The sequence below is a fragment of the Ferruginibacter sp. SUN002 genome (genome assembly GCF_050611725.1).
In the GTDB taxonomy this organism is placed as follows: Bacteria; Bacteroidota; Bacteroidia; order Chitinophagales; family Chitinophagaceae; genus Ferruginibacter.
Map to the genome: position 1 here is coordinate 1930257 of NZ_JBODJB010000001.1, position 57671 is coordinate 1987927.

The 57671-nt window shown below is 36.8% G+C and carries 48 protein-coding genes (2 of these 48 cut by a window edge); 25 read left to right on the plus strand and 23 right to left on the minus strand.

What is annotated here, in order from left to right; translation table 11 throughout:
• Together ACQ33O_RS08720 and ACQ33O_RS08725 are read left to right on the plus strand one after the other, a co-directional pair.
• Nucleotides 1–94 carry the 3' end of a Na+/H+ antiporter gene (locus ACQ33O_RS08720; protein ID WP_430995183.1) on the plus strand. It extends 1511 nt beyond the left edge of the window, so the window shows 94 of its 1605 coding nt (coding positions 1512–1605); the start codon falls outside the window, past its left edge; it ends in the stop codon at nt 92–94.
• A gap of 77 nt (nt 95–171) precedes the next feature.
• A complete protein-coding gene (locus ACQ33O_RS08725) occupies nt 172–2610 on the plus strand; it encodes an outer membrane beta-barrel protein (protein ID WP_430995184.1) in 2439 nt (812 codons plus the stop codon).
• Nucleotides 2611–2681: 71 nt separating this feature from the next.
• Here ACQ33O_RS08725 and ACQ33O_RS08730 read toward each other — a convergent pair whose 3' ends face one another.
• On the minus strand, nt 2682–2936 hold the full coding sequence (locus ACQ33O_RS08730; protein WP_430995185.1) for a hypothetical protein: 255 nt from the start codon (nt 2934–2936) through the stop codon (nt 2682–2684).
• 19 nt (nt 2937–2955) lie between these two features.
• Entirely contained in the window at nt 2956–3387 is a 432-nt protein-coding gene (locus ACQ33O_RS08735; protein WP_430995186.1) for a VOC family protein, read from the minus strand.
• Nucleotides 3388–3542: 155 nt separating this feature from the next.
• Between ACQ33O_RS08735 and prfB the strand changes: the two genes are divergently transcribed.
• Both prfB and pruA read left to right on the plus strand, forming a co-directional pair.
• A protein-coding gene (gene prfB, locus ACQ33O_RS08740; RefSeq protein WP_430995187.1) for a peptide chain release factor 2 occupies nt 3543–4632 on the plus strand; the annotation gives its coding sequence in 2 pieces (ribosomal slippage) (nt 3543–3602 and nt 3604–4632; 1089 coding nt in all).
• Between the two features lie 143 nt (nt 4633–4775).
• The gene (pruA, locus tag ACQ33O_RS08745; RefSeq protein WP_430995188.1) at nt 4776–6410 is read left to right on the plus strand and encodes an L-glutamate gamma-semialdehyde dehydrogenase; all 1635 of its coding nucleotides are present in this window, start codon (nt 4776–4778) and stop codon (nt 6408–6410) included.
• Nucleotides 6411–6467: 57 nt separating this feature from the next.
• On the opposite strand, the gene ACQ33O_RS08750 is transcribed toward pruA, so the two are convergent.
• Entirely contained in the window at nt 6468–9743 is a 3276-nt protein-coding gene (locus ACQ33O_RS08750; RefSeq protein WP_430995189.1) for a reprolysin-like metallopeptidase, read from the minus strand.
• A 237-nt stretch (nt 9744–9980) separates the two neighbouring features.
• Between ACQ33O_RS08750 and pyrR the strand changes: the two genes are divergently transcribed.
• From pyrR to ACQ33O_RS08770, 4 genes are all read left to right on the plus strand, one after another.
• Nucleotides 9981–10502: a bifunctional pyr operon transcriptional regulator/uracil phosphoribosyltransferase PyrR gene (gene pyrR / locus ACQ33O_RS08755; protein WP_430995190.1), complete on the plus strand. Its 522-nt coding sequence runs from the start codon at nt 9981–9983 to the stop codon at nt 10500–10502.
• Nucleotides 10503–10528: 26 nt separating this feature from the next.
• Nucleotides 10529–11455, plus strand: a complete 927-nt coding sequence (locus tag ACQ33O_RS08760; protein ID WP_430995191.1) for an aspartate carbamoyltransferase catalytic subunit — start codon at nt 10529–10531, stop codon at nt 11453–11455.
• Between the two features lie 117 nt (nt 11456–11572).
• Nucleotides 11573–12043: a pantetheine-phosphate adenylyltransferase gene (coaD, locus tag ACQ33O_RS08765; RefSeq protein WP_430995192.1), complete on the plus strand. Its 471-nt coding sequence runs from the start codon at nt 11573–11575 to the stop codon at nt 12041–12043.
• A 5-nt stretch (nt 12044–12048) separates the two neighbouring features.
• Entirely contained in the window at nt 12049–12480 is a 432-nt protein-coding gene (locus ACQ33O_RS08770) for a hotdog fold thioesterase (RefSeq protein ID WP_430995193.1), read from the plus strand.
• Nucleotides 12481–12484: 4 nt separating this feature from the next.
• Here the strand turns inward: ACQ33O_RS08770 and ACQ33O_RS08775 are convergent, their stop codons facing one another.
• Nucleotides 12485–13111 carry an NUDIX hydrolase gene (locus tag ACQ33O_RS08775; protein ID WP_430995194.1) on the minus strand — a complete coding sequence of 209 codons (627 nt, stop codon included), beginning with the start codon at nt 13109–13111 and terminating at the stop codon, nt 12485–12487.
• Nucleotides 13112–13189: 78 nt separating this feature from the next.
• Here ACQ33O_RS08775 and pyrE point away from each other — a divergent pair, with 78 nt between their 5' ends.
• Nucleotides 13190–13819 carry an orotate phosphoribosyltransferase gene (gene pyrE / locus ACQ33O_RS08780; RefSeq protein ID WP_430995195.1) on the plus strand — a complete coding sequence of 210 codons (630 nt, stop codon included), beginning with the start codon at nt 13190–13192 and terminating at the stop codon, nt 13817–13819.
• Between the two features lie 3 nt (nt 13820–13822).
• Here pyrE and ACQ33O_RS08785 read toward each other — a convergent pair whose 3' ends face one another.
• Entirely contained in the window at nt 13823–14284 is a 462-nt protein-coding gene (locus tag ACQ33O_RS08785; RefSeq protein ID WP_430995196.1) for an LEA type 2 family protein, read from the minus strand.
• 711 nt (nt 14285–14995) lie between these two features.
• Between ACQ33O_RS08785 and ACQ33O_RS08790 the strand changes: the two genes are divergently transcribed.
• Both ACQ33O_RS08790 and ACQ33O_RS08795 read left to right on the plus strand, forming a co-directional pair.
• On the plus strand, nt 14996–15361 hold the full coding sequence (locus ACQ33O_RS08790; RefSeq protein ID WP_430995197.1) for a hypothetical protein: 366 nt from the start codon (nt 14996–14998) through the stop codon (nt 15359–15361).
• 23 nt (nt 15362–15384) lie between these two features.
• A complete protein-coding gene (locus tag ACQ33O_RS08795; RefSeq protein ID WP_430995198.1) occupies nt 15385–17997 on the plus strand; it encodes a T9SS type A sorting domain-containing protein in 2613 nt (870 codons plus the stop codon).
• 9 nt (nt 17998–18006) lie between these two features.
• Here the strand turns inward: ACQ33O_RS08795 and ACQ33O_RS08800 are convergent, their stop codons facing one another.
• Nucleotides 18007–19449: a M56 family metallopeptidase gene (locus ACQ33O_RS08800; RefSeq protein ID WP_430995199.1), complete on the minus strand. Its 1443-nt coding sequence runs from the start codon at nt 19447–19449 to the stop codon at nt 18007–18009.
• Nucleotides 19450–19458: 9 nt separating this feature from the next.
• Nucleotides 19459–19836, minus strand: a complete 378-nt coding sequence (locus ACQ33O_RS08805; RefSeq protein WP_430995200.1) for a BlaI/MecI/CopY family transcriptional regulator — start codon at nt 19834–19836, stop codon at nt 19459–19461.
• 360 nt (nt 19837–20196) lie between these two features.
• On the opposite strand from ACQ33O_RS08805, the gene ACQ33O_RS08810 reads away from it, so the two are divergent.
• On the plus strand, nt 20197–20826 hold the full coding sequence (locus tag ACQ33O_RS08810) for a pyridoxamine 5'-phosphate oxidase family protein (RefSeq protein WP_430995201.1): 630 nt from the start codon (nt 20197–20199) through the stop codon (nt 20824–20826).
• A 157-nt stretch (nt 20827–20983) separates the two neighbouring features.
• On the opposite strand, the gene ACQ33O_RS08815 is transcribed toward ACQ33O_RS08810, so the two are convergent.
• A complete protein-coding gene (locus ACQ33O_RS08815) occupies nt 20984–23215 on the minus strand; it encodes a sodium-translocating pyrophosphatase (RefSeq protein ID WP_430995202.1) in 2232 nt (743 codons plus the stop codon).
• 461 nt (nt 23216–23676) lie between these two features.
• Complete coding sequence (locus ACQ33O_RS08820; protein ID WP_430995203.1) at nt 23677–24255, minus strand: hypothetical protein; 579 nt, start codon at nt 24253–24255, stop codon at nt 23677–23679.
• A gap of 553 nt (nt 24256–24808) precedes the next feature.
• On the opposite strand from ACQ33O_RS08820, the gene ACQ33O_RS08825 reads away from it, so the two are divergent.
• Both ACQ33O_RS08825 and ACQ33O_RS08830 read left to right on the plus strand, forming a co-directional pair.
• Entirely contained in the window at nt 24809–27064 is a 2256-nt protein-coding gene (locus ACQ33O_RS08825; RefSeq protein WP_430995204.1) for a T9SS type A sorting domain-containing protein, read from the plus strand.
• A gap of 312 nt (nt 27065–27376) precedes the next feature.
• Nucleotides 27377–30394 carry a beta strand repeat-containing protein gene (locus ACQ33O_RS08830; RefSeq protein ID WP_430995205.1) on the plus strand — a complete coding sequence of 1006 codons (3018 nt, stop codon included), beginning with the start codon at nt 27377–27379 and terminating at the stop codon, nt 30392–30394.
• Nucleotides 30395–30453: 59 nt separating this feature from the next.
• On the opposite strand, the gene ACQ33O_RS08835 is transcribed toward ACQ33O_RS08830, so the two are convergent.
• The 3 genes from ACQ33O_RS08835 to ACQ33O_RS08845 all read right to left on the minus strand — a co-directional run bounded on the left by ACQ33O_RS08835 (nt 30454) and on the right by ACQ33O_RS08845 (nt 34196).
• Nucleotides 30454–32097, minus strand: coding sequence for an OstA-like protein (locus tag ACQ33O_RS08835; RefSeq protein ID WP_430995206.1), 1644 nt, complete (start codon nt 32095–32097; stop codon nt 30454–30456).
• A gap of 3 nt (nt 32098–32100) precedes the next feature.
• Nucleotides 32101–33114, minus strand: a complete 1014-nt coding sequence (locus tag ACQ33O_RS08840) for an MlaD family protein (RefSeq protein ID WP_430995207.1) — start codon at nt 33112–33114, stop codon at nt 32101–32103.
• An 80-nt stretch (nt 33115–33194) separates the two neighbouring features.
• Nucleotides 33195–34196, minus strand: a complete 1002-nt coding sequence (locus ACQ33O_RS08845; protein WP_430995208.1) for an N-acetylmuramoyl-L-alanine amidase family protein — start codon at nt 34194–34196, stop codon at nt 33195–33197.
• Nucleotides 34197–34255: 59 nt separating this feature from the next.
• Here ACQ33O_RS08845 and ACQ33O_RS08850 point away from each other — a divergent pair, with 59 nt between their 5' ends.
• A complete protein-coding gene (locus ACQ33O_RS08850; protein ID WP_430995209.1) occupies nt 34256–37054 on the plus strand; it encodes a putative LPS assembly protein LptD in 2799 nt (932 codons plus the stop codon).
• Here the strand turns inward: ACQ33O_RS08850 and ACQ33O_RS08855 are convergent.
• The 7 genes from ACQ33O_RS08855 to msrA all read right to left on the minus strand — a co-directional run bounded on the left by ACQ33O_RS08855 (nt 37051) and on the right by msrA (nt 43023).
• Nucleotides 37051–38046, minus strand: coding sequence for an ion channel (locus ACQ33O_RS08855; RefSeq protein ID WP_430995210.1), 996 nt, complete (start codon nt 38044–38046; stop codon nt 37051–37053). The two genes, ACQ33O_RS08850 and ACQ33O_RS08855, sit on opposite strands and share 4 nt — an antisense overlap.
• A gap of 6 nt (nt 38047–38052) precedes the next feature.
• Nucleotides 38053–39444, minus strand: a complete 1392-nt coding sequence (locus ACQ33O_RS08860) for a lipopolysaccharide biosynthesis protein (protein ID WP_430995211.1) — start codon at nt 39442–39444, stop codon at nt 38053–38055.
• A 42-nt stretch (nt 39445–39486) separates the two neighbouring features.
• Nucleotides 39487–40377 carry a class I SAM-dependent methyltransferase gene (locus ACQ33O_RS08865; RefSeq protein WP_430995212.1) on the minus strand — a complete coding sequence of 297 codons (891 nt, stop codon included), beginning with the start codon at nt 40375–40377 and terminating at the stop codon, nt 39487–39489.
• Nucleotides 40378–40390: 13 nt separating this feature from the next.
• Nucleotides 40391–41275: a hypothetical protein gene (locus tag ACQ33O_RS08870; RefSeq protein ID WP_430995213.1), complete on the minus strand. Its 885-nt coding sequence runs from the start codon at nt 41273–41275 to the stop codon at nt 40391–40393.
• Nucleotides 41272–41814 carry a hypothetical protein gene (locus tag ACQ33O_RS08875; protein ID WP_430995214.1) on the minus strand — a complete coding sequence of 181 codons (543 nt, stop codon included), beginning with the start codon at nt 41812–41814 and terminating at the stop codon, nt 41272–41274. The genes ACQ33O_RS08870 and ACQ33O_RS08875 overlap by 4 nt, the downstream gene beginning before the upstream one ends.
• Before the next feature lie 117 nt (nt 41815–41931).
• Complete coding sequence (locus ACQ33O_RS08880) at nt 41932–42222, minus strand: isoamylase early set domain-containing protein (RefSeq protein WP_430995215.1); 291 nt, start codon at nt 42220–42222, stop codon at nt 41932–41934.
• A gap of 159 nt (nt 42223–42381) precedes the next feature.
• Nucleotides 42382–43023, minus strand: coding sequence for a peptide-methionine (S)-S-oxide reductase MsrA (gene msrA / locus ACQ33O_RS08885; RefSeq protein ID WP_430995216.1), 642 nt, complete (start codon nt 43021–43023; stop codon nt 42382–42384).
• A gap of 165 nt (nt 43024–43188) precedes the next feature.
• Between msrA and ACQ33O_RS08890 the strand changes: the two genes are divergently transcribed.
• Nucleotides 43189–43608 carry a hypothetical protein gene (locus ACQ33O_RS08890; RefSeq protein WP_430995217.1) on the plus strand — a complete coding sequence of 140 codons (420 nt, stop codon included), beginning with the start codon at nt 43189–43191 and terminating at the stop codon, nt 43606–43608.
• A 110-nt stretch (nt 43609–43718) separates the two neighbouring features.
• The gene (locus ACQ33O_RS08895; protein WP_430995218.1) at nt 43719–45098 is read left to right on the plus strand and encodes a UDP-N-acetylmuramate--L-alanine ligase; all 1380 of its coding nucleotides are present in this window, start codon (nt 43719–43721) and stop codon (nt 45096–45098) included.
• A gap of 50 nt (nt 45099–45148) precedes the next feature.
• Here the strand turns inward: ACQ33O_RS08895 and ACQ33O_RS08900 are convergent, their stop codons facing one another.
• The 3 genes from ACQ33O_RS08900 to ACQ33O_RS08910 all read right to left on the minus strand — a co-directional run bounded on the left by ACQ33O_RS08900 (nt 45149) and on the right by ACQ33O_RS08910 (nt 46747).
• Nucleotides 45149–45565 carry an SH3 domain-containing protein gene (locus ACQ33O_RS08900; RefSeq protein WP_430995219.1) on the minus strand — a complete coding sequence of 139 codons (417 nt, stop codon included), beginning with the start codon at nt 45563–45565 and terminating at the stop codon, nt 45149–45151.
• A 30-nt stretch (nt 45566–45595) separates the two neighbouring features.
• A complete protein-coding gene (locus tag ACQ33O_RS08905; RefSeq protein WP_430995220.1) occupies nt 45596–46102 on the minus strand; it encodes a hypothetical protein in 507 nt (168 codons plus the stop codon).
• Between the two features lie 132 nt (nt 46103–46234).
• Entirely contained in the window at nt 46235–46747 is a 513-nt protein-coding gene (locus ACQ33O_RS08910) for a YkgJ family cysteine cluster protein (protein WP_430995221.1), read from the minus strand.
• A 131-nt stretch (nt 46748–46878) separates the two neighbouring features.
• Here ACQ33O_RS08910 and ACQ33O_RS08915 point away from each other — a divergent pair, with 131 nt between their 5' ends.
• The 7 genes from ACQ33O_RS08915 (at nt 46879) to ACQ33O_RS08945 (ending at nt 55338) form a co-directional block, all read left to right on the plus strand.
• Nucleotides 46879–48768, plus strand: a complete 1890-nt coding sequence (locus ACQ33O_RS08915; RefSeq protein ID WP_430995222.1) for a DNA topoisomerase IV subunit B — start codon at nt 46879–46881, stop codon at nt 48766–48768.
• A 2-nt stretch (nt 48769–48770) separates the two neighbouring features.
• On the plus strand, nt 48771–49556 hold the full coding sequence (locus ACQ33O_RS08920) for a class I SAM-dependent methyltransferase (protein WP_430995223.1): 786 nt from the start codon (nt 48771–48773) through the stop codon (nt 49554–49556).
• A 24-nt stretch (nt 49557–49580) separates the two neighbouring features.
• Complete coding sequence (locus ACQ33O_RS08925) at nt 49581–50393, plus strand: DUF1835 domain-containing protein (RefSeq protein ID WP_430995224.1); 813 nt, start codon at nt 49581–49583, stop codon at nt 50391–50393.
• 69 nt (nt 50394–50462) lie between these two features.
• Nucleotides 50463–52979, plus strand: a complete 2517-nt coding sequence (locus tag ACQ33O_RS08930; RefSeq protein ID WP_430995225.1) for a DNA gyrase/topoisomerase IV subunit A — start codon at nt 50463–50465, stop codon at nt 52977–52979.
• A gap of 355 nt (nt 52980–53334) precedes the next feature.
• Nucleotides 53335–53778: a hypothetical protein gene (locus ACQ33O_RS08935; RefSeq protein ID WP_430995226.1), complete on the plus strand. Its 444-nt coding sequence runs from the start codon at nt 53335–53337 to the stop codon at nt 53776–53778.
• A gap of 686 nt (nt 53779–54464) precedes the next feature.
• Nucleotides 54465–54851, plus strand: a complete 387-nt coding sequence (locus ACQ33O_RS08940; protein ID WP_430995227.1) for a hypothetical protein — start codon at nt 54465–54467, stop codon at nt 54849–54851.
• A gap of 82 nt (nt 54852–54933) precedes the next feature.
• The gene (locus ACQ33O_RS08945) at nt 54934–55338 is read left to right on the plus strand and encodes a hypothetical protein (protein WP_430995228.1); all 405 of its coding nucleotides are present in this window, start codon (nt 54934–54936) and stop codon (nt 55336–55338) included.
• Here the strand turns inward: ACQ33O_RS08945 and mqnE are convergent.
• A complete protein-coding gene (gene mqnE, locus ACQ33O_RS08950; RefSeq protein ID WP_430995229.1) occupies nt 55335–56504 on the minus strand; it encodes an aminofutalosine synthase MqnE in 1170 nt (389 codons plus the stop codon). The genes ACQ33O_RS08945 and mqnE overlap by 4 nt on opposite strands.
• 124 nt (nt 56505–56628) lie before the next feature.
• Between mqnE and ACQ33O_RS08955 the strand changes: the two genes are divergently transcribed.
• A protein-coding gene (locus ACQ33O_RS08955) for a nucleoside permease (RefSeq protein ID WP_430995230.1) crosses the window boundary here: on the plus strand, nt 56629–57671 show its 5' portion. 229 nt of this gene lie beyond the right edge of the window; the window shows 1043 of its 1272 coding nt (coding positions 1–1043); its start codon is at nt 56629–56631; its stop codon lies off the right edge, out of view.

The window sequence follows — 57671 nt, forward strand, 5'->3', positions numbered from 1 at the left end:
AAAAGGTGAAGCCAATGAAGAAATTCTTCGTAAGATAGAAAGAGAACTTGATCTTGAGGAGACAAGACTTAGGATGGAAATGTATGAAGGCTGATTGCTGCTCCATACATGAACGGCTACCGTTCAACATAAATTCTTACTCCAAAATGACTATTGCTATATTTTAGCCGAATGAAGCTAATTCAACGAATACATATTTTGTTGGTACTATGCATGGCAGGGCTTTTTAGCCAAGCACAAGTAAACAAGCCTGAAGAAGTGCCTGATATTATTCTTTCTATTGCCAACGAACATTCAATGCCTGTTGTTGACGCAACAGTTGAACTGTTGCATGATAATAAATTGATAAAAGTAGCTATTACAGATTCAAACGGTATTGTGGTTTTTGAAAATATTTTAAAAGGAACATATGCTATTGCTGTTACACATGTCAATTATGCAGCAATAACAATTACACAGGAATTTCCCTCTTCACAAACCAAAATGCCGATTATACTTAAGCCTCGTTCAACAACTATGCAGAGTGTAACTGTTAGTTCAAAGAAACCATTTATACAGCATACTGAAGGCAAGGTTATTTTGAATATAGATGCATCTATTACAAATGTCGGTGCTACTGTTTTGGAAGTGCTTGAAAAATCTCCCGGTGTAATGATTGACAGAAATGGCGATATTTCTCTTAAAGGCAAAGCAGGTGTATTGGTATTGATTGATGATAAGCCTACATTTTTATCCGGTACAGAATTGAATAATTTACTTAGTAGCATGAATGCATCGCAGGTAGAAAAAATTGAATTGATGACAAATCCGCCTGCCAAATATGATGCAAGCGGCAATGCAGGAGTGATCAATATCAAAACAAAAAAGAGTAAAGCAAAAGGTTTTAACGGTTCGGTTACATTAACACAAGGGCAAGGTTTTTATCCAAAAGAAAACGGCAATGTGGTGTTGAATTATCGTACAGGCAAATTCAACATGTTCTTTAATTACAACATTAGTTACAACAAATACTTCACTACTATTTATGCATTGAGAAAGTATTACGATAACGGACAATTGACCTCTGTTCTTGATCAACCTACACGTTTCACAAGCAATTATTTTACGAATACTGTAAAAACAGGAGTGGATTATTTTGTTACACCAAAAACCACCATCGGTGCTGTGTTGAGTGCAAGCAGAACACATCGCAAAGCAGCAAGCAAAGCTACCGCTACATGGTTTAACGAGATGGGAATAAATGATTCAACCGTTACAACTTACAGTAATAGCGATAATCCTTTTGAGAATTGGGCTACTAATGTAAATCTTCGGCATAAAATATCAACAACACAGGATATTGCCATTGATGTTGATGGATTGAATTACAAAATTACCAACGAACAGGATTTTAAAAATAGTCTGCAAGGTTCCGGAGGATATACTGAGATGTCGAGAGGAAATATTCCATCTGTGTTGAAGATCATTTCGGCAAAAGTGGATCATACTTTACATTTTGGAGGAGAGAGCATGTTGTTATCCGGTTTTAAATCTTCGCATATCAATACAGATAACGTTGCATCTTATCAAAATTTTGATGGTACCGATTGGCAGGAAGATTATGGTAAGAGCAATCATTTTTTGTACAAGGAAAATATCAACGCTTTGTACAGCAGTATCGAAACAAAGTATAAACGTTTCAGTATGCAGGTAGGTTTGCGTTATGAGTTTACCAATTACGATGCACATCAGTTAGGTAATGTTGTACAGAAGGATTCTGCGTTCAGTCGAAAATACAGCGGCTTATTTCCGAGCGGCTATATAACTTATCAGGCCGATTCGTCTAACAGTTTTACACTAACTGCCGGCCGCCGAATAGACAGGCCTGCTTTTCAAAGCCTAAATCCTTTCACTTTTATCATTAATAAATATACCTATGAAACAGGCAATCCATTTATTGTTCCACAGTATAGCTGGAACCTTGAGCTTACGCACCAATACAAAGAGTGGTTGATCTCTTCCGTGTCTTATAGTATTGTGAAGAATTATTTTTCTCAACTTTTTCTTACAGATATAAACACCGGTTTATTATTTTATTCTCAAGGGAATGTGGGTCGTACACACAATCTGGGGCTATCTGCCACTTTAATGATGTCGCCGCTGCAATGGTGGTCGTTCAATTTACAGGCACAATACAATCATAAAGAATTGAAAGGATATGATGGTAATGAAAACTTTCGTTCAGACATTGATCAACTGAACATTAATCTTAGTAATCAGTTTACATTCGCAAAAAAATATAGCGGAGAAATTTCCGGCTATTACACTACCCGTGCCCGTAACGATCTTCAGGAATTGTTGTATCCAACAGGCCAATTGTCTATTGGAGTATCTCGACCCATACTAAAAAACAAGGGCACTGTGAAAATGAGTGTTCGTGATATTTTTTATACGCAGGCAATGGAAGGACTTACACAGTTTGAAAAAGCTACCGAGTATTTTATTGTTCGTAGAGATAGTCGTCTTGTTAACCTGTCTTTTACTTACAGATTCGGGAAAGCATATAAAGTTAACAAACGTACTAGCGGCAGTGCCGGCGATGAAATAGATAGAGTGGGGAGTGGTAGGTAGGTTAGTCTTGTTTAGGTTTAGAATGTTTAGCCCATTATTGGTTGCCGACAAACGATTTTCGATTATATTGGTTATTTCAAATTCCGTTCTTTTAAAAGTTCATCCAACTCTTTACTTCTTTTATTTTTCGGGTCGTTGATCATTCTGTAAATAATATACAAAGGAATTAACGTAAGCATTCCCCAACTGCTTTTCACAACACTGTAAAATATAATGCCTATTAAGAAGCCAATAAAGAATGCATTAGTTATGGAGGACGATTTCAATTTCTTTGCTTCGTCTAATAATTCTTGGTCTGATAATTCTGAAAGATCTTTATTTGCCATAGTTTATTTGTTTAATTGATTATGCCTTATAATTCGAATCAAAATCTACCATCCATTCAATACCATATCTATCTCTAAACATACCAAAATATGAACCCCAAGGGCTGTCTGAAATAGGCATTTCAATTTGCCCGCCTGCCGAAAGTCCATTGAATAATTTATCAGCCTCTTCTTTGGTTGCTGCACTAATTACAATTTTACTTCTGTTCTCATTTTCATTAGTTCGACCTAGTATTTCAGGTACATCATTAGCCATTAAAATACTATTGCCTATTGGTAAAGCAATGTGCATTATTTTATTCGCTTCATTTTCTGCTACCGGAAATTCATCACTTGCTAGATCTTTGAAACGCATTATTTTGGCAAACTCTCCACCAAATACTGATCTGTAAAAGTTGAAAGCTTCTTCTGCATTTCCGTTGAAATTAATGTGTGGATTGATATGTGCCATAGTTTTTATTTTTTATTGTAATTCAAATGTACAGCTTAAGTACAAAATAGATAGGTTATGGATGCGTCAAAAAAGAGGTGTTCTGCGACAAAAGGCCACTAATAAATACGATTTAACCTCTAAACATTCTAAGCCATTTCCTCTATCTTTGCATCATGACAACAGAACAATTAAAGGATATAAGAGACCGTGTTTTGGTTTTGAGGAGGTTTCTTTGACGTCGATAATCGACAAGCTAAAATAGACAACGACAAACAACTTTCACTTTCTCCTGGCTTTTGGGATGATAATGCCAGAGCCACTTCCATTTTAAAAGAAATAAAAGTGCACGAGTATTGGGTAGATATGTACCATGCTGTTGATACAGCTGTGGAAGACTATGCCGTACTCTTTGAGTTTTGGAAAGCCGGTGAAACAACCGAAGAAGATGTAAGGGAAGCCTACAACCTTGCAATAGAAAAAGTTGAAGAAGCCGAATTTAAAAGTACGCTCAATGAGCCTGAAGATGAGCTCACTGCTATTATGGAAATTAACAGTGGCGCTGGTGGTACCGAAAGTCAAGACTGGGCAGAAATGCTAGCACGTATGTTTAGAATGTACGGCGAAAAACAGGGTTGGACAGTTACTGAAATGGATTGGCAATGGGGCGATGGAGCAGGTATCAAAACCTGTACCTATAAATTTGAAGGCCCTTTTGCGTATGGCTTTTTAAGATCAGAAACAGGAGTACATCGCTTGGTACGTATATCTCCGTTCGATAGTAATGCAAGAAGACATACAAGTTTTGTTTCCGTGAATGTATATCCGCTAGTAGATGATACGATCAACATTGAAATAAATCCTGCGGATGTAAAAATGGAAACCTCACGAAGTGGTGGTGCCGGCGGACAAAATGTAAACAAAGTAGAAACAAAAGTGCAACTAACGCATATACCTACGGGTATTGTAGTGGTTTGCCAGCAAGATAGAAGCCAGTTAGGTAACAGAGAATTGGCCATGCAAATGTTGAAGAGTCGTTTGTATGAAATTGAATTGCAAAAACGCAATGAATTAAAAGATGCCAATAACAGCAAAAAGAAAAAGATAGAATGGGGTAGTCAGATACGTTCCTATGTTTTCCATCCTTATAAAATGATCAAAGATCACCGTACTGATTATGAAGTTGGTAATGTAGGTCCGGTGATGGATGGGGAGTTGGATGGGTTTATAAAAGCGTATTTGATGAGTGAGAAAGAAACGGATTAATTTGGTGATTTGATGATTTGGTAATTCCTTCAATTTGAAATAGCACAAATTTACAAAGTAGTATTCTTCAATACATCGTCAAATTATCAAATTACCAAATCATCAATTTGATTTATTAACTTTAAAGTCTAAATTTCTGTGTTATGCAATTCGGCGATTTTTATTACCCCCTACCTGCAAATGAGCCCGTACTACAATATGCTCCGGGCAGCAAAGAAAAAGCAGCATTAAAAGCAGCTTTAAAACAACTAAAAAGTGAAAAGATAGAAGTGCCGATGTACATTGGCGCCGATGAAGTACACACTGCGAATAAATCAACCATGCATCCGCCACATCAACACAAGCACGTGTTGGGGACTTACAGCGAAGGCGATGCCGGTCATGTAAAGAAAGCGATCAATGCTGCTTTAAAAGCAAAAGATAAATGGGCCAACCTTAGCTGGGAGAACAGAGCCAATATATTTTTAAAAGCGGCCGATCTGTTGGCAACAAAATACCGTTTTCAAATGGTTGCCGCTACCATGCACGGACAAAGTAAAAATGCTTACCAGGCAGAAATTGATTCGGCTTGTGAGTTAATAGATTTCTTACGTTTTAATGTTCATTTTTTAAGTGAGATTTATCGGCAGCAACCCATCAGTGTTGCCGGCATACAGAACAGAGTAGAGTACAGGCCTCTGGAAGGATTTGTATTGGCGGTATCTCCGTTCAATTTTACTGCTATTGGAGGAAACCTCCCTACAAGTGCTGCCATGTGTGGTAATGTGGTGGTATGGAAACCGGCACATACACAGGTTTACTCTGCACAATTATTTATGCGTATTTTAAAAGAAGCAGGGTTACCTAACGGTGTTATCAATTTAATTTATGTAGATGGCCCGGTGTTGGGAGAAGAGTGTTTCAATCATCCTGACTTTGCCGGTGTACACTTTACCGGTAGTACAGGTGTGTTTAATCATATGTGGAAGACGATAGGGGAAAATATGAGTAAATACAAATCGTATCCTCGTATTGTTGGAGAAACAGGCGGTAAAGATTTTGTGTTAATACATAAATCTGCTAATCCTGATGTAGTTGTTGCTGCATTATTAAGAGGTGCTTTTGAATATCAGGGGCAAAAATGTAGCGCTGCATCTAGAGCCTACCTTCCTTCTAATATTGCTACAGAAATAAAAAAGAAAATGGTTGCCGAACTCAAAGAAATGAAAATGGGTTCTGTAGAAGATTTTACCAATTTTGTAAATGCGGTGATTGATGAAAAAAGTTTTGATAAGATAGAACGCTATATCAAAAATGCAAGAAAAAGAGATAGCGGTGCAAAAGTGATTGCAGGAGGAAAGTGTGATAAAACCGAAGGCTACTTCATCGAACCAACAGTAATAGAAACAACGGATCCGTATTATGTAACAATGTGCGAAGAGATATTTGGCCCGGTATTGACCATTTATGTTTATGACGAAAATAAATTTGATGATATTTTAAAGATCGTTGACAATACTTCTCCTTATGCTTTAACAGGTGCTATCATTGCACAAGACAGATATGCAGTAGAGTTGGCAACAAATAAATTACGCAACAGTGCCGGTAATTTTTACATTAACGATAAACCTACAGGTGCCGTTGTTGGTCAGCAGCCATTCGGAGGTGCAAGAGCAAGCGGTACAAATGATAAGGCAGGTAGCATTTTGAATTTATACAGATGGTTGAGTGCAAGAACAGTGAAGGAAGTTTTAACACCGGTTACAGATTATCGTTATCCTTTCTTACAAGAGAAATAATGAATCTGCTTATTAATAAAAGATCCGAAGTTATTAGCTTCGGATCTTTTGTTATAATTAGTTCTGTTGTATGGTGAAATTGTCGGGCACTCTGAATACTTTCTCTGGCATTACAGTAAGTGTCGAGTTTGGCGATACTGTATAGGGTATATCTAACAAGCATTCTCCGCCAATGATTGGATCAATGACAATAGTGCTTCCTGCAATCAGTGTTGCCGGCGGTTTAGAACTGTTTACCCAGTTTGAAGCATCACTCCAGTTACCATTGCCATTGAAAATATAGGTCAGGTCCAAAGCTGTGGTCGATGCCGAACAAACCTGAATGCCCCATCCCGTTAAACTGCCAGTATTACTTCCTACATTATCAGTAACCGTTAGTGTCCAGGTTCCGGCACTTGATTGTCCGTTAAATGCCGATAACAAGTTTTGTGGCACTACTGTAATGTTGCCTATTGGCGGGCATGGAAAGGTTGCTGTGCTTGCCTGATCGTCAAGATTCAAACTAAAATTTCTGAACCTTGCCCCCGTATTACATATTTGATCAAATAATACAACACTTGTATTATTAGGGCCGGTTAACGTAAATGTAAGATCGGTGATCCAATTATGTGTACCCACAAGGCCAACAACATTTAAGTCGGTAATGGTTGCACTGCTATCGATCGGTATTGTAAGTGCAGAAGTAATTGTGCCTATGGCAGGAATGGCTTTCGGTACTTCAGGACTTTGGCTTACAAATGTGTAACATCCGTTAATGCCTGTTTTAAATAAAAACTGATCGGAATATGTACTGCTGCCGCAACTGTTAAAAGCTTTCACTCTCCAGTAATAAATAGTATTCTGATTTAAAGGCGTTGTTAAAGTATAGTTGTTGCTACTTATGTTTGAAATGGATTGTACTGTTGTGGCAAATATATTTGAAAGTGATATTTCCAAAGTATATGAAGTTGCTGTAGGCACTGCCGACCAGTTAAATGTAGTTGATGCACTTTGACCAATTGCCAGGTCTGCAGGCGTTATAAGATTTGGTGCTGCCGGAGCAGGATTTCCTTTAGTGATCGTTATTACTCTTGATCTTATTATTGTACCTGATGTGCCCGTAACCGTTATGTTATAGTTGCCAGGTGCAAGTGTATTGGTGTTATTAAGTGTCACAAATGCAGTATCTCCCGGAGTAACGGGGTTAGTTGTATAGCTCAAGCTTGTTCCTACAGGGTTGTCTGATACAGATAATATTATTGGTGTTGAGTAATTCCCGATTGAAGTGCTAGGGATCTTTCCCGTGGCACTTGCGTCATCACATATTTTTACAGTATCGGCAATGCCAAAATTATAGGTAGGGGTAGTACTTGTAATTGAAAAGTTATTGTTGGAGATATCATAGAAAACATTGCCTACACTCATTACTCTTATACGTGCCGTTGTTGTAACATTTTCCGGAACCGTAATGTTTTCTGTACCGTCATTAGCTGTAGAAGCCAACAGGGTAATGGGATAAGTTAATCCGCCGTCGGTTGATAATTGTATGGTTACATTGGCACAGTTGACCGGAGCAATATTAGTATTGGCTGTACTCCATGTAATAGTTCTCGATTCGCCTGCGTTCCATACAATACTTGTTGCGGTTGGATAAGTAACAACAAATGGGCCTGAGTTGCCATCAACAGTTGCAGACATTTCTGCAAAACATACACCACCTCCATCGGCACGGTTATCCCTTGCCGTTAGTCTGAAAAGAAGTGTACGGCCATAAGATGGCAGTAATTCTCCTTTGGTGGTGGTATTATTGATAACATCAGATAATTTTGGAAAATATCTGGTGCCTGTACTAACAGGAGGGAATGACCGGAAAATAGGGGCATTGCCGCTTGGGTTATTCCATGTACCGAAAGGGCCACCAACATTGATCTGATCCCAGCTGTATGTTAAGGCATCATTATTTGCATCAGTAGCGCTGCCGGTTAAAATAAACGGGGTAGATTTTGGAATGGTATAATTTGTGAGCGCAGCAACCACCGGAGGTGTATTACCAGTACTTGTTTTCACTGCACAACTATTGCCAAACCCATTAATTGTATAGGTAGATACCTGATCAAAACTTACCGGATGAAAATATGGGTCACTGTGTGGTTGAAGATCATCTGTGCCACAAATACCTGCATAGGCCATAATACTGCTTCCGCTGCCCGGTTCTGCATTCGTTGTATTACTTCCGTTTCCACTACAAGCCCCTAAAGTTGAGTTGAACGGATGATCGGCACCTAAAGCATGTCCCATCTCATGCGATACATAATCGATATCGTAAGGATCACCAACCGGAACATCCAGGCCTGTAATAGAAGTAGCCTTTTCGCCGGTACGGCATACAATACCTAAGCCGGAATAACCACCTCCACCAGTGCTGAAAGTATGCCCCATATCATAATTGAGGTTACCAATGTTGGCATCAATTACAGTCTGACTTTCATCTATCAATATAGTTTCGTTGTTGTTGCCTGTAAACGGATCTGTTGCCGGGTTGGTATAAACAATATTTGCTTCATTTGCCACCAAAACAAGGTGTACATCAATTTCCTTTTGATAAACTCCATCAACTCTGTTTACTGTAGTTACAATTGCCGATAAAGCCTGTGCAACAGTAGGATTGGTCAATCCTGTAGCTGCTCTGGCATATTCGCCGGTACAAGCTACTGCAAGCCTGTAGGTTCTGAGTTGCGTACCGATGCATTGCTTTGCCTGCACAGCCTCAGTTCTTGCAAGTCTTTTTATTCTATTGGTGTCAATGCGTACACCACGTTCAATAAATACTTCGTTTTTTACAAAATCGGATTTGTAATAAGAGATATAATTAGCTCTGTCGTTCTGAGCATAATTATCAATAAATACCGATGAAGTAACAGGAGACAAGATCATGGCATGAAAACCCAAAGGCGTCATATCTAATGTGATGGTTGCAGTTTTATCATCTATGCCTTGTCCAGAATATGTTTTGATGTCAGGAAATTGATCCTGTAATTCAGGAGCCATTACACTTGTTTCCCAAACAGTGAACTTTGATGTTGTTCCATCGGGCATTGGAATGGAGAGAATATTATCAGTTGTAATTCCTGTATTTCTATTTACTGCTGATAAGTGTTTGAAAAAACTTTTCAATGAAGTTGTATCCAGATTCACTGTTCTGTATTTTTTCGGAACAATGACTCTTTTTAATGCAGGATTTTTGATACGCAGTTCTGATACATCCTTAAAAAAAACTTTCTGAGCTGTAACGGAAATTGCACAGCTTAAAAAGAAAACCAACGTAAGTAATAGTTTTGTAAAATTGCTTTTCATGGATCTGTTTTACTGATCTTTTAATTGTATAATAATAAGGAAAAAACAAGAAGGGTAAATATCTGCAAAATATTTTACATATTTCGTTATTATGGCGATGTTTTTTGACAAATCTGTTGCTTTTCGGCTCAAAAATTACCGATTTTATATTTATTTGAAACAATTGCGAATTTCATGGGTAAATTATTTTATAGCTCAAAACACTATCTTTGACAAAATTGAAATTATTACCACTCCGTGAAAGAAATTTTATCTCATTCGGCATTTAAAACGCAGGTAGAAAACCTTGCAGATGCAATAGTAAAACAACATAAAGATATTTCTAATGTAGTGTTTGTTGGTATTCAACAAGGAGGTGTTTTACTGGCAGATGATATTATCTCAACAGTACAAAATAAACTATCAATTCCATCGATCAATTACGGACAACTCGATATTACTTTTTACAGAGACGATATTCGTAATGAAATACTGGCACCGGATGTGATGCACATTCCATTTTCTATCGAAAATAAAATTGTGATACTGATCGATGATGTGCTATTTACAGGCAGAACCATTAAAGCTGCTTTGGATGCATTGATCGATTTAGGTAGACCCGAAAAAATTGAACTTTGTGTGTTGATAGATCGTAAAGAACATCGTCAGTTTCCAATACAAGCAGATTTTGCAGGAGTTGAGGTAAAAACTGAAAAAACTGATAAAATAAAGTTACAAAAAGATAATAATGGAAATAAAAATGTAGTGCTTATAAACTAATTATTTTACTATAACTTCGCTCTTTAATGCAACTATCTACTAAACATCTACTAGGCATTAAAGACCTTACTCCTCAGGACATTTCACTTATTTTATCAACGGCAACACAATTCAAAGAAGTATTACAACGGCCTGTAAAAAAAGTTCCATCACTTCGTGAAGTAACTATTGTAAATTTATTTTACGAGAACAGTACCCGTACAAGAATATCATTTGAGTTAGCAGAAAAAAGATTGAGTGCCGATACTGTTAACTTTGCTGTTTCAGGATCTTCTGCCGCTAAGGGAGAAACTTTGCTGGATACTGTAAATAATATCTTGTCTATGAAAGTAGATATGGTAGTAATGCGGCACAGTGCAAGTGGAGCTCCGCATTTCTTAGCGAAACATATTCCTGCAGCCATTGTAAATGCCGGTGATGGTATCAACGAACATCCCACACAAGCTTTACTCGATGCATTTTCAATTCAGGAAAAGCTCGGAACACTGGAGGGTAAAAAAATTGTTTTAATTGGCGATATCATGCATTCAAGAGTTGCACTCAGCAATATTTATTTACTGAAGAAAATGGGAGCAGAGGTAATGGTTGCAGGTCCGCCTACACTGATACCTAAATACATCAGTGAGGCCTTGAATGTAAAGGTTGAGTACAATTTAAAAAAGGCACTTGAATGGTGTGATGTAGCCAATGTGCTGCGTATTCAGTTAGAACGTCAGAATCAGGTATTGTTTTCTTCTCTTAGAGAATATAATTTAGCCTATGGCGTTAGCAGAAAACTGTTGGATGGATTAGGTAAAGAAATAGTGATTATGCACCCCGGCCCCATCAACAGAGGCGTAGAAATTGACAGCGATGTAGCAGATAGCCAACAATCCATTATCTTGCAACAGGTAGAAAATGGTGTGGCGGTGAGAATGGCTGTGTTGTATCTGCTGGCTGGAAACAAAAACTAATTGATTTGGCAATTTGAAGATTTGAAAATTTGGAGATTCAAAAAACTCTTCAAGTCAAACATCTCCAAATTTCCAAATTTCCAAATTTTCAAATTTTCAAATTTTCAAATTAGCATTATGGCGAGAGTTTGCTTATTCCCCGGAACCTTTGACCCTGTTACGTTAGGTCATATTGATATTATCAATAGAGCTTTGCCTTTATTTGATAAATTGATCATCGGTATAGGACGTAATGTAAACAAAACACCAATGTTCAGCGAAGAACAAAGATTGCAATGGGTGAAAGATATTTATAAAGATCAGCCGAAAGTAGATGCGGTATTGTATGACGGTCTAACAGTAAATTGTTGCAAAAGTGTAGGCGCCAATTTTATTTTGAGAGGTATTCGTTATGTAAACGATTTTGAATATGAAAAAGCGATAGCGGATATGAACAGAAGCATCGAAGGCCATATTGAAACCATATTTCTTACCTGCTTACCACAGTTCACTTCAGTAGCATCTACACTTGTACGTGATGTATATAAAAATGGCGGCGACGTTTCGCAATTCTTACCTGAAGTTGTCAATCAGTCCATCAAAAAATAAGTACTATGTCTATTTGGTTTAATAAGCATTTACGTTTGCAAGATCTTACACCAATGTTAGAAGGCACAATGTCTGAACATTTAGGCATGGAGTTTATAGAAATGGGAGATGATTTTCTGAAAATGAAAATGCCGGTAGATAACAGAACCAAACAGCCTTATGGTTTGTTACATGGCGGAGCAAGTTGTACATTGTCTGAAACAGTTGGTAGCGTAGCTGCACATTTGGTTGTTGATTCTAACAAATTTAGCTGCGTTGGTCTTGAGATCAATGCAAATCATATACGTAGTGCAAGGCAAGGATATGTCACTGCGATTGCAACACCTTTACACCTAGGAACCAATACACATGTTTGGGATGTGAAAATATCTGACGATGCAGAAAAACTTATTTGCATCAGCAGATTAACGATTGCCGTATTAAGAAAAGCACTATAGTTTATTATTTGCCAAAATATATATTCAAAACATCTTTAATGGAGGGGTAGGTATTTTTCATTGGTTCATCAATTGCATTTGCACTTACCCATTTTATTTCGGAAATATCTTCTTCTACTTGTGGTTTTATGCTTTGTTTAGTTGGACAGGTCATATAATACCAATGTGTGGTTTTTAGAAAATGTTTGCCATAGGCATTGTAAGTATGATAGGTTTCGCCTAATTTTTTCTTAAGTGTGATATTGGTAACACCGGTTTCTTCTTCAACCTCCCTTACGGCACATTCCTCTATCTTTTCGCCTTCTTCTACCTTGCCTTTTGGAAGGTCCCATTTCTTCAAACGATATATAAACAATAATTTGTTGTCTTCATTTTCGACAATGCCACCGGCAGCTTCAATTAAAGTAAAATGTTTGAAAAGAGATTTTTTTAACTTGTCCAATTCAGGATATAATAACACACCGGCATGAAATTCTTCTTTCTTGATCTCATGCAGCATTGCATTGATTGCATTGGTAGAAATTTCATCAACCAAAACCGCATCCGGATGATGCAGTATCTCTTTTAAATTACTGTCGAGTTCGTTACAGAGGTAAAGCGGTTTATCTCCAAAATATATTTTAATGTACATAGATGAGCCGAGTTAGAATATTTAAACAAACTTTCCACTTATGGTTTGCAGCATGGTGCTTTATTTAATTTTGCACCCATGACCAACGAAAAAGCTGTAGCTGAAAAACTTCTACAAATTAATGCAATAAAATTAAGTCCGCAACAACCATTTACCTGGGCCAGCGGTTGGAAGAGTCCTATTTATTGCGATAATCGTAAGGTATTGTCTTTTCCCTTTATACGGGACTTTATTAAAAGTGAAATGTGCAATGTCATTTTCCAGAAATTCCCCGATGCTGATATATTGGCCGGAGTTGCTACTGCAGGGATAGCCTGGGGGGCAATGGCAGCAGATCAACTAAAGCTTCCCTATATCTATGTACGTCCAAAACCTAAAGAGCATGGGTTAGGTAATCAGATCGAAGGATTTTATGAACAGAGCCAAAAGGTAGTAGTGGTAGAAGATCTTATATCAACCGGTAAAAGTAGTTTGGAAGTTGTAGAAGTACTCCGCAAGGCCGGATTGGAGGTTGTGGGTATGGTCTCTATCTTTACTTATGGATTTGATGTAGCCGATAAGGCTTTCGCCAATGCTTCAGTCGAATATAGGTCACTTACCAATTACTCAACTTTAATTGAGTTGGCAATCGAAAAAGGGATCGTTTCTGATACGCAGCAAAGTACACTTTTGGAGTGGAGTAAGCATCCCTCAACCTGGGGAGTATAAGCCTTAAAAAAGGTCCACAGAATGCTTCCCGGAGTAGTCAACTTCGAAGCTTTTAAAGACGTTCATTTTACCCACTTTTACGGTGCCTACTACACGAACCATCACCTCTTTTTTAAAGGCTGTATTCAACGCATTTTTGAATAGGTTTTTCATGTCTACATCCACCTTAACCGGTAAAGAAAACTCCCTTTTTTTGGGGATGGTAATTTGGTACTCCTGAGAGGTATGCCCCAAATATGTAGAATCTATATATATATCAAGATCTGTTCTTTTCAGTTGTAATCCAAAATTATTTGGGTTGTAATAAACCAGATCCATTTTGATTGCGGCAGAGGAGAGGCCCATCTTTTCCACAGTAAAATTCTCGAAATCCCTATACTCAAGTTCCTTCGGAGTACCACATGAAATCAGCAAGTTTGTCAGTATTACTAAAAAGGCAAGTAGAGTAGGCTTAATAAGTTTCATCAAAGTGAATTTTGAGTAGTTAGCAGTGGGAGATAATAGTTTTTCTTATAGTCGCCCTTATCTGCTTCACAAATGTACCCCAATAATTTTAGCAAATTGTATTTTTTGATTAAAATTTTCATAATAATTCAATGCTAATTTAATTAGGTGTATATGTTTTTTATAAACTATTTGTTATTAATTATTTATGACGGCTATATTAAATAAAAACTAAAAAATATTTATATCTTTTAGGAGGAGTTTGATTGACTTTTTTGTAATAGATGATCAATGCTGATTTTAATTATAAATTTTACAAAATAATATTGATTACTAATAGTTTATAAAATTTATTTAAAATTAAATTTCGTTTATAATAACTTATTGTCATTAAGCTAATATAATCGCCTTGCTTTGGCACAAAAATCAAAAGAACTTTCGGGATGGCTTGGTTGACCTGATTGATAAATTAGCTTTGAACGCTTGCAGCTTTTTGGTCGTTTTCCCTTGCTCAACAAAAATAGGAAAAAATGTCATACAAAAATCATTCTAGTATTTTGTACAAAAATTGGTTATTTCGTTTTTAATGGCCGGTCATTCTGCCTTATTTGGGTATAAATATATACCCTCATTTTTGGGGAGGTGCTTCAAACTATCTACTTTACAGAAGCACTGATTTTAAGAAAGATTTGCTGAAAAGCACCTTACTTTATACATAAAAAATATTTATATATGAAAAGAAGCACCTTCCTTTTATTTTTGGTTTTTGGATTTCAGCTTGCCTCGGCACAGAAAATTCCCAGCCTTTATTACCACGGAAACGACCGTAAAAAAACTAAACATTCGCTGGTCATTTTATCCAGGAATTCTACCACCACTTTTGTAAGTTTTTGTAACAAAGAATTAGCGCAGATCTGGCGTAAAAAATCACCACAAGAGATCAATACAACTTACAGGTCAAAACCCAATATTTCAAGCTTTAGTTATAACAGTAAGACCGGCATGGTGAAATTAGCCGCTCCTTCCGGCCTCATCAAGGAAATGCTGAAAAGAGAATTTGAATTTTCAGATAAAGAGCTAACAGCCAAAGGATTATGATCTTACTTTCAAAACAAACCATTATGCTTAAAAAATTACCCATTATACTTAGCTTAACAGCTTTTAGCCTGTTCTCAGGGCCTTTAAAAGCCCAAAATGGCTCAGACGAACCCTGCGGTGCACCTACTTTAACTGTAAATCCGCTTGGTTCGGCTTGTTCAACCATTGTTTCAGCCACCATCAATGATGTTCCAAACCATACTTATACCAATTCAATTTCCGGTTCGGCCGGTGTTACTTTACCGGCAGTTGACTGTAATTTTTTCGACGAAACGACAAATGATTGGTGGTATAAAATCGTCGTACCGGCATCGGGTTATCTAAGTGTTGATCTTACCGAAAATTCTAACAGTACCTATTTCGACTGGGTAATGTATACGGCTTCTTCAACTACCTGTACAGGATCGGTTTTTACCGAGATCATACACAGTAATCAATGTATTCCTGATGGGGAGGTGCCTGTTACAACAGGAATTGGCCCGTTGATACCAGGTACGGTTGTTTATTTAAGGATGTGGCGTGAGGCTGACTATACTCAGGACGCCATCAGAGATTACGAGTTATGTGTGAACGAAGCCGGTCCACCGCCAACAGATTGCCCGACTCCAATTGCTCCTGCAAATAACTCAACAATCGGGGCTTTTCCGGCAACATTTACCTGGTCTACCGTTGGAGATGCTTTGTCTTATGGTATCTATTTAAAAGACGTAACCAATGGTGGGGCTTTTGAATATGTTGGGTCGGTAATCGGCACTAGTGCCAGTTTAGGTGGAGGTTTAAGTTATTCTACTACCTATCAGTGGTATGTGGTTCCGCTCAATGCCGCAGGTATTGGTAATTATAGTTGCAACACTACTTACACTTTTAAAACACCGGGGCCGCCACCTGCGGCTACCTGTGCTACAGCTACACAAATTTGTTCGCCATTTTCATTTTCTTCAGGGGTAGATCAGCCTGAAGATGGAGGTGGGGTCAATACAGATTACGGGTGCTTATCAACCGCCCCTAATCCGGAATATCATTGGGTAAAAATTACTTCAAACGGAAATATCCGCTGGCATATTGAAAGTACACCCGATGCTTTACAGGATGTTGATTATGCTATCTGGGGGCCTTTCACCGGTATAATCCCAACGATACCAACCTGTGGTATTGCCACAAGCGGCGGCAATGGTTTTGCCTGCGGATCGAGTTTAGGAGCACCTAAGGTCTGCGATTATTCAACAGATAATGGCGGAGATGTAATTATTAATAATGCCAAAGCAGGAGAATATTATGTGATACTCGTTACCAATTTCGAGAATACACCATCTACTATTACCATTACTAATAATAGCGGCAGTACTGCCGGAATTGAATGCCCTTGTTTGGTGAACGAACTTACGATCATCCCTAACGCAGATTGTAATAATAATATTTACAGTGTAGACTATGAAGTGCTTTTTAATAACCCTCCGGCTACGGGAACACTTACTATTACTGACGGTGAGGGACACACAGCAACGATCAATGCACCATTTACTACATCTAAAACAGGCACCATAACGGGCTTAACTGCCGATGGCGGATTTCATACATTCACAGCAAATTTTTCTGCTAACAGTAATTGCAAACTTTGTACAAGTTACACTGCACCGGATCCGGCACCGGTCAATAATTCCTGTGCTGTGGGCTTGCCGTTAAGTGCTAACCAAAGTGCCGGTTCGGCATCGGGCTATACCAATAATTGTACAGGTAAAAGTGTTGGAGAGGCAAACTATTGCGGATCTCCGGCTTGCCGATCTGTATTTTACAAGATACATACTTCTGCTGCTGCAGTTGATAATGCTCTAAGCATAGATATAGATGGAGGTAATGCAGGAGATGAATTTGATTTTTGTCCGGCAGGTATAAGAGTAAGTGTGCTTACAGATTGTAATACTGCTGCGGCAATCACACCTTCCAATTGTCAGACGGTTACTGCATCAACCGCAAGTTTAACATTCAACGGACTTTCATTGAATACAGACTATTATATTATAGTTGATCAGGCCGACTGCGCCGATGAGTCTTGTAACTGGAGTATGCGTTTCCTTGGAGTAGGTGTATTGCCTGTTACTATGGGTAGTTTTGAAGTGTTGAAAATGAATCGTTTCAATACGCTAAAATGGCTAACGGTCAATGAACAAAAAACAGATCACTTTGAAATATTACGCAGCGAAAATGGGGTCGACTATACTGTAATAGCTAACCTAACGGCTGCTAATGTACGCAATGGACATGCTTACTCTTTTAATGATGATAACAGAAAAGAGGGCATCAATTATTATAAAATAAGGACGGTTAATAAAGATGCTACTTCCGAATTGAGTGAGATCAGAAAGGTTAATAATACAGCAGCAACATTCGGGTTGTCTATTGCCCCCAATCCTGCTAAAGATGATATAGCAGTAACCGTCAATAACGCAGCGAAAGGAGAGGGTAAGTTTATTATTACTGATGGTATTGGTAGAAAATTAGCGGTAAGAGATGTAAAACTGAATGCAGGAAAGAACAACTTTACCTTCAATGTATCAACATTCAAAGCTGGCGTATTGTATATTAAATTTATTGATAGCGATGGAGTAACTGTAACTCAGCCCATTAACAAATTATAACAAGATGCTTTAAGAAGTGATTTTTTTGCCCGGCATAATAGATGTGTCGGGCATTTTTTTGGAGATTTTCTTTACAGGTTTGTTTAAGAAAATGATAGGTTTAACGGTTGCTTTTCCACTATCATTTGACAATTGAAAATAATACACACTGTTGTTTTTGTTGCCCGATTTTTCTTCTTCGATCTTTACATAGTATTTGGGAGTGATCAAGTCTTCTTTATCAGATACATTAGTAATTGCATATGCTTCCGGATCGGCAGCTTGTAATAATTCCTCATTGATCAACGCAACAGAATAGTCATTATCTTTTTTGGAGGTGTTCGCTTTAACCACAATATTAGTTGCTGTTGTAGTTTTCGTTTTGGGTGTTTCTTTTATTCGAATAGGTTCATTGTTTATCTGTGCTATAGGAAGAATAAACGATTGAACGTTTTTATATAAAATGATATTATCTTTTTCTGCAACAGGATGTTCGTCAGCAGAAGTTTTAGCCGGCATCAACAAAACACATGCAATTAAAAGTGAAACACACACTGTGGCTATCTGCACTTTTTGAAAATTGGTTAAAAATGTATTTGGTTCAGCATTGAATAGCCTTTTGATCCTGTTCAGTAATTGTTTTTTGCCGTTGGTTGCGGCTAGTGCTATTATTACTTTTTCCTGTCTGTAAGTTTCTATTTGTAATAATGCATTTGCATATGTTTCTCTATTGTATTGATGATTCAATACCCAATCGTCGCAACAGTTTTCTCTTTCGGTTTCTATTTGCTTACTTAGTAAAGCGGCAAAAGGATTAAAGAACAGTATAAGTTTTGCGATGGTATGCAGAAGATTCAATAAAAAATCCTGTCTTTTAATATGTGCCAGTTCATGCAATAAAACCGATTCTAATTGTTCTGTAGTTAATTGAGCAATGGCTGCGGCAGGGAGCAATATTGCCGGCTTAAAGAAACCGATTACTGATGGGACATCTATTTTGTCAGACAGCCAAACCTGCACTTTTTTTGTGATACCCAAATGCAACGCAGTATTGGTAACAAAAATTCGTATATCGATATTTGGTTTTAGCAGATGGCTGTTTTTTAATTGTGCTATTTTAAAAAAGTTGTTAGAGAATCGTATTAAATATGCGATCAGAAAGACTACATAGACTACTGCTATGTATGGAAGTACCGTGATGATTATATTATTTGTTGATGCGGAAATAGAAAATGTAGCGATCGTTTTTGACGTATCTCCGTAAGACTGCAGAATTGTAGCAATGAACCAACATACTGAGAGCATTAACAATGCAAAACTCAAGTTGTGTTTAAAAGGAGCTGATGAATTTTGTTTTGAACCGGTGATCAATTTATACACTACCCACAATAGCGCAACTTGCCAAAAACTATTAGCAATAGCCCAGCCAAGCGACTGTAAAAAAAATGTATGCTCAAAAAAAGCAGAAAGCATCGGTAGTTATTATTTTATGCTGTTGAGATAATTTCTGATCTCGTCTAATTCTTCTTTAGATGCTTTATGATTGCCAAGTGCTTGCATAACCAGTTGAGCAGACGAGCCGGCAAATAAAGAATCGATCATCTTATTTAAAAAAAGTGATTGCGTTTTCTCTCTTGTAACAGAAGGTTTATAAATATGAACCTTGCTGCTGCTATCTCTCGACACTAATCCTTTCTCAAACATGATCTGCATGAGTTTTAGGGTAGTGGTATAACCGGCTTCTTTCCCTTTTATCAATTCTTCATGTACTTCTCTAACCGAAGCAGATTCTTTATTCCAAAGTACCTGAAGTATCTCTAATTCACCTTCAGTAGGCCTGGTGTTTTTAATTGTAGTCATTGTACGATGTATTTCGTACGTGAAGATAAAAAATTATTTCATAATAAAAACTAAAAGTTTCGTAGATAAATGAATTTTATTGATAATTTGCTTTTATCAAGTTTTGAGAATCTATTAGTCTGGTAGTAAAACATCATGTAGAATTACTGAAGTTGAGTTTACAGTTTGCAAATCCCAACTCGGTGGGAAGTACATAAGCTTAATCGAAGTACAAACCCGAAATCGGGACGTAATCGATTTAGGGCGGCTTTTTTGCCTGCCCCGATTATTTCGGGGGTTACTTTTTTTTCGCAAAAAAAAAGTAACAATAGAATATCCCTAAAATGTTTTACTGCATTATAATTTTAAGAAAACAACAAAATGGAAAGAACCCCAAAAACAACCCCCAGCAGATACGCTAACCAGCGTATGCACTATTCAGAAGAAGTGGTGTACCCGATCCTGGATGAAGCCCTGTTTTGTACTGTGAGTTATACCATCAATGGAGAACCTTTTGCTATTCCGACAGCTTTTGTAAGAGAAGAAAACAAGCTGTATATACATGGTTCTGTCGGCAGTCATTTTCTGCGGCAATTAATGCAAAGAACAAAAGTGTGTATTTCGGTAATGATTACAGATGATATTGTAGTGGCTAAGTCTGCATTCAATCATTCCATTAATTACCGTTCAGTTATTATTTTTTCTGAAAGCGAATTGATAGATGATTTTGAAATAAAAAAGGATTTCTTCAAAAAATTAACTGAGAAGATCGTTCCGGGCAGCTGGGATTATTTAAGACCGATGAAAGACAGCGAAGTGGCGAAGACGATGCTGATAAAATTTGAAATTAACGAAGCAGGTGCTAAGGTACGTCAAGGGATGCCGATCGATGAAGATGAAGACAATCATTTGCCGATATGGTCAGGTTTAATTCCAATACCGAGCAAGCGGCTGGCGCCGATAGCAGATGAGTTAAGTAAAGATATCCCTTTGCCCGAACATCTTAAGTAGTTTAAAATAAAAAAGCCCCAATGTAGAAACATTCGGACTTTCTGGTTATAATGGTTCTGATTAAACTATTTTATGCGAATCTTTCGATTCAACTTTATCTTAGACGATAATATTTTAAAAAAGGTTGCAACTTTTTTAAAATATTTTTTATTTTTTTTTAATGTTGGGTTTTAAGTTCTTCTAAACTTTTAGTAATGCTTTCAGCTGCATCCTTTGTGTTCATCTTGATCAAAGTTTTCATTTGGGCATTTCTGTTATCAACGATCTTGTCATGATGTAGTTTTGCCAGGGTAGGAGCTATTACCAACGATACAATGCTCATTAATTTGATCAATATATTCATCGACGGTCCTGATGTATCTTTAAACGGATCACCAACAGTATCACCCGTTACTGCAGCTTTATGTGGTTCACTCCCTTTTTGATGAATCGTACCATTGATATCGGCACCCGATTCAAAAGATTTTTTTGCGTTATCCCATGCACCACCGGCATTGTTCTGAAACATACCCATTAATACACCACTAACGGTAGCGCCTGCAAGAAAACCGCCCAACACTTCCGGCCCAAAAATAAAACCGATTGCTATCGGAGATAGAATTGCAATTGCACCCGGTAACATCATTTTTTTCAAAGAAGCTTGTGTAGAGATCGCTACGCATTTATCATACTCCGGTTTTCCGGTACCTTCCATAATTCCCGGAATACTGCGGAACTGACGACGAACTTCTTCCACCATTGCCATTGCTGCTTCACCTACCGCACGTATCGCTAAAGAAGAAAAGATGAACGGTATCATCGCACCTACAAATAATCCGGCCAATACATCTGCATGATAAATATCAATACCATCAATACCTGCAATACCAACAAAAGCAGCAAATAAAGCCAATGCAGTCAATGCTGCAGAAGCAATTGCAAAACCTTTACCGGTAGCAGCTGTTGTATTACCAACTGCATCTAAAATATCTGTTTTTTCACGAACTTCTTTTGGTAATTCACTCATCTCTGCAATACCACCTGCGTTATCTGCAATTGGTCCGAATGCATCGATCGCTAATTGCATAGCAGTTGTAGCCATCATACCTGCGGCAGCAATGGCCACACCGTATAAACCTGCACAAGCATAAGAGCCATAAATACCTGCTGCTAAAACAAGTATCGGTAATAAAGTACTTTCCATACCTATTGCTAAGCCTCCAATAATATTGGTAGCATGGCCTGTTCCTGATTGACGAACAATACTCAGTACTGGGCGTTTACCCATTGCCGTGAAATATTCTGTAATGATGCTCATTAAAGTACCAACAGCAAGACCAACCATGATGGCTCCAAAAACTCCCATCTTAGTAAATTCATGTCCACGTAAGGTCATTGTTTCGGGCAGCAACCAGTTCACTAAAAAATAAGAAGCAATTGCCGTTAGAACAATAGAACCCCAGTTGCCCATATTCAACGCTTTTTGAACAGCAACAGTACTATTACCAACTGATTCAGAAATACGAACAAAGAAAGTGCCTATGATGGAAAATAAAATACCGATTGAAGCGATCAGCATCGGCAAAAGAATAGGAGACATGCCTGCAAAATCATCCGTCAATGCATCTGTTTCTCTACCCAATACCATTGTAGCTAAAACCGTAGCAACATAAGAACCGAAAAGATCGGCACCCATACCGGCAACGTCACCCACATTATCACCCACATTATCTGCTATGGTTGCAGGGTTACGAGGATCATCTTCAGGAATACCGGCTTCTACTTTACCAACAAGATCAGCGCCAACGTCTGCAGCCTTTGTATAAATACCGCCACCCACACGTGCAAACAATGCAATCGATTCTGCGCCTAAAGAAAATCCTGTTAATATTTCAATGGTTTTTTCCATCTCGTGGCTGTTGACAGCAGCACCGGGAGCAAACACCATTTTCAAAATAATAAATAATCCGCCTAGTCCTAAAACGGCTAATCCGGCAACGCCTAACCCCATTACACTACCGCCGGTAAACGAAACAGTCAACGCTTTGCTTAAACTGGTACGTGCCGCTTGCGCTGTGCGTACATTGGCTTTGGTAGCTACTTTCATTCCAATGTAACCTGCCAATGCACTGAAAAAAGCACCTAATATAAATGCCAAAGCAATGGTCCAGTGACTGTTTTCACTTGTATACCCCAAAACACCTAATAACAAGGCAGCTAATATTACGAAGTACGTAAGAATTTTATATTCGGCTTTTAAGAAAGCCATTGCACCTTCAGCAATATAATTACTGATCTCTTTCATACGGTCTGTGCCGGCATCTTGTTTAGATACCCATGCATACTTTAAAAAAGTATATAACAAACCTACTATACCCATTGCCGGAATTACATAAATCAACTTATCCATAAATTTATTCTACGTTTTTTTTAGGAGGGCAAAAATAGGGGAATTGATATGAAAAATCGAAGAAACAGGCACTTAATTGGCAACGATTGCGTAAATGTGTTGATTTTACATGATTTGAGCCGTATTTTTTAAGAAAAAGTAATGGCGTGCCCCTTTGGGTCGGGCTTTACGCTGCAATCTTTTTGTCGTGCCTCCAAAAAGGATTTTCGCTTCAATCCCTCACGCAGGCAGACTGTAAATTTGAAGTTGTATTAATGAATCGAGATGAAGATTTAAAATCTGACGTGCCGGAGTACGTAAGCCACACAATGTGAGTAGGGGGGAATCAACGAAAAGGTATTTGCGGTAGTAAAAAACAATAGCTTGTATCAACCCAATTATAGTTCAGCAAAACCGTAAAAAAATCAATTTTTATTTGGTTTTTTACACAGTTCATGTTGGCAGTAGGTTTTGTCTACACGTTATAATTGTCTTTTATAATTATTTAAGATTTTAAAATTGAATTTCTCTTTCTTCAAAGTTGAATAAATCAAGTCAAAATATCGTTTTCTGGCAGTCTCTTTTTTCTTACTTTTTGCAACGTATGTCCAAGGTTGCGAATTTGTCCCAGTAAGTTCAAAGTAGTTATTCGTTGTTTTTGAAAAGAAATATACTACGTTACCAATTATTGGTGGTGTGAACTTTAATACTTTTTCATCTTGAGTTACATAAGTTATTTTCTTATCGATGTAATTAAAAATATTTTGTCCAGCAAAGGAAATTGCAGAATAAACTTTTCTATCACTTACAATAACTGTTAAACAGGTTTTGTCTTGTCGCCAAATGATAAATGTTAAAATACTGTCACCACTTTTTAAATAGTCGAATTGCCTTTTAGTTTGAAAAACAATAACCTCGTTTGTTTTGTCAAGAAGTAAACTGTCTTTGTATCTATTTACTAAACTATCATCAACGTTTACATAGACTTTTACTTCGCCTGCTTTTTGTCCAAAAGAGATGGCAGAAATGAATAAAAATATGATTGAAATAAGGGTTCTCATAAACTTACTGCCAACGAACAGGTATTGCCGATGGTGGGGAATTTTATATTCGTCCGCCGGAACCGCTGCCTGACTTTTTGATAAAGTTAAATATTAAGAACAAAAGCAGGGCTTTATTCGTCGAGCCCAGAACCACAGTACAGCAGAATTACCGCTGCTGATTGCTCCAATGTCCAGCCTCACTATTGGCAATACCAATGTTGCTAGCAGTTTTTCGACATTAGCTTATCTAATGAGCACTCTACTTTTCCGATTTCTTTCTTACACATGGAAGAAGAGGCTGTCTATTACCGACAATTGATCCGTTTCAATTCATCTGATACATCCTTCCATTTCTTCCTTAATACATTTCAGTGTACACAAAACAGCTGATTTTTATCAAATATTGTAAAGATGAATATTATAAGTGGCATTTTTTTATAATATCAAACAATAAAAACCTAAAAAGCCCGTTTTTAATAGTTGAGCAAAGTGTGTTTTGTATTGAAACTGCTTTGGTCACTTGAATCACCGGAGTATTTAAAAGTATTCCGGCCCTTAAAATCCCTTATTTATGAAAAAGCTTTTTATTAGCTACTCCGGTGCTATTATGCACAAAGATGAAGCCGTCACTACGCATTCATCCTTAAAAAAATCAATTTGTTTTTTTATTCTTGCTATCTTTTTTTGTACAGCCATCTTTGCACAAAGTTTAACCATTGGCCAAAGGGCTTATTGGGTAATGAATGGCTCGCCTACATTGGTTGTAAAAGATGCAGCCTTAATTAACAACGGAACTTTTACAGAAGCTACCAGTACTGTAAAATTCAGCGGATATGCAGATACTACTCAATCTTATTTATCGGGAAGTAACACTACAACTTTTTATAATTTAACCAGTAGTAAATCTAATTACGGTACGGCGTTAAAGTCGATGGGCAGGGTTCGTAATGTATTAAATCTAAGTAGTGGTCATTTATATTGTGACAGCAATCTTACTTTATTATCAGATGCAAATCTTACCGCCAGAGTAGATGTAGTTCCGGCAGCCTCAAATATTTATGGCAAGGCAATGGTACAAAGACATATGCCGGGCAGAAGGGCTTGGCGTTTAATGACGGCACCTGTTACAAGTTCAAATACTATTTATAATACATGGCAGAATGGTGGCGTATATGAAGCCGGTAAAGGAACCTGGATAACCGGTCCGAATCCGACAGGAGCCGGTGGAAACGGTTTAGATGCAAGTCCGCTGAATAATATTTCAATGAGAGGCTTTAACTATGCTACACAGGCTTTCACAAATATTACAAATACAAAAGTGCCTATTTCTTCAGGCTCGAGTGGCAGTGCCGATAATGTTGGTTATTTTATTTTTGTGAGAGGAGATAGGGTCTGGGAAAACTTTAACTATCCGGCAGGCTCTTGTAACACAACAGTTCTAACAAGCACAGGAAGGTTACAGGCACATACGCAAACATTTTCTACTGCAACAGACTCGGCAAAATTTACGATGGTTGGTAATCCGTTTGCATCTCCTGTAGATTTCAATAGTATTACCAGAAATAATCTAGTAAAACGTTTCTTTGTTTTAGATCCCAATATCGGATCAGTAGGTTCATGGGTAATGTTAGATGATATTGATGGTGATGGAACTTTTACAAAGTCTGTTGGCGGAAGCGCAATGACACAGCATATTCAGTCGGGGCAGGCATTTTTTGTGGTTACAAGTGGTAATGTAGGATCAGCATCAATTTCTTTTCCAGAAACAGCTAAATCAAATGGTAATAATAACAATGCAATGGGTAGGCCACAGGCTCCTCGTAAAATTGCTTCTCTCAGGGCAAGTCTATTAATGCCCGAAACGGATAGCGTATTATTAGCCGATGGAGTAATAACCGAGTTCGATAATATGTTTAGCGCTAAAACAAATTTAGAAGATGCAGGAAAGATTGCCAATACAAATGAAAACTTAGGATTGGTAAGAAATGGGTTGAATTTTTCTGCAGAAAGAAGGCCAATGTTGACTGCAAACGATACTATTTTTCTTAAACTTACTAAAACAACACAAAGAGCTTACCGCTTTCAGTTTGAACCTGCGTATCTGGCTAATTCAGGCTTACAGGGTTTTTTGGAAGATAAATATTTAAACACTTCTACACTTATTCATTTGAATCAAACAACAGAAGTTAATTTTAATATTGATGGGAATTCAGCATCAGCTGATCAAAACCGTTTTAGGATCGTTTTCAGACCCGGTGCACTTTTGCCGGTAACGATCAGCAATGTAAAAGCTTCTCTTAAAAATGATAATAATATTGCAGTAGAGTGGAAGGTGGAAAATGAGATCAATATCGTTAAGTATGAAGTAGAAAAATCGGCGGATGGTATCGCTTTTACTCTAGTAGATGTGCAAACTGTTAATGGCAATAATAATTCAAGTAATGAGTATAATTGGTTGGATAAAAATGCTTTAGCAGGCAATAATTTTTACAGAATCAAGACTGTCGACGCATCCGGACAGGTTAAATATAGTTCGATCGTAAAAGTTGTAGTTGATAATAAGTTAATGAGCAACATTACAGTTTATCCTAATCCGATTAAAAATAATACCATCAATCTGCAATTTACTAACCAGGCAGCTGGCATTTATCAGATTAGATTAATGAATAATTTGGGACAATTGCTCTATAAAAATAACCTTCAGGGTAATGATGGTAACAGTAGTCAGGCAATAAAACCGTCAGTAACCCTGGCAACAGGTACTTATCAAATAGAGATCATTGCTCCTGACAAGAAAAGAACTACACAGAAATTGTTTGTAGAATAATTAATAATCAATTACTTATATAAAATCCCGGTATTAACCGGGATTTTTTTGCATTTATATATTATTTTTTTTCTTCTTATACAATAAGAAGATAATCTGTTACGTTATATAATCAGTTACTAATCAATATTCTAAAAAAATGAAAAGCATCCGTGGGGCAATTACAGCCCTTTTTCTCCCTAATTAAATTTAGCGTATTCGTTTAGCCAACAAAGCAGTTTGATAATAGTCAAGTTCTGTTAAGATATAAAATAAATTTACATATAAAACGTTTATTAAATACATAAGTCCAAATAAAACAAAACCAATACCATGAAAAAGCAATTCCCCTTACTATTATTGCTATTTTTTGTTGTCAGTTCAGTAAAAGTCAATGCTCAAAACATTGCGATCAATGACAACGGAACTACCCCTGACACCAGTGCTATGCTGGATATTAGCAGTACTACAAAAGGTTTACTAGCTCCACGAATGACCACTACAGAAAGGAATAATATTCCTTTACCTGCTAAGGGTTTATTAGTTTACAATACAACTACCAATGCTTTCAACGTTAATACCGGTACTTCAGCAAGTCCTGTGTGGGATGTTTTGACATTAGGTAGTACTACTGGCATTAATAGTCTTGGTGGATTAACTACAGCCGATCAGACTTTTGCAACGGGTACAAGCGGAACTAACTTTGCTATTTCATCAAGTGGTTCTACACATACTTTTAATTTACCCGATGCAAGCGCAACAGCACGTGGTGTAATTACCACAGGTGCACAAACCATTGCAGGGAATAAAACTTTAAGTGGAAATACTTCCGTTGGAGGTACATTAGGTGTAACCGGTGCTTCTACACTGGGTTCTACATTAACTGTAGCAGGAAGTACTGCCTTAAACAATACGCTTTATGTTGCAACATTAGCAAGTGGTGCTACAACAGATAGTGTACTTACAGTTAATGCAAGCAACGGTTTAGTAAATAAAAGAAGAGTAGCCGATTTGTTGAATGGTACAGCTATCACAAGCATGAATGCCTTAACAGGAAGCACACAAACAATGACAACTGGTACAACAGGGACTGACTTTGCTATTTCATCAAGCGGTACCACACATACGTTTAACTTGCCAAGTGCTAGTGCAACAGCAAGAGGTTTGGTAACTACTGCAGCTCAAACTTTAGCAGGTAATAAAACCTTTAGTGGTAATACAACATTGTCAGGCACTTTAACTGCGTCTACACTTGCTAGTGGTGCATCAACAGATAGTATTGTAACTGTAAACGCATCAACAGGTTTAGTGAATAAAAGAAGAGTAGCTGATGTATTAAGCGGTAATACAATTACAAGTTTGAATGCTTTAACAGGAAGCGTACAAACAATCACAACAGGTACCAGTGGAACTGATTTTGCAGTTTCATCCAGTGGTACTACACATACATTAAATTTGCCGGATGCCAGTGCTACAGCTCGTGGTGTTATTACAACCGGTGCACAAACCATTGCAGGAAATAAAACTTTAAGTGGAAATACTTCTGTTGGAGGTACATTAGGTGTAACCGGTGCAACCACATTAAGCAGTACTTTAGGTGTAAGCGGAGCAACAACATTATCAACGTTAGCAGCCGGTGCATCAACAGATAGTATTGTAACTGTAAATGCAGCTACAGGTTTATTAAGAAAAAGAAGAGTAGTAGATATATTGAGTGGCAATGCTATTACATCATTAGGTGGTTTAACCGGATCTACTCAAACATTTGCAACCGGTACTACTGGTACAGACTTTAATATTGCATCTAGTGGTACTACACACACATTTAATATTCCTGACGCCAGTGCAACTAACAGGGGCGCTATTACTACCGGTGCACAAACCATTGCAGGAAATAAAACTTTAAGTGGAAATACTTCTGTTGGAGGTACATTAGGTGTAACCGGTGCAACCACATTAAGCAGTACTTTAGGTGTAAGCGGAGCAACAACATTATCAACGTTAGCAGCCGGTGCATCAACAGATAGTATTGTAACTGTAAATGCAGCTACAGGTTTATTAAGAAAAAGAAGAGTAGTAGATATATTGAGTGGCAATGCTATTACATCTTTAGGAGGTTTAACCGGATCTACTCAAACATTTGCAACGGGTACTTCAGGTACGGATTTTAATATTTCATCGAGTGGTACAACACATACATTTAATATACCTGATGCAAGTGCAACCAATAGAGGAGCTGTAACAACAGGAGCACAAACATTAGCAGGTAACAAAACATTTACAGGTAATACAACTTTCTCAGGGACTATAACTGCATCATCGCTAGCAAGTGGTGCAACAACCGATAGTTTGGTAATGGTGAATACAACTACAAACGTAGTAAGAAAACTAAATCCGACAGCTTTGGTTTCTTCATTACAACCTTGGTACGACGTAGCCACAGGTACAGGAGCAACATCGGTAACTCAGGATGTATACCATACGGGTTATGTTGGTGTAGGTTTAAGTGATCCTGGAGTAGAATTGGAAGTTGCTGATAATATCAATATTCGTAGAACAGGTTCTGTATCTCAGTTATTGTTCTCAAACACAGCCGGTACAGGTGATTTTAGAATTGGTGGTGATGGTGGTGATATTTACTGGCAAGGTGGTGGTAGCCGTTGTTTACAAATGGGTTCTTACTGGGCTACTATATTAGAAGGTGATAGACAAACTGCAACATTCCCGGCTTTTGTAGCAGGAGTTACAGGTACAAGTATATTAGTAAAAACACCAAGAGATGCTAGTGTGCCTTTAGGCATTCAAGCTTATAGTGGTACACAAAGTGCGAACCTTACTGAATGGAGAAATTCAAGTGGTACAGTACTAAGTGCTGTTGATGCTACTGGAGATTTCGGCATTGGTACGTCTGCTCCAGTTTCAAAATTAGATGTGAATGGAGGAGTAAGCGTTGGTAGTTATGCCGGTGTAACTGCAGCCCCTACAAATGGTATGATTGTTTCTGGAAATACCGGTATTGGTGTGAGTGCACCGACAAGGCAGTTTGAGGTAGGAGGAACATCACGTTTCGGGGCTAATGGTACAACTGTTACTAACATTATAAAAGCTACAGTTGCATTGGATTTACCAAATATTACTGCAGGTAACTATACAACGCAAACATTAACAGTTACAAATGCTGCAACAGGTAGTTCGGTGATGGTTTCTCCTGCATCGGCATTAACTGATGGTATAATAATTTGCTATGCTAGGGTATCTGCAGCAAATACAGTAGAAGTTAAATTTAAAAATGACTCAGGAAGTCCCATCAATATGACATCTATGAACTATTATATAACTGTAATTGAATAATTAAATGACCTTAATTAAAAGCCCCGGATTTATCCGGGGCTTTTAATTTCGAAAGATTTTTATTCAAACAATTCAAATCTGCTCTTGGGTCTTCGTTTATCCTGCCAATCAAATCCTTTTAATTTTTTCTGGTCCTCGGGTGTTTGCCGCAGCGGATACAATGTGCCATCAACATCGTTGATGAACTTAACCTTGTTTACTTCTTTATCTACAAAATAAATATCAATTACATCTCCTTTACTTCTGTTCATACCTATATATGCGCTGTCTTTATCCTGCGGATAAAAAACGCTTTCGGCGGGGGTGCCCTTAGCTCTTATATAATCTAATGATCCATTTACAAAATAACCATTCAATGTTCGACTCCCGATCTGATTATACATTTGTTCGTTTGCTTTATTGATCACCATGGCATTGTAGAATGCATATAGTCGTTCGGCTTTTCTGTTTTTTGTAAATAGATAGATAGTATCTCCCGATATTTGAGAGTTGCTGTTGAATAGTACAGGCTTGTCAAATAATCTGAAGGTAGAATCCAAAGAAGAGTAGTAGAGGCTATCACAAACAGCTTGTAAAGAATCATTAAAAATACGGACATGATGAAAAGCCTGAAAGTAACGTACAGCAGTATCCGAAGAAGTATTGACCGTTGTTGTTGTTTTTAATGTATCAAGAACTAAGGAGTCTGCAAGTTGAAGACTATCTCTTCTTTCAATACCTGAGAACAAAGTGTCAGCGGCAATAAAAGTACTGTCAGTCCCTTCGCCTTTAAAAATAAGTACGGGCTTTCTGGTAGCTAAAAAAGAGTTGGTTTTTAGATTGAGAAATATTTGATTCCCGATGATCGTATATCCGTTCACACTATCCTTGATGATAGCATTGCCTTCTAATTGAGCAATACCGCTTGCTTCATCAAAAGCTTGTGTGTCGGCTACATAAGTTCTTGTACTGTCTTTAATAATACTTCTTTTGCCAAAAAAAGCTTTACCACTTTTAAGATCATAGGTTCCTTCTGTTGTATAAATATCGCCACCGTTCTCACTCTTGATATATGTAGGACTGATGAAAGTTGCGATCTGTGTTTGTGTATTGTAGAGTAAACTATCATTCTTAATATCATATTTAGGATCGGTTAAATGTACGTTCGTTCTAAAATATACATCTTTCGTATCCGAATAATAAACACCTTCTTCGCTTGTTAATACAGTTTTGCCGTTTATTACTTTCCCGCCATGCGTATATTGACCAATGCCTGTGGCTAAATTATATTCAAAGCCACTAGTGAGCAGTGTGCTTTTTTTGTCCGTCATTTTTACGTTGCGTTCCAAATAGGCTACTCTTTCTTTACCTAAATATTTGAGGTATTGAGAGTAAGTGTGGATGCTATCACTTTGGTTGATATGAATATTGCCAAACGCTTCCAGTACATTGGTACGTCTGTTAATACTGGCGCTATCGCATGAAAAAGTGGTGAAAGCTTCTTTCAAAATTACATTGCCTGCAATGGTTTGAATGGTGGTGGAATCATCAATTGTTTTTTCCCTTAAACTCTTTCCCTGAATGATCTGAATGATACGGGTAGTGTCATCGGCCTTTGGCTGAGTAATGATCTGTTGTGCAGCCAGATCTGTTTTAATTAAAATGAAAAACAGTGCTATCAGTAAGCGACAAAAAAAAATAATTGTTACCCGGCGTTTCCTCATTGCCTATTGTTTTATATACGGAGCATTAACGGTATCGGGTAGGGGAACCATTAAAGGCCCTTCCTTCTCTTTTTTGCCAAATACGGATATGTTGATGTATCGCTTAGGATGTAATCGAAGATCATCTAATAACAAATTCAATTTATTGGTAGATGCAGTAAGGTTATTGTATAATTTTTTATCGTTCATCAACAGGCCTAAAGTACCGGTATCGCTATTGATCTTGCCAATGGTGGTTTTTAAATTGGATATAGTCCCGTTTAATGTAGTAAGTGTATTCTCAAGATCTAGTTTAGAAAATGTAGCGGTTGTTTTTTCTACATTGGTAATGATGCCCGTCATTTTATCATTATTCTTTGCCAGTGTTTCTGTAAACGAACCAACATTATTCAATGTTTTTGCTAATGCACCTGTTTGCGTATTCAATAAGGTTTGTAAAGATGCAGAAGAGATTGAAAGAGATGCAGTAGTATGATTCAGGTTGTCGATCATATTTCTGATATTACTTTTTGTATTAGGATCGAACAAACTATTGGCAGAAATTAAAATAGAATCTAGGTCTCTCAAACTATTGGATACCTGAAATAGAACCGGGTCAACTTTTTCGAGCACTGCATCAAGCATGCCGCCGCCTTTTTTGGTCAGGATGGTATCGCCATCTCTGTAAAATTTTGTTGAGTCACCTAGTTTTATTTCGAGTGCAGTATTACCTAAAGGTGAAGACGTAACAAAAGCAACAGAATTGGCAGGAATGTTTACCGGTAATGACATATTCAGTGTAACGGTTATCTTTCTCATGTCAAGCCCGCCATCAGTGCTGAAAACAGTACCTACCTGTTTGCCATTGATCATAACAGGGTTACTGTTTGCAAGTCCTTTGATGTTATCGAAAATGGCATAATATTGAGTTTTATGGTTAGAAAAACTCTTTCCTTTTAAAAAGTTAAAGCCAAGTATCAATAGCACGATTGCAATGGATGTGAGTGCGCCTACTTTCGTCTCGTTAGAAATTGTCATTATATAAACAGCATTGTTTTGTATATCAAAAATAGTAAATCTAAGCTGGTTAGCTCGAATTAAATCTTTGAAAACAGAAGTTATTGGGCTTTATTAACACCCATTGTATCCTTTACCGGAGCTACGGGTTTAGGTGCTTCCATTTGTTCTTTGTAGCGTTTAACCGCATTGGTTATAGCTTCGGCTATTTCTTGTTGTCCTTTTTCGCTGTTCAGGTATCTTTCATCGTCATAGTTGGTAATAAAACCCGTTTCTACCAAAATGGCCGGCATTTTGGTAGCCTGTAATACCCAAATACCTACCTGGCGTTGGTTGATGCCCAATGCGGCCCTGCCGGTTTTTTCTACTTCCTCATTTACAAAAGAGGCCAGGCGGATACTTTTTTCCTGATAGCGTTTTACATAAATATCAGCAAGTATCTTCATTTCTCTGTTGGTTGTTTTAACAAGATCTTCTTTATCCGTTGTGTCAGAACTCGTTTGAAGATTAAAATCTTCATTTTCCATGATCGCTTTAAACTTGTCATCCGTTTTATGAGCACCAAATAACCAAACGCTTGTTCCGCTTCTTTGCGTAGGTAATTTATAATATTGTAAAATCGGTTTTTCTACCTTACGTGGTGTTTTGATAACCTTCTTAACTTTCTTATTTCCTTTTTTTACCCATTCAACTTTAGTATCATAAACCGTAACGGTTTTGTAGCCAATAACCCTGCTACCTGTTTTTAAGGCAGCTGCATCGGCATGAATACAGATGAAAAGATCGCCATTGTTTTCGTTGGCTATATCTGCTTTTTCTCTGGGGCTTTGGTAAATATCTGTTGTACGGGTAGGGATGATCTTTACTTCCGGAAATTCTTTCTGCAATTCGGTTACCAGTTTCTTACTAATGGCAAGGGTAACATTTTTTTCAGAACTGTTCAGGCCTCCTTCATATCCTCCGTGTGCTCCTCCATCGTGGCCGCCGTGTCCGGCATCTACAATAATTGTTTTTATCTTTTTAGGCGTGGTTTGAGCCTGAGTAGTTAAACAAAATATTGGAAAAGCGGATAAAGCCAAAATAATGAGCTTTTGTTTAAACATATTATATCGGTTTTGTCGGTTAGTAATTATGAGTTTATTCACAACTTATTGTAGCTAATATGATTAATTTTGCCGCAACTGCAATGAACAACTACAACAAAGGTAAGGCAAAATACATATTGGCATCTTCAACGGTGTTGCTGCTAATTGCAATTACGTTAATATGTGGACAAACTGGTTATGCGTTAAATCACTTTTACAAAAGTTTAACGGGGACATATAAAATACCTGTTGTAGCCTCTGTCAAAAGATGTAACGATTACCTGCTTCCGCAAAGGGTTTTGTTAAGATCGAAAAATATAATAACCGATTCGATCCCACCTGCCGAGGCTCCTGTTATTCAAAGAAAAATAGATACGATTGATGTAAGAACCTCTAAAGATTCTTTGGATGCACCGGTATTTTATCATGCCGATGATTCGATGGTATTGGATGTGCCGGGGAAGAAGATCTATTTGTATGGGAAAAAAGCATCAACCAAATACAATGATAATGAACTGATAGCTCCGGGGATAGAGTTTGATCAGTCCACAAGTCTTGTTACAGCTACTATTAAAAAAGACAGTCTTGGGCATGTAATATCTTTTCCAACTTTTAATCAGGGAGAATTCAAATCTATCAGCGATACCATACAGTTTAATATGAAAACGGGTAAGGGGCTTACTAAAGGTACCTATACCAAACAAGGGGAGATGTTTGTTTATGGCGAAAAGATAAAGAAAGTGGATGCCAGTGTTTTCTATACCAAGAATGGAAGATTTACAACTTGTAATTTAGATACGCCGCATTTCTCCTTTGTTAGTCGTAAGATCAAATTCATTAATAAGAAGATGGCCATTACAGGTCCTGTACATCCTGAGATAGAAGGTATTCCATTGCCGGTGTATTTACCTTTTGGTATCTATCCTTTATCACAAGGCAGACATTCCGGTTTGTTGGCACCGGCTTTTAGTTCCAATGAGCAAATGGGTTTGTCTCTGGAAGGGTTGGGTTACTACAAAGTTTTAAGCGACAACTGGGATATAACGTTAAGGGGTACCCTATATTCATATGGCGGCTGGACAATGAGTGTGACCCCCAGATATTATAAGCGATACCGTTATAGTGGAAATTTCGCAGTAGACTATCAGCGATTCAAATATAATTTCAAAGGAGATCCGGATTTTACATCTAACAAAACCATTAATATACGGTGGAGCCATAGTGCCGATAGTAAAGCTAGGCCGGGTGTAACTTTTAGTGCTAATGTAAATGCAGGTAGCAGTAAATTTAATTCGCTTGTGCCGAATAGCCCTACAAGAAATTTCAGTAACAATTTGTACTCTACCATTCAATATTCTAAAACATGGAAAGACAAGCCTTATAATATTGCGCTCAGCGCCAATCACAATCAGAATACCATTACTAAGATCATTAATGTTACACTGCCTGAGCTTACGTTTAATTTAAATACACAATATCCTTTCAGAAAAAAAGAATCAGTTGGTACACCTAAGTGGTACGAAAATATTGGGATAGCACTTAATACCAATGCAAAAAGCCTCACCTATTTTACAGATGATGAAACGATCAACAGAGCATCGATAGGAACACAGATCACTAATAATTTGCAATGGGGCGCTAATCATAATGTGCCAATCAGTTTGTCTTTACCGCCGCTCGGGGCCTTACAAATATCTCCGAGTGTGAGTTACACCGAAAGGTGGTATCAGAAAAAATTTATCAGAAGATGGAACGATGTAAATGAAAAAATAGATACTGCTATCAGCAAAGGATTTTATTCTGCAAGAGAAATGTCTTTTGGTATGGGTATGTCAACCCGGATCTTTGGCATGTTCGGTTTTAAAAAGAAATCGAAGATACAGGCTATACGCCATGAAATCAGACCTTCATTGGGTATGAGCTATAAACCGGATATGAATGGGCATTCTTACTACTCTACTCAGATAGATACGTCTGGTAGATTTGGCAGATTTTCTGTTTATGATGGAAGTTTGTTTGGTGCATTTGGAGAAGGCAAATTCGGGGGATTAAATTTTGGTATTGATAATAATATCCAGATGAAAGTGCGTAATAAAAAAGATACTGCTGCGGATGCATCTAAAAAAATAACCTTGATCGATGGGTTAAGCATTAGTGGTAACTATAATTTTCTTGCAGATTCATTTCGGTTGAGCACATTCAGTTTAAGTGCAAGAACAAACCTGTTTGATAAATTCAATATCACAGCCAATGCTACACTGGACCCTTATGATGTGGATGAATTTGGAGAAAGGACTAAACAACTAATTTGGAAACGTAAATGGGCCACACTTGGCAGGTTTCTAGGAGGTGGTGTTTCAATGAATACTCGTTTTCAAGGCGGCTCTAAAAAAGGCGATAAGAAGAAAGACAGACAGCAACAACAACAGCTTAGTGGACAGCCTTATGATCCTGCAACAGGTTTGCCATTAGATGAATATCAAACTGAAGCTGCTTACATCAACAATAACCCTGCTGAGTTTACAGATTTCAGTATTCCATGGTCTGTGAACTTTTCTTATTCCTTAAGGTTTACACGAAACAGAAAAGCTGATTACAGCGGCTATGAAACAAATACTTTTCAGGATATTAACTGGAACGGGACATTAGGTCTGTCGCCTAAATGGCAAATAGGCTTCAATGGCTTTTATAATATTACACAAAAAGAACTTGGAACAATGTCATTGTCGCTGGCAAGAGATATGCATTGCTGGCAAATGGCTATCAATATTTCTCCTGTTGGAACCTACCGTTTCTTTAATATTACCATCAGTCCTAAATCAGGCATACTAAGAGATCTGAAGATAAACAGAACAAGATCATTCTATGATCTCTAAGCATTGGCAATATTTCTTTCTTCAGCAAATGCAAAGCTGATATCGGCATCAACATAGCTATTCAATTTAGTAATATCTAAAATTGTTTTACCGCTATCTGCACTGCGATGGAACATTGGTAAAAACTTAGCACCGATCACCAATTCATTTAATGTATAAGAAGTTCTTGCAGCAACAGTATTACTGAACATGTCATCAAATGCTTTAAGGAATAATAATATTTCAGCCTTGCCTGTTTTAAAATCTTCTAAAGAAAATCTATAAAAAGGACTGTCTTCATTAATGGGATGAACGATGGTCCAACTAAGAGGTAGTGCATTGACAGTATTATACTCCATCTCCATCTTAAAGAATTTATTCACCGGCTTCCCGTTCTCTTCTACTGTAATACCAGCGGTTAGTTTTGTCTCAGCATCAGTAAGGTTATGGTTTTTATAAGTTGCTACTCTCATCATTAATGCCACACCATCTTTAAAAGGAGCCAAAAGAATGTTTTCGCTGAAACGAAGGTATGCTCTTGGTTTGGAGAATCTGCCATAAAACAAACCAGTGGCAATAGCAAAGGTCAATAAACCAATCAATGCTTCAACAGCAGCGACAGTACTGCTTAAAAAACCTGTAGGGCTGATACGTCCATAACCAACAGTAGTAAATGTTTGTGCACTGAAGAAATAAGCTTCGCCAAATTTTTCTGCTGTAGAATTAGCAACTATACCTGCTAAATGTTCTACACCTATGACAAAATAAATAATCGCAAAAATGAAATTGACTGAGATGTAATAAAGGAAGATAATACTGATGAATTTCCACTGTGGTATTTGTAAAAGTTTATGATACCAACTGATGCTTTCAAAAAAGCCGATCCCTTTTTTCTCTATATTCGGTAAGCCGTTCTTGTTTAAAAAACGTCCGCCATAATCTGATGCATTTGTGCCAAATCCTGTATTGCTTTCTGCTTTTGCTTTTACATTTAATTTTCGGAGTAGTGCCATAAAAAATTAGACAGATTTTTTATCAACTTTAAAATGATACAAAAGTAACAGTAATATGATTATACTGCATATTAAAGCACCTGCCATGATTTTATTAAGTGGAGATAAAAGTATCAAAGCATATCTGCTTGATAGCATTGTAATCAAGCTAAAAAGCATGATCAATGCCAGTTTTTGTAAAGGAAAAAAGGTGTAAATCTTTTTCTTCAATAATTTGCCGGTATGCCACAAGTAATACGCCACCTGTAAATACGTTGATATAACAAAAGCCAAAGCAATGCCTCTTTCATGAAGTATTGGGTATAAGATCAGCATCATAACAATAGCAATGCAGATGTCCAATACAGCCCCTTTTACAATCAAATCGTTTCTATGCAACACTTGCAAAACGGCCGTATAATTAGCAATACGTACAGGTAAAATGAAGATGCTGATAATGAAAACCGGGATAGAAGCCGTATATTTTACTCCGAAAAAAAAGATAAAAAAATCTTGATTAAAAAATAATAAAAAACAAAATGCAGGAAAAACAACCGATGCTAACAAAAGACTTGTGCTTTTAAAAGTAGTAGATGCCCGTTCTGAAAAATTATCGGAAGGTTTGGATAATTCAACCAGCATGATGCTGCCTACTGCACTTACCATTAGCGCAAATATTGGTATCTCATAAGCTCCGTTAAAATAAATAGCAAATTGTGTAGCTGTAAGCATTAAAAGAATCACCCATTTGTCCAGCCATTTAAATAACACACCCAACACGTCATTAATGCCCAGGTAAAACCATTGGTTGCCAATTATATTTGGAGTAATAATTAGAGTAGGGATGCTAAGGTTAAATATCTTTTTATGAAATAACAAGCAGCTTTTTAGTACATAGAGTAGTAGTAGTCCCGGCAACAATTTTTCCAACGAAAAACCACTGTTCAACACATACAAATGCCATACAAAAAATAAAGCCGAAAAAATGATATTGCTGAATACGACATTTTTTTCACGCTCATTTTTAATTGCAAGCGACTCTATAATGATAGAAATATTTTGAAAAATTATTACAAACAGTAGTAAACATTTTACACAAATAGAAAAATGCTGAACTATTGTGATGAGATAAACCACCGGTAATAAATTCAGCAATAATAAAACAGGGATAGCCGTTCTTCTGTTTCCCTTGATCCAGTCCACTATGTTTTTTAATGAAGTAGAGAGCAGCAAAGCAGGCAACCCAAATAGTCCTATAACACTCAGGATGTTCATGTATAGCCAGATCGATTGATAACTGCCATAATCATCATATGACAATTGTCTTGAAAAAATGAAAATGATCAATAGTTGCCCTATTAAGGGCAACAACTTACTAAGCAGTAAGAAAAACATTCTGGTAGTGATCTCTTTTTTCAAATAAAACGTAAGCTGAATTTAGTCAAATTATCAAAGGTAAACCTATGATAATTTAGTGACAGTTATGATAAATAATCTGGGCTTATTCATTATTTTATTAAATAGTTTATCCAGTAATTTCCAGATTGTATAAGGTAGAAATTTTACAAGATTGTAAAAGCGTATTTTCAAAGCATAATTATTGATCAGTTTTTCAAAACTGAATTCAATACCCTGGTCGGGGAAAAAATGAATAATATTTTTTTCATTGAATGAATGCAAGTGGGCATTGGCAGGGGTGGGTTTATTGCAATGCACACACAAATGGTAGACCAATGTTTCATTGTAAGGTGTTGCCAATATTAATTTTCCTCCCGGCTTTAGAACCGCTACAAGTTTTTCTATAAAAAGTTTGGGGTCGTATACATGCTCAATTATTTCAGAAGCAATAATGGCATCAAAACTATTTTTTGCAAAAGGTAAATGGAAAACATCTGCTACAACTGCTGCATGGTTATCTGATGGATTTTCTTTTAATACTCTTATGGGATTAGCTGTGGAAATGTCCATCGAGATCACTTTTTTGTTTTTTTGCAAAAACGTTTTGGCAACCCAGCCATCACCACAACCTACATCAAGAATGAGATTTGCAGAAGCCGGGATCTTTGAGGTAATTGTTTGCCGGGAATAATTACGTTCTAATCTTGTTGCACTCGATGCATCACCTCCAAAGTAATCATAGGCTTGCGCATCTTTTTCATAATGGTCAGCATAATTAAATGAACTCCCTAATTCGTTATGCAATGCAGCATTTGTTTCAATGGTGGCTTCGGTATTTTTTAATAATAAGATCGGAACATTTTCAATGACCTGAATCGCCGCCGCTTCATCGGGTGTAAAGTGTTGGGCATTTGCAGGATTTATTAAAATAGCTTGTAAAATATCTTTCAGCATGGTATATACGTAATCATCCCAATTGGTCGGGAATCATTTTCTTGGGTAAATTATAAAATAGTTTTTCTACAAGGTAAGGAATTGCACGAAGGTTTAAAAATACGACACTAACAATAGTGGTTTCTAAAAAACAAACATCAATAAAAAAATAATTTACTACATGAATTATTATGGGGCACCAGAATAAATATTTGTCGAATTTTTTGGTAAAGAATCCTATAATAACAAAGCCTTCAAGCAATATTGTACAGATATAGCCTACCTGTACTATGCTATTGTTACGTAAAAAGAATGCATAAAAATCTTTATTGAAAACAGGGATATTGTCTCCAAGCATTATCCATCCTATATTCTCTTTAATATTCGCCATTCCTTGTTCAGGGTTGAATATAGCTCCGCTGAATAATTTCCATAAAAAAGCATCTGCATAAATAAAGATGATCATATATCGAACACCTTCCCAAATTATTTTGAAGGTTGATGTTTTTTTTGGCCAGAAAGCTATTGACAAAATTAATATGCCATTCATGGGATGTGCATGATGCATTGCATAACTATTGTAGCAGATGATGTATAAAAAATAAAGTAGGGTAAAGCTGATGGCAAAATATCTTTTCAAAGGAAATAAGAAAAGAAATAGCGCACTAAAGGTCACACTTGCGTCGAATAACAATCCTGCAATTTTATTGGATGCAAGCAGGTCGGGAATGCCTGTATAATGCACCAGCCAATAGGTATAATCAATCGAAGGATATTTTAACGGCGGTGCCTGCATCTGGTGCAATAGCGTATGATTGAAATACCTGTATGCAATAGCTAGCAGAATAAATCCAAAAACAATCCGTGTAAGAATGATCCGATGTTTTTCCTCTTTTTTTATATCAGCAATATGCATCATTCGTGTAACAAATTTGTTTTACTGATGATTGTTGCATACCCTTTCTCGTTATATGTAAATGTTACTTTGTCGACATCGATCCTCTCTACATTTTTATTTAATGCCTTGCCAATATAACGTTTGAGCCATGTAGGGTATTGATGTATGTTTTCTGTGGCGTTGGCTGTTTTACTTGCAAAATAATGTTGTGTACGGCGTAGTAAACCGGTTTCACCTGCTCTGTAAAATTGTAGTGAATCGGTATAATTATCTTTTACATAGCGGTTGTATTTATCAAAGCTGGTATAGATCATCATTCTATAGGGTTCTGCAAATGTTTGATCGAGTTTTAATTTTTCGGTATTGTTAATAGTAACTTCCAGTATTTCATAAACAGGTTTAACCGAATCTTTGCTACTATACATGCCCCATACAAAAAAAGGAGTTATTTCAACACCGGTTTTGTGGGTAACAATTGTTCCTGCAATAAATAAAACGAAAAAAGAAAACCAAAGTTTATTGGTTTTGTAAAGCCGGTATAAATAGTTGTTTTTAAACATTAAAAAGTGTGAGCAGATAAACTGGTTATCTCACAAATATAAACCTTTCTAAAACTACCGGAGAAGTGGAGAAGAATGAAATAAAAAGTCCCGCCATCAGCGGGACTTTTTTATAAATTAGATAACCAAAAGGCTGTTATTTCCGCCGAAGTTATCAGGAGTTAATCCGTCAGCTTCAGTTTCAGTTAACCATTCAGTTTTATTTACTAAATATTTGAATTCATGTTTACTGTCTTTAGGCAAAGAAACATCAGTTGTAAAACTGCCGTCTTTCTTTTTGCTCAATATCACAGAATTTTCCCAGTCGCTGTTCAGGCCAAGAATTTCTACTGTTTCAGCATCAGCCACGTTAAAAGTGAATTTTACTTTGCAATAATCTTTGGTCTTGAAATAAGTTTTTTGTACCATATTTGTTTTTGTTTGATAAATATTTAAGAAAGCAGCATTAAAACCTGAAAAAAACCATCCAATACAGCTGCAAACCTATAATTTCTGCCTTTTAATACAGGATTTTGCCAAAGGTAACCCGGTTTTTGACTTCAATCGGCTGACAGTTTATCCACATTTTTACTTGAAATTGCCCTTAAATTCTTTTTTGAATTTTAAGAAATCGGGAATAGATACATTTTTAACGTAGGAATTACCGGGGTTCAGTTTTATAAATTCCTGATGATAATCTTCTGCAGGATAAAATTTTGTAAAAGGAACAACTTCAGTTACGATCTTGTTTTTATACTTTTTTGCGTCGGTCAGCTTTTTGATGGCATCATTAATGATCTCTTTTTCCCGGCTGTTTCTATAAAATGCAATAGATCGGTATTCTGTACCAACATCGTTTCCTTGTCGGTTAAGTGTTGTAGGATCCTGACTTGCAAAAAAAGCATCTACCAATGTTTCAAAGCTAATAACCGATGAATCATAATATACCTGAACGGTTTCAGCATGACCCGTACTACCGGTACAAACCGTTTCATAATCAGGATTTTTTGTATGGCCTCCGGCGTAGCCTGAAACTGCATCTCTTACACCTTTCAAACTTTGAAAAACAATTTCGGCATGCCAAAAACAGCCTTCTGCAAAAGTAGCAACTGCTTCCTTTTTGTTTGGCGTGATGTTACCGCTTTCTATATCAACAACATTATTCGATTGTGTTTGTGCACAAGAGATAAAACTCATAACGGCGACGATGGTAGCAAACAATGATTTCATTTTTTTATTTTCTACTATTTACGGTGCAAAGAGAGAAGAGGTTTTCCACAAATGTTAATATTAGCTTAAAGGAATTAAGCGTTCTTCCAGAAGGCTATTGCATTTGGTAAGACAAATTACTATTTTGTTAGAGAAAAAATTCACTTAACGAAAAACTTTACATTTATGAACGCAAAAAAATTAGTAATTGGAGGATTAGTTGGTGGCATTGCCCTATTCCTTCTCGGCTGGCTCATATACGGAATGTTGTTAATGGATTTTATGAACCAGCAACATGGTCTACCTGCACCTATTGGCGTCAACAGACAAGAGCCACTGTTACTTTATGTTCTCTTTGGTAATCTTGTTGGCGGTGTATTTATTGCATACATATTCCTCAAAACAAATACAACAACTTTAGCCGGCGGAATATTTTTGGGAGCAGTAATGGGGCTGTTGATATCTGCTTCGATGGATACTTTGATGTATGGTCTTACTCATTTATTGAGTAGAAAAGGTGTCTTAATTGATGTAGCAGCTTCAACTGTTCTTTGGGGGCTAGGAGGTGCGGTCGTTGGCTTTGTTTTGAGCAAAGTAAAAGATTAGTTTACTATCCCTGCTTTATAAACCTTATCCGAGGGTGTTAAAAAGAGTTCAGCAATGAACTCTTTTTATTTTAAAATGCGGCATCTTTGTTTTACAAAATGAAATATTGAATGATAAAGACTATCAACGATTTTAAAAATGTTTTTTTTATTGGTGTTGCAGGAACAGGCATGAGTGCCATTGCTCAATACTTATCGGGTATCGGGAAAAATGTGAGTGGCAGCGACAGATATTTTACGCCTGATACTTTTAATGATACAAAAGAGAAATTACATGCCGAAGGGATACAATGTTTTTTGCAAAATGGCGAAGGCATTACAGAGCAAACAGATCTGGTAGTAGTATCAACCGCTATTGAAGATACTGTGATGGAAGTACAAAAGGCAAAACAATTAAATATTCCCATTCTAAAACGCAGTGAGGTACTGGCCATTATTGCAAAAAGCAAAAAAACAATAGCGGTAGGTGGCACATCCGGTAAGAGTACCACCAGTGCGATGTTATTTGATATTTTACAATTCGCAGGTATGCAGCCAAGTATTATTAGTGGAGCCGGATTGGTAAGCATCATCAAAGAAGGAAAAATTGGTAATGCAAAAGTTGGTCCAGGAGAGTGGTTAGTAATTGAAGCAGATGAAAGTGATGGGAGTATTGTTCAATATCATCCAGAAGTAGGACTGTTGTTGAATATTGATAAAGACCATCAGGAGATTGATGAGTTGATGCAGATATTCGGCACATTCAAAAAAAATACAACTGAATTGTTTGTTGTCAATCAATCGAACGCATTGGCAAAAAAATTATCTGCTAATGATACAAATGATTTTTCTACTGATGAAAATTCAAATGCCGGATATATTGCAAAAGGCTTTCATCAAGAAGGATTCAATATTCAATATTCGATAAACAATATTCAATATTCAATCAATACAGTTGGGAAGCATAATATGGAAAATGCTTTGGCTGCTACTGCCGTAGCCAATCAATTAGGAGTAAGTTTGCAAATCTGTGCGGATGCATTAAAAAATTACGAAGGTATTTATCGCCGTCACCAAATTCTCGGACAAAAAAATGGTGTTTGGGTCATTGATGATTATGCCCACAACCCTGCAAAGTGTGCTGCTTCTATTGCTGCTTGCCAGTATGTAGCACCAAAAGTAATTGCCTGGTTTCAACCGCATGGTTATGGCCCTACAAGATTTTTACGTGCTGATTTTGTAAAAGAAATTGCTGCTGTGTTAAGGTCGCAAGATGAAATATGGATGAGTGAGATATTTTATGCCGGTGGTACTGCTGTGAAAGATATTTCTGCAAACGATTTGATCAATGATATTAAAGCTCATGGTAAAAATGCTTTTTTTGTAGAAGATAGAAATGAGTTTTTAGAAACTGCACGTCCGCATTTAACAGATAACTGTGTGTTGTTGTTGATGGGAGCAAGGGACCCGAGTTTGGAATATTTTGGGAAAGAGGTTTGGGATAAATTATAAAAAGCCACCCTTAATAAAAGATGGCTTTTAAACGCTCAACTCAAAAAATCTTACAACGGCGAAAGATATTGTGCAAAAGCATATCCCTCTTCACCATCTTTTGTTTTGATCTTCCACCAACTGTCATCAGTTTTTTCAACCAAAGTAACAATTTCGTGGTGTGCTGCTTTACCAACGATAGTGCCTTCAGTACTTGGTGTGCTTCTGATATTAAGATTAGAAGCATCTGTTGTAACTTTTAACTGAGCGCCTGCTTCGGCTTTAACATCAATGCTCAATAAAAGATCACCACTCGCCATATCGGGATCGATCTTATTAAAGATTGCCCATAGTGCATCGGAATCTGCTATTGTATTTGCTGTGCCGCTTACATGTAGTATTCCGTCTTTTTCAGCTATAGCTAGATCTGCTACACCTATTGTATTAGCAGCTTGAATCAATTCTGCATATTTATCTTGTAATGCCATTTTCTTATTTTTTGTTTTGATTTAATGAAATTATTTGACGTTGACCAAGTTGCTTGCCGGATCGAATTTTACTTTTGCTGCACCAAGCATTTTCATGATCTTCATTCTGTCGGCCATTGTTACCGAACCGGTCAACAATACTTTGTCGCCAACAAATTCATACTTAACACCTTTAAAATCTTTTAAACCGTCTTTTACTTTTTGCTGAGTAGCAGCATCCAAAACAGTATTAACTGAGGCAGGGACAACAGCAGGAGCTACTGTAAAATTATTTGTAAAAGATTTCAACCCTTTTACATCTTTTTGTAAAGTGGCCAGAACTTCGTTTGCTTTTGCGTAAGCGGCAGAATCTTTAAATTCTCCGGTCAAGCTAGCTACACCTTCTTTTACATCACTAACTGTAATGCCTGCTAATTCAGTAGCGGCTTTTACTTTTTCTTCCAGTGCAGTTTTTACATCTGCATCTTTGGGTTTACAGCTTACAAAGCCAACTGTAGTGGCAATGGCAATAGCCATTAGAAATTTTGTGCTTTTCATGTTACTTTTTTTTGTTGTTTTAAATGTTAATCAAGACAAGAATTAATGAGAAGTATTCATCATTTTCTCCTTTAAACATTTATACAGATAGAAAACAAGAGTAACCAGTTGCATCCGTTAAAAAAAATATAATCAACGAAGAGTGGTAAAGCCTGTTTGTAGTTTTAAATTTTCAACCACATTAAAAATGATCGGGCAGGTATTGTAGTACATTAATATGCTGAAAAGCCTTTTGGTGAAACCCGGCTGATAGAGATGCGGAAATTCTCTGCAACCGCTGAATCGGTGCGTATAGATGGTACATCTATTCTCAGACAGGAAATGACAAGGGATCGTATTAATGATCATTCTGCCGCCACTTCCTTTTTCTATATATTTTTCTTCCAGTTCGTCAACAGGCATTTGTAAATGGGTAGCCAGCGCATTTGCTTCTTCCTCATTTACGTTGATCATGAATGCACGGCAGCAATTGCCACAGTTAGTGCAGTCAATTTTTGGACTGATCCGGTCATTCAGGTCGAACACGATTTGGTCTATTTCACCCGGCTCGGACGATTGCAAAAAACTTTTAAACGCATCATTCTCAGATTCTTTTGCAAGAGCTATTTCACTGATCGCTACCAGGTTGCTTTGTAATGGTGTCAAATTCGTAGTTTATAAAATAAAGGTAAACTAAAGCCGGTGTTGATTTCTAACATTTTTCAAAACGGTGTGGATAAGTCGTTTTGCAGTTAAATGCACTCATTCTACTATATTGCAACGCTGAAAAAAACAAAATGGCTGAAAAAGAACAATTAGATTATACGGAAGACTCGATAAAAAGTCTTGATTGGAAAGAACATATACGCCTTCGTCCCGGTATGTACATTGGTAAATTAGGCGATGGTAGCAGTGCCGACGATGGTATTTATGTATTGCTGAAAGAAGTGATCGACAACTGCATTGATGAATACACGATGGGGAATGGAAAGAATGTAGATGTTAATATCAACAACAATATCATTTCGGTAAGAGACTTTGGACGAGGGATACCACTAGGTAAAGTGGTGGATGTGGTAAGTAAAATAAATACCGGAGCCAAATACGATAGCAAGGCCTTTCAAAAAAGTGTTGGTTTGAATGGGGTAGGTACTAAAGCGGTAAATGCGTTAAGCAACCATTTCAAGGTTACTTCTTATCGAGACGGGAAAGAAAAAACGGCTGAATTTGAAAGAGGCAATCTTATTAAAGAACATAAAGAAACTGCTACCAAAGAAGCAAACGGAACCTATGTAGAATTTACACCTGATAATACCATTTTTAAAAATTACCATTTTGTACAAGAGTATTTAGATAATCAGTTTTGGAATTACTGTTACCTGAATGCAGGGTTGGTAATGAACCTAAATGGCAAACGCTATATAAGTAAGAATGGTTTGCTGGATCTCTTGCAACGCAAGACCAATGAAGATGAAATTCGTTATCCGATCATCCACTTAAAAGGCGAGGATATTGAAGTAGCCATAACCCATGAAAGTGCCTATGGCGAAGAATATTACAGTTTTGTGAATGGCCAGTTCACTACCCAAGGCGGTACGCATTTGGCTGCATTCAGAGAAGCGTTTATCAAGACCGTTAGAGATTTTTATAAAAAAGATTACGATGCGTCTGATATACGTGGTAGTATTTGTGCGGCAATAAGTGTTCGTGTACAGGAGCCTGTTTTTGAATCTCAAACAAAAACCAAACTTGGTTCTCAAAATGTATACGAAGGCGGACCAAGTATGCGAAATTTTATCGGAGATTTTTTAACGAAGGAACTGGATAATTTTCTGCATAAAAATCCTGCAACAGCCGATGCTTTAAAAAAACGGATCGAACAAAATGAAAGAGAGCGTAAGGAATTATCCGGTATCAGAAAATTGGCAAATGAAAGAGCTAAAAAAGCAAATCTTCATAATAAAAAATTAAGAGATTGTAAGTATCATTATAACGATGAAGCTACAGGAAAAGAAAAAGATAAGATAGTCGAAAAGGCAAAAGAAAGTACAATATTTATTACAGAAGGAGATAGTGCAAGTGGTAGTATTACTAAAGCAAGGAATGTTGAAACGCAGGCTGTGTTTAGCTTACGGGGTAAACCGTTGAACTGCTTTGGTCTTACTAAGAAAGTAGTTTATGAAAACGAGGAGTTTAATCTTTTGCAACATGCATTGAATATTGAAGAAGGCTACGATACACTTCGCTATAATAATATTGTATTTGCTACCGATGCCGATGTGGATGGTATGCATATTCGTCTATTGTTGATGACTTTTTTCCTGCAATTCTTTCCGGATCTGGTTAAGAATGGCCACGTTTATATTTTAGAAACACCTTTATTCAGAGTAAGAGATAAAAAAGAAACCATTTATTGTTACGATGAAAAGGAAAAGCAAGAAGCAATCAAAAAACTGACCGGAAAGCCCGAGATCACTAGGTTTAAGGGTTTGGGTGAGATCAGTCCTGATGAGTTTGCAAGATTCATTGGCAGAGACATGAAACTGCAACCTGTGATGATGCTGCCCGATACGCATATCCAGCAATTGCTTGAATATTACATGGGAAAGAATACTCCATCAAGACAAGATTTTATTATTGATAATTTAAAGATAGAGGTTGATCTTGCAGATGAGGCCACAGTATAATTATGTTTGAGTTTCACACAGATAAGAAGAGATATTTTGATATGCAGGTGGATAACACCCGTAAGTATGTAATACCCTTCATTGAACAATACAAGAAAGTAGCACCGGGTACAAGAGTACTTGAAATTGGTTGTGGCGAAGCAGGTGTGTTGAAAGCCTTTACAGATATAGGTTGTGTAGGAGTTGGGGTGGAGTTGGATGAACCTCGTTTGGTAACTGCAAGAGAATGGATGAGTGCAGAGATTAATAACGGGCTCGTATCTTTTTTATCAAAAGATATTTATAAGGTTGATGTTCAAACAGAATTTGGAGCCGGTTTCGATATCATTATTTTGAAGGATGTTATTGAGCATATTCATGATCAGGAAAAACTGATTGCCTGGATGAAGCAATACCTAAATAAAGATGGGGTTATATTTTTTGGTTTCCCGCCATGGCAAATGCCATTTGGTGGGCATCAACAAGTAATGCGAAGCAAGTTTTTAAGCAAACTCCCATATTTTCATTTGTTACCAATGTTCATTTACAGAACAATATTAAAAGGTTTTAAAGAAAATGTAGATGCATTTGTTGAAATCAAAGAAACGGGCATTTCTATAGAGCGATTTGAAAAGATCGTGAATGCAACAGGGTATGATGTAGCTTGTAAAACACATTATTTTTTAAACCCTATTTACGAATTCAAATTTGGATGGAAGCCCAAAAAACAAAACAAATTGATCAGTATTATACCATGGGTAAGAAATTTTTTCACTACCTGTGTCTATTATCTGATCAAACAAAAATAGATTTAACGTTATAAAAATAGATTAATGATACACGTAGTTTTCAATGAGGCGGATACAAACGTTTTGAAACAGGCAATTGAATTAGATGAAACCTTGCAAGGCGAAGTCATCCAGATAAAAGATGATTTCGCTGTAGGTCCTTTAAATAATATTTATGTCGGCGAAGGAATGGAGGAGCGCAAGCAATGGTGGCGTGATGTTTTAATTGGTGGAGATTATGAAGGGAAAGTAGATTCTGGTGAAATTGATGATACTAAAACAGTAGCAGAGTTGGTTGGCACCATGCGTAGAAATGAAGAAGAAACAATTTGGATATGGGCAGCACAAAACAAACATGATGTATGTGGTTACTATTGGTTGCTGAACTACATGAAAGAATTTCAAGGAAGGGTTTTTATTCTTTATTTGAACAATCTTCCTTTTATCAACGAGAAGGGAGGTGTGTTTTATCCGAATTGGTTACATGAAATACCGGCAAAAGAATTTTTGAAAGCAAAAAAATTATCCAGAGAAATCACTTTGAGTGAATTTGAAGTTGATCCCGATGAATGGTCGAAGATCTGTAATGAAAATAAAGGTGTTCGTTTATTAGAAGGTGGAAAAAAATTGATCAGTGCAGATTATGATTTTTACGATGCCGATCTTAAGAAAATCATAACCGGCGATTGGCAAAAAGCTTCAAAGGTCATTCATCAATATTTGAGTAAAGCAAAACATACTACCGGTGATGCATACTTATTATGGAGATTGAAAGTGATGATTGCACAGGATATGTTTGATGTACAAGGGAAGGTGGAAAATATGAAGGATTTTGAAGTGAAAACAAAAACGATTTGATGATTTGAAGATGCGATGATTTTTTATCACCAAATTTTTTTATCACCAAATTTTCAAATTGAGTAAAAGATGGCAAAAGCAAATAAAGAAGATTATATCCACACAGATAGTGGCATTGGCGGCCAATACAAAACATGGTTTTTAGACTATGCCAGCTATGTTATATTAGAACGTGCTGTGCCAGCAATTGAGGATGGATTAAAACCGGTGCAAAGAAGGATACTGCATGCAATGAAAGAAATGGATGATGGCCGTTTTAATAAAGTAGCCAATATCATCGGACAAAGCATGCAATACCATCCGCATGGAGACGCAAGTATTGGAGATGCATTGGTAAACATGGGGCAGAAGGATCTCTTAATTGAAACGCAAGGGAACTGGGGTGATGTACGTACAGGAGATGAAGCTGCTGCAGCAAGATATATAGAAGCAAGACTCAGCAAGTTTGCTCTGGAAGTGGCTTTTAATGCAAAAACTACCGAATGGGCATTAAGTTATGACGGTAGAAAAAATGAACCGGTAACACTACCGATGAAATTTCCTTTATTGTTGGCACAGGGGGCGGAAGGTATTGCTGTAGGCTTAGCCACAAAAATATTGCCACATAATTTTTGCGAATTAATTGAGGCATCGATCAAATATTTGCGTGGAAAGAAGTTTGAGATATTGCCGGATTTTCTAACCGGTGGTACCATGGATGCGTCTAATTATAATGATGGTAAACGTGGAGGAAAGATAAGAGTAAGAGCGGTTATTGAAGAGCAGGATAAAAAGACGTTGGTCATAAGAAATGTACCATTTGGTGTTACCACCAGTCAGTTAATGGAAAGCATTGTTAAGGCGAATGATCAGGGCAAGATTAAAATTAAAAAAGTAACGGATCATACAGCTGCGGAAGTAGAAATCATTGTAGAGTTGGCTGCAGGCATTTCTCCCGATATTACTATTGATGCATTGTATGCTTTTACCGATTGCGAAGTAAGCATTTCTCCGAATACCTGCGTTATCGTAAAAGATAAACCACAATTTTTAGGTGTTACAGAATTACTTAAAATATCTGCAGAGAATACGAAGGAACTACTTCGTAAAGAATTAGAAATAAGATTAGCTGAGCTGCAGGAAAAATGGCATTATACATCTCTTGAAAAAATATTCTTCGAAGAAAAAATATACAAAGAGTTAGAGAAGAAACACGAAACATGGGATAAGGTGATCGAAGCAATAGATAAAGCATTTGTTCCTTTTAAAAAACAATTAAAAAGAGATATTACTCGTGAAGATATTCTTAAGCTAACGGAAAAGCCTGTACGTAGAATATACAGATTGGATATTGATGAATTGAATGATCAGATAAAAGCACTGGAGGCAGAGATCAAACAGGTAAAACATGATCTGGCCAATTTGACTGACTTTGCTGTAGCTTATTATGAGAATTTGCTGAAAAAATACGGGAAAGGTAGAGAGCGTAAAACAGAGATAAAGCAATTTGATACCATTCAGGCAAAAGCTGTAGCCATTGCTAATACAAAACTATATGCAAACTTCGCCGATGGCTTTATCGGAACCGGTTTAAAGAAAGATGAACTTGTAGCGGAGGTATCTGACTTCGACGATATCATTGCCTTCACCAAAGGTGGCGTAATGAAAGTTGTAAAAGTATCCGACAAAGTTTTTATCGGAAAAGACATTTTGCATGTAGCTGTTTTTCAAAAGAACGACGAACGGACTACCTATAACATGATCTATGTAGATGGTAAAACAGGTGTTAGTTATGCAAAGCGTTTTAATGTAACGGGAGTTACAAGAGATAAAGAATACGATCTCACCAAAGGATCAGAAAAAAGTAAAGTACATTATTTCAGTGCCAATGCAAATGGTGAAGCAGAGGTTGTAAAGATTGTACTGAGTCCGAATTGTTCTGCAAGAAATAAAGAATTGGATTTTTACTTTGAGGAAATGGAGATCAAGGGTAGAAGCAGCATTGGTAACCAGGTTACCAAATATCCGATTAGAACAGTTAAGTTTAAAGAAGCCGGTAAATCTACATTGGATGCTAAAAAACTATGGTTTGATAATAAGTTCGGTAGATTGAATACGGAAGAGAAAGGAGAGTACCTAGGTAAGTTTGAAGCAGAGGATAGAATACTTGTTATATATAATGATGGTAATTATGAAATTACTGATCAGGAATTGACACAACGTTTTGATGCAGATAAGGTATTGCTGATGGAGAAGTTTGATGCGGAAAAGATCATTACAGCGGTTTATTATGATAAAGAGAAAGTGCAATTCAGCGTAAAACGTTTCAGAATAGAAACAACTACCCTTCATAGTAAGTTCTTCTTTATAAAAGAGGGAGCAGAAAACTACCTTGAAGCTGTTACAACCGATGCTGAACCCGTATTGGCAGTTCAAAGTGGCAGGGGGGCGCAAATACGTAACGCAAAGATTAAAATAGCTAAAGTTGTTGAGGTAATGGGTTGGAAAGCTTTGGGTGCTAAACTCATTGATTATGCTAAAAGTGTAGAAATGCAATGGGAAAAGAAGAAAGATGCAGATAATTCTCAAGGAGAGCTCTTTTCTTAATACATATATATGTATTCAACGGATTGGATATTTATGAGTAGTTTCCACATTAATATGTAGAAATACGTAAAATGCCATGTCAAAACTCGATGGTCAAAGCAGTTTTGTGCACTTTTTAGCGCTATTTTTTCGATCATTTCACAAATTTTACCCGCTGTTTTGAGAAGATTTACGGTAAATCCCCTTCATACTTAGTATTTCTACGCATTTTTTTTATTATTTTCTAAAATTTTAATTAATTGATTTCCAGTCAATTAGTTCTGTTTTGAGTATTTTCCGCAAAAAATAACAGTAATTTCCGCAGTATTTATACAATATGCTGAGTACTTTCCCGTTTTAGTATAGGAAATACCGAATGAAACTTTTAAAAAAATTAAAAACACAACAAATGAAAGCTTTAAAAACAACAATCGCCATCTTAGTTTTGACAATCGCTGCTAATGCTTCTTTCGCTCAAAACAGCGTTGGTAATATTAAAAATGTTTTTGAAAATAAAGTTGGTGTTCATAATTGTGCTAAAACTCAATTTGCAACTGCAGCAAGCTTAGAAGTTTGTCCAATGCAAATGGCTGAAGGTATTGTTGTTTTAAAATTAACGAATCAACCTTTAGGTAAATATTCAGTTAGCATTAAAGATGAAAATGGTGTTGTTGTAATGACTCAAAACGTAAATTACGATGCTACTGCTACTGCTCAAACAGTTAAATTTGGTAAAGCACTTGCAGGCGGTACTTATACAATTGATGTAGTAAGACCAGATAACACTAGGAAATCTGAAACTGTATTATTGTGGTTATAATTTTTATAAAATTCATTCAAAGTATTTCAATCTCTTTCCAAAACTTATTAATCAACTGATACCTGATAAATAATTAAAAAAAGTGCCGAAAGGCACTTTTTTTATTAGTACTAATTGCTCCCGAAATTATCCGACTTGTATATTTTTAATTCACTGGATCATCTTGTAGTATAAATAAACAGTCTTATTTAATTTGCTTCAAAACAAAACTTTTGGATCTTCTGTTGATTTACTTCACTGCAAATAACCGGAAGCATTGCATTCTCCGTTTCAGTTCTGTCTATCCCGTAGGTAATTCATAAATTTCTATAAGCTAAAACAGATACGTAGTATCATCATTTGGTTTGTAATTTCCGCAATCAAAGGTAATTATACGTTTATCTGCCTGGGGAAAGTGCATTCGATAATGCTACATTATTCCTAAAATTTGCCTTATAAAAGGCCTAAATGGTTAAAAGTATACTGTATTTAAAGTAAAATTTCAATAAACTGAGTATTTTTACGCATTTTGTTTAAATATTTTTATGAGTGAATTGTGTTGATTATCAATTAGTTATTGATCAATAAACGTATTTTTCGTAAAAAATGCAGTAAATTCCACATCTTTTACGCAATATGGAGAGTACTTTCACGTTTTAGTATAGGAAATACCGAATGTATTTTCCGAAACCCTGAAAAAGAAAAAAATGAAAGCTTTAAAAACAACAATTGCCATCTTAGTTTTAACTATCGCTACTAATGCTTCTTTTGCACAGATCGATACCAGAGATTTTCCAACAACTCATACTTGTCCAAAATCTAAAACTAAACAAGCTTCAATTAAAGTTTGTCCTTTGCAAATTGCAAACGGAATTGTTGTAGTAAAAATGAACAATCAACCACAAGGTGAATATACGGTTCAAATCGCCGATGAAAATGGTAACGTATTAATGACAAAAGCAGTTAATCATAATGTAACTGCAGCTTCTGAAACAGTAAACTTTGGTAAAAACTTGACCGGAGGTACTTATACAATCGAAGTTGTCACTCCAAACAAAGCAAAACAATCTGAAACAGTAATGTTGTTGATGTAATCCTTTACATCAACAATATTCTTTCAGGCTCTCGTTCAACAATCATCATTTTACATAATTTTTCTTAAGGACATCAATCATCATGTATTTAGTTAAAACCCTTTGCTTAGCACTTTTTACTGCCTTATTTTTTACTTCTTGTGAAAAAGGAGTAGCTGTTTCCACTGACGATCTTGTACAAGTTAAATTCATCAATGCTACCGGTAAATCTATTGCCAACGGCACAATTGAAGGTAATTACATTATTGGGTATTTAGAAGATGGAGCCGAAACAGGTTACATCAATTTCAAAAGTTTCGGAACTGATACCGGTATGCCTGATATGCCATTTACCGCTGAAGTAGGAGGATCTTACAGAGAAAGTAACTCTAAGTTTTATTTCTGCGGAACTGAAAAAAGTAAATTACTGCCAGGCAAATACACAATTGTTATCAGTACGGTAGAACTTCCGATAGGAGAGTACATGAATCTTCAATTCAAACATTAATTTTGTAGCGACTCTACGGCTTCAGTTGCAAAATCTACATTACTATAGTCTTTAACAATATTGTATAAAGTATCTCTCTCAACCGGTCTGCGTTTTACCTGTTTAATCAAGGTTACTAATTCTTCTGTACTCATTGCCGGTGTTTGTTCCTCGCTACCCGCCATGCTGTAAATTTTTGTAGAATCATCTATCGTTCCATCAATATCATTTACGCCGAATGATAAACTCATTTGAGCATTTTCTCTTCCAAGCATTGGCCAGTAAGCTTTCAGGTGAGGGAAATTATCTAAATAAATTCTTGCAATTGAATACAATCGCATGTCTTCGGTGATCGTACTTTCGGCCACATAACTCATTTCATTATCATGATTTCTGAATTTCAACGGAATGAAAGTATTGAAGCCATGTGTTTTATCCTGTAGTTCTCTCAATCTTTTCATATGATCGATTCTGTCTTCATATTTTTCAATGTGACCATACAACATTGTTGCATTGCTATGCATACCTAAGTTATGAGCAGTTTCATGAATTTTTAACCAGCCGTCGGCATTTACTTTATCTGCTGCAATTTGTTCTCTAATGGCTGGAGCAAAAATTTCTGCGCCGCCACCGGGCAAACTATCCAAACCTGCGGCATGTAATTGTTTCATGCCTTCTTCAATACTCAATTTTGCTTTTCTAAACATATAATCCAATTCAACAGCAGTAAATGCTTTTACATGTAGTGAAGGACGATGGGCTTTTATTTTTTGCATGAGTTCGATAAAATATTCCATATTCATTTTTGGATGAACACCACCAACAATATGTACTTCGGTAATTGGTTTATTATCGTAGCTCTTTACAATATCAAGCATTTGATCAATACTTAATTCCCAGCCTTCTTCTTTGTGTGCATACAATTTTGAGTAGGAACAAAATTTACAACTGAATACACAAACATTGGTTGGTTCAATGTGAAAATTTCTGTTGAAATAAGTGGTGTCACCATGCAATCTTTCTCTGATAAAATTGGCTAGAGCGCCAACAAAAGGCAGAGAGCCTTTCTCAAAAAGTGTTATGCCTTCGGCATCGGTGATCCTTTCATTGTTCTTAACTTTTTGTGCTATTGTTTTCAGGGATAAGTCTGAAGTAGTATTGATCAACGTATCTATAGAAGCCTTCATCACGAATATTTTTGCAAAGTTATGTAAGCGATGGTTAAAACAAAAACTATAGTTTTTGTAGATAAAACTGTCGTTTTTGTTAAATAAAAATGTTTATCTTCCAATTTAAATAAAAATTGATAGTATGAATCTAAAGATGCGATTAACAGTAATGAGTTTCCTGCAGTTTTTTGTGTGGGGAATCTGGTTAATATCCCTTGGTGGTTACATGTTTGCAAACTTTAATAATCCTATTGACCCATCTTTAGGTTCAAAAGTAGGAAACACATATGGTACGATGGGGTGGGCTTCGTTATTTATGCCTGCTTTAATGGGTATAATAGCAGATAAATATATACGGGCAGAAATTGTATTGGGGTTGTGTCATATACTTGCCGGTGCCGGGTTGTATTATACCAGTACAGTGACCAGTGCCGGCGATATGTATTGGGCTATTTTATTGGTAAGTTGTTTTTATATGCCAACTATCGGGTTGAGTAATACCGTTTCTTATGTGTTGTTGAGTAAAAATAATTATGATGTACAAAAATCGTTTGCCCCTATTCGTGTTTGGGGAACGGTTGGTTTTATTGTTGCAGAGTGGGCTGTTGATCTGTTAGGGTGGACACAAAACAATACTCAATTTTATTTTGCTGCAGTTGCCAGTATTTGTACAGGTTTATATTGCTTCTCAATGCCAAGAATTGAGATCAGCAAATCCACAGAAGAAAAATCATTCATTACTCGGTTGGGGCTAGATGCATTTCAATTGTTTAAGAAACCGATCATGGCAAAGTTCTTTTTATTTGCAATGTTTCTTGGAGCGGCGCTACAAATTACCAATATGTTTGGCAATCCTTTTCTTTGGGATTTCGGAAAAAATCCTGCTTATGCAGATAGCTTTGCCGTAAAACATAGTAATATTCTGATCTCACTTTCGCAGATATCCGAAACCTTATTCATTTTAGCTATACCGTTTTTCTTAAGACGTTTTGGTATAAAAATAGTGATGCTCATCAGCATGATCGCATGGGTGCTTAGGTTCGGTTTATTCGGTTTGGGTAATCCGGATCCGTCTTTTGGTTTATGGTTACTTGTACTTTCAATGATTGTTTATGGAATGGCATTTGATTTCTTCAATATATCCGGTTCGTTATTTGTTGACCGTGAGGCAAAACCCAGTATCCG

What these genes read in the sequence shown, in the direction of transcription:
- ACQ33O_RS08920 (WP_430995223.1), top strand. Translation starts at nt 48,771, where the DNA reads ATGTTTGAGTTTCACACAGATAAGAAGAGATATTTTGATATGCAGGTG.
- ACQ33O_RS08790 (WP_430995197.1), top strand. Translation starts at nt 14,996, where the DNA reads ATGAAAAGAAGCACCTTCCTTTTATTTTTGGTTTTTGGATTTCAGCTT.
- ACQ33O_RS08845 (WP_430995208.1), bottom strand. Translation starts at nt 34,196, where the DNA reads ATGTTTAAACAAAAGCTCATTATTTTGGCTTTATCCGCTTTTCCAATA.
- ACQ33O_RS08940 (WP_430995227.1), top strand. Translation starts at nt 54,465, where the DNA reads ATGAAAGCTTTAAAAACAACAATTGCCATCTTAGTTTTAACTATCGCT.
- ACQ33O_RS08900 (WP_430995219.1), bottom strand. Translation starts at nt 45,565, where the DNA reads ATGGCATTACAAGATAAATATGCAGAATTGATTCAAGCTGCTAATACA.
- ACQ33O_RS08930 (WP_430995225.1), top strand. Translation starts at nt 50,463, where the DNA reads ATGGCAAAAGCAAATAAAGAAGATTATATCCACACAGATAGTGGCATT.
- ACQ33O_RS08770 (WP_430995193.1), top strand. Translation starts at nt 12,049, where the DNA reads ATGTCTATTTGGTTTAATAAGCATTTACGTTTGCAAGATCTTACACCA.
- ACQ33O_RS08815 (WP_430995202.1), bottom strand. Translation starts at nt 23,215, where the DNA reads ATGGATAAGTTGATTTATGTAATTCCGGCAATGGGTATAGTAGGTTTG.
- ACQ33O_RS08810 (WP_430995201.1), top strand. Translation starts at nt 20,197, where the DNA reads ATGGAAAGAACCCCAAAAACAACCCCCAGCAGATACGCTAACCAGCGT.
- ACQ33O_RS08855 (WP_430995210.1), bottom strand. Translation starts at nt 38,046, where the DNA reads ATGGCACTACTCCGAAAATTAAATGTAAAAGCAAAAGCAGAAAGCAAT.
- ACQ33O_RS08915 (WP_430995222.1), top strand. Translation starts at nt 46,879, where the DNA reads ATGGCTGAAAAAGAACAATTAGATTATACGGAAGACTCGATAAAAAGT.
- ACQ33O_RS08850 (WP_430995209.1), top strand. Translation starts at nt 34,256, where the DNA reads ATGATTAATTTTGCCGCAACTGCAATGAACAACTACAACAAAGGTAAG.
- ACQ33O_RS08870 (WP_430995213.1), bottom strand. Translation starts at nt 41,275, where the DNA reads ATGATGCATATTGCTGATATAAAAAAAGAGGAAAAACATCGGATCATT.
- pyrE (WP_430995195.1), top strand. Translation starts at nt 13,190, where the DNA reads ATGACCAACGAAAAAGCTGTAGCTGAAAAACTTCTACAAATTAATGCA.
- ACQ33O_RS08735 (WP_430995186.1), bottom strand. Translation starts at nt 3,387, where the DNA reads ATGGCACATATCAATCCACACATTAATTTCAACGGAAATGCAGAAGAA.
- ACQ33O_RS08760 (WP_430995191.1), top strand. Translation starts at nt 10,529, where the DNA reads ATGCAACTATCTACTAAACATCTACTAGGCATTAAAGACCTTACTCCT.
- ACQ33O_RS08730 (WP_430995185.1), bottom strand. Translation starts at nt 2,936, where the DNA reads ATGGCAAATAAAGATCTTTCAGAATTATCAGACCAAGAATTATTAGAC.
- ACQ33O_RS08830 (WP_430995205.1), top strand. Translation starts at nt 27,377, where the DNA reads ATGAAAAAGCAATTCCCCTTACTATTATTGCTATTTTTTGTTGTCAGT.
- ACQ33O_RS08820 (WP_430995203.1), bottom strand. Translation starts at nt 24,255, where the DNA reads ATGAGAACCCTTATTTCAATCATATTTTTATTCATTTCTGCCATCTCT.
- ACQ33O_RS08725 (WP_430995184.1), top strand. Translation starts at nt 172, where the DNA reads ATGAAGCTAATTCAACGAATACATATTTTGTTGGTACTATGCATGGCA.
- ACQ33O_RS08795 (WP_430995198.1), top strand. Translation starts at nt 15,385, where the DNA reads ATGCTTAAAAAATTACCCATTATACTTAGCTTAACAGCTTTTAGCCTG.
- ACQ33O_RS08775 (WP_430995194.1), bottom strand. Translation starts at nt 13,111, where the DNA reads ATGTACATTAAAATATATTTTGGAGATAAACCGCTTTACCTCTGTAAC.
- ACQ33O_RS08800 (WP_430995199.1), bottom strand. Translation starts at nt 19,449, where the DNA reads ATGCTTTCTGCTTTTTTTGAGCATACATTTTTTTTACAGTCGCTTGGC.
- coaD (WP_430995192.1), top strand. Translation starts at nt 11,573, where the DNA reads ATGGCGAGAGTTTGCTTATTCCCCGGAACCTTTGACCCTGTTACGTTA.
- ACQ33O_RS08925 (WP_430995224.1), top strand. Translation starts at nt 49,581, where the DNA reads ATGATACACGTAGTTTTCAATGAGGCGGATACAAACGTTTTGAAACAG.
- ACQ33O_RS08825 (WP_430995204.1), top strand. Translation starts at nt 24,809, where the DNA reads ATGAAAAAGCTTTTTATTAGCTACTCCGGTGCTATTATGCACAAAGAT.
- ACQ33O_RS08805 (WP_430995200.1), bottom strand. Translation starts at nt 19,836, where the DNA reads ATGACTACAATTAAAAACACCAGGCCTACTGAAGGTGAATTAGAGATA.
- ACQ33O_RS08840 (WP_430995207.1), bottom strand. Translation starts at nt 33,114, where the DNA reads ATGACAATTTCTAACGAGACGAAAGTAGGCGCACTCACATCCATTGCA.
- ACQ33O_RS08835 (WP_430995206.1), bottom strand. Translation starts at nt 32,097, where the DNA reads ATGAGGAAACGCCGGGTAACAATTATTTTTTTTTGTCGCTTACTGATA.
- ACQ33O_RS08905 (WP_430995220.1), bottom strand. Translation starts at nt 46,102, where the DNA reads ATGAAAAGCACAAAATTTCTAATGGCTATTGCCATTGCCACTACAGTT.
- ACQ33O_RS08945 (WP_430995228.1), top strand. Translation starts at nt 54,934, where the DNA reads ATGTATTTAGTTAAAACCCTTTGCTTAGCACTTTTTACTGCCTTATTT.
- ACQ33O_RS08875 (WP_430995214.1), bottom strand. Translation starts at nt 41,814, where the DNA reads ATGTTTAAAAACAACTATTTATACCGGCTTTACAAAACCAATAAACTT.
- ACQ33O_RS08890 (WP_430995217.1), top strand. Translation starts at nt 43,189, where the DNA reads ATGAACGCAAAAAAATTAGTAATTGGAGGATTAGTTGGTGGCATTGCC.
- pruA (WP_430995188.1), top strand. Translation starts at nt 4,776, where the DNA reads ATGCAATTCGGCGATTTTTATTACCCCCTACCTGCAAATGAGCCCGTA.
- ACQ33O_RS08895 (WP_430995218.1), top strand. Translation starts at nt 43,719, where the DNA reads ATGATAAAGACTATCAACGATTTTAAAAATGTTTTTTTTATTGGTGTT.
- ACQ33O_RS08935 (WP_430995226.1), top strand. Translation starts at nt 53,335, where the DNA reads ATGAAACTTTTAAAAAAATTAAAAACACAACAAATGAAAGCTTTAAAA.
- mqnE (WP_430995229.1), bottom strand. Translation starts at nt 56,504, where the DNA reads ATGAAGGCTTCTATAGATACGTTGATCAATACTACTTCAGACTTATCC.
- ACQ33O_RS08785 (WP_430995196.1), bottom strand. Translation starts at nt 14,284, where the DNA reads ATGAAACTTATTAAGCCTACTCTACTTGCCTTTTTAGTAATACTGACA.
- ACQ33O_RS08750 (WP_430995189.1), bottom strand. Translation starts at nt 9,743, where the DNA reads ATGAAAAGCAATTTTACAAAACTATTACTTACGTTGGTTTTCTTTTTA.
- msrA (WP_430995216.1), bottom strand. Translation starts at nt 43,023, where the DNA reads ATGAAATCATTGTTTGCTACCATCGTCGCCGTTATGAGTTTTATCTCT.
- ACQ33O_RS08865 (WP_430995212.1), bottom strand. Translation starts at nt 40,377, where the DNA reads ATGCTGAAAGATATTTTACAAGCTATTTTAATAAATCCTGCAAATGCC.
- ACQ33O_RS08880 (WP_430995215.1), bottom strand. Translation starts at nt 42,222, where the DNA reads ATGGTACAAAAAACTTATTTCAAGACCAAAGATTATTGCAAAGTAAAA.